Origin of the sequence: Microbacterium sp. KSW4-4 (assembly GCF_023091185.1) — a bacterium.
GTDB lineage: Bacteria > Actinomycetota > Actinomycetes > Actinomycetales > Microbacteriaceae > Microbacterium > Microbacterium paraoxydans.
The window spans coordinates 394269-450764 of record NZ_JAHWXJ010000002.1 but is presented as its reverse complement, the minus strand read 5'-3'; the positions used below and the strand labels follow the sequence as shown (position 1 = coordinate 450764).

Here is a 56496-nt window from a genome sequence, read left to right as displayed (position 1 = left end):
CACGTCGAGTGCTCCTCGGGGTTCGGAAGGGCGGCCCGGCGGCCGCCGACCATCCACCCTAACCCTGCACCTCCCGCGCACCGGAATCTCGGAGAGACGCCCGACACTGCCGGAACCCGCGTGGATACCGGCGTGTCGGGGTCATCGCGGTCACGCCGGAGGGGTCGCGGCGACGGCCTCGTCCTTCCGATCCTGCCCACGGAGGAACAGCGAGGCGACCAGCGCGATGAGGATCACACCGGCGGGGAGCAGCAGCGTCTCGGACATGCCGGCCGCGAAGCCCTCCGCGACCTGCGGGGGCAGCGCGCCGCTGCCCGTGCCGGCCGGAGCGTCGGCCAGACCGGGGAGGTTGGCCTCCAGCCGCGACTGCATGAACGCGGCGATCGAGGCGGAGCCGATGACCGAGCCGATGGTGCGCGTGGTGTTGTAGATGCCCGCGCCGGCACCGGCCTGCCGCGGCGGCAGCTTGCGCGTGGCCGTGGTCGCCAGCGGCCCCCACATGCCCGCGTTGCCGATGCCCATCAGCGCGGACGGCAGCAGGAACATCAGGATCGGGGTGTCCATCGTGGTCAGGGCGGAGTACCAGACCAGGGCACCCGCGACGCAGAGCAGGCCGGGGACGAGGATGATGCGTGGGTCGACACGGTCCAGGATCTTCCCGGCGACCGGGGCGAGCACGCCCGACAGCACGGCCATCGGGATGAGCAGCATCGCGGCCTCGGTGGGGGTGAGGCCACGCGCCGTCTGCAGGAAGAACATCATCGGCAGCGACATGCTCGTGACGGTGAAGCCGACCGCCGCGATCGCCACGTTCGCGCCGGAGAAGTTGCGGTCGCGGAAGAGCGCGAGCGGCACGAGGGGTTCGCTGCGGGTGCGGGCCTGCTGCACGATGAAGAGCGCGAGCACCACGACGCCGGCGATGATGAGGCCCCAGACCGAGATCGGGCCCGCGATGGTCCCCCAGTCGTACTTCTCGCCCTCCTGCAGTCCGAAGACGATGAGGAACAGCGCGACGGCGCTGAGCACGACGCCGACGAGGTCGAACCGGTGCGGGTGCGTCTTCAGCTTCGGCACGAGGATCCAGGCGAGCACGAAGGCGACCACGCCGACGGGCAGGTTCACGAAGAAGATCCACGCCCAGCCGAAGCCGTCGACGAGCAGACCGCCGGCGAGCGGGCCGACGAGCGTGGCCACGCCGGCCGTAGCACCCCAGAGGCCCATCGCCGCCCCGCGGCGGTTCGGCGGGAAGGTGCGGGTGATGACGGCCATGGTCTGCGGGGTCATCAACGCGGCGCCGAGCCCCTGGACCGCGCGGGCCGCGATCAGGCCCTCGAGCGTCGTCGAAAGTCCGCACCAGAGCGAGGCGAGGGTGAAGACCGCGAGCCCGATGAGGTAGATGTTCTTCGGCCCGAAGCGGTCGCCGAGTCGTCCGGTGATCAGCAGCGGCACGGCATAGGCGAGCAGGTAGGCGCTGGTGACCCACACGACGTTGTCGAGGTTGTTCGTGTCGGGGTCGAGGGCGGCCTTGATCGCCGGGTTCGCGACGGAGACGATCGTGGTGTCGACGAGGATCATGAAGAACCCGATGACGAGCGCCCAGAGCGCGGGCCACGGACTCTTCGGCGCGTGACCGGCGGCGAAGGGCCCCGTCTCGGGCCCCGAGGTCTGACGGGAATCGGTCATTGCTGTGCAGCCTTTCGCTGGGCGCGGTAGCGGTCGGTGTCGTCGAAGGCGTCGGGGCCCCAGCGGAGCTCGTCGCCGTCGAGGCGGGTGAGGAGGGAGTCGAGCCAGCGGAGCTCGGCGTCGAGCAGCGCCTCCTGCCGTTCGATCTCGACGAGGACCTGCGGCGGGACGCCCTTGGCGCGGGCGGAGGCGAGGCCGTCGTGGTGCAGCGCGTACGAGGCGACGAGGGCCTCCCGTCGCTCCTGCAGCAGCGCGACGGCGTCGTCGCGGTCGAGGTTGTGCGACTCGGCGAGCGCGACGCGGGCGTCGGTCTCGCGGTCGATGCGGGGGAGGGCGCGACGCACCCAGGCGACCACCGCCTCCCGGCCGGCGTCGGTGAGGGTGTAGGTCGTCCGCTCCGGTCGGTTGCCCTCGCGATCCGTGCCGACCTCGTCGAGCAGACCGGCACGCTGGAGCCGGGCGACCGTGTGGTAGAGCGTGCCGTTGGTGACGGTGATGAGGCGGTCGTCGTGACGCGCGCGGAGCAGGCGCACCATCTCGTACGGGTGCATGTCGCTCTCGCGGAGCAGCGCGAGCACCATCACCCCGAGCGGCGTGAGTCCCGCCACCACATCCCCGCTCTTCCCCACGCCTCTCCCCCGATCTGCTGTCGCCCCAGCTAAATAGTCCACATGGACTATACACCCGCCTCTCCCCCGCCGAGACCCCGGTTTTCCGGCGAGACCCCGGGGTCCCGACGCGCTCACCCCGGGGTCTCGACGCGAACACGGGGCCTCGGCGCGGAAGAGGACGCATCACCGGGATAATGGGCGGGTGAGCACACCGTCCGCAGGAAACGCGCAGGCCATCCCCGGGTGGCGACACCTCTACTCCGGAAAGGTCCGCGACCTCTACGCCTCGGAGGACCCGGCCGACACCCGCATCCTCGTCGTCGCGTCCGACCGGGTGAGCGCCTTCGACGTCGTGCTCTCCCCCGGCATCACCGACAAGGGCGCTCTGCTGACGCGCCTCAGCCGCTGGTGGTTCGCCCAGCTCGACGTGCCGAACCACCTCACGGACGGCGACCTGCCGGAGGAGGTTGCGGATCGCGCCATGCTCGCCCAGTCGCTCGAGATGCTGCCGATCGAGTGCGTCGTGCGCGGGTACATCACCGGCTCCGGCTGGGCCGAGTACCAGGAGCACGGCACCGTGTGCGGCATCGCCCTGCCGGCAGGCCTGCAGAACGGCGACCGCCTGCCCGAGCCGCTGTTCACCCCGGCCTACAAGGCGCCGATGGGCGAACACGACGAGAACATCACGTTCGACCGCGTCGTCGAGCTCGTCGGGGCGGACCGGGCGGCCGAGCTCCGCGACGCCTCGCTCGCGATCTACCGTCGTGCCGCGGCCATCGCCGAGGAGAAGGGGCTCATCCTCGCCGACACGAAGTTCGAGTTCGGGACCGACGCCGACGGCATCCTCCGCCTCGCCGACGAGGTCCTCACGAGCGACTCCTCCCGGTATTGGGACGCCGAGGCCTGGCGCACGGGGTCGACCCCGGCGGAGCGGATGGCGAGCTTCGACAAGCAGATCGTGCGCGACTGGCTCGCGGCGAACTGGGACAAGCAGGGCGAGCCCCCCGTGCTGCCCGAGGAGGTCGTGGCTCGGACGGCCGCCCGGTACCGGGAGCTCATCGACCGCCTCGGCGCCTGACGTCGCGCTCCCCGCGGCCGCGGGACGCACAGGGAAAACTCAGGAATCGGTAGTGTTGCTCCAGCACTCCGCCCCCGATCCCGAACCCTGAGGAGCCCGCATGGCTTTGTGGAAGCTGCACGGAAACGGCCGCACCGTCGAGCCCGGCGCCGTCGTCACCCCCGAGGAACGTCTGTCCTGGCCCGCGACCATCGCCATCGGCGCGCAGCACGTCGTCGCGATGTTCGGCGCCACGTTCCTCGTGCCGACGCTCACCGGCTTCCCGGTGTCGACGACCCTGCTCTTCAGCGGCATCGGCACGCTGCTCTTCCTCCTCATCACGAAGAATCAGCTGCCGAGCTACCTCGGCTCCTCGTTCGCCTTCATCGCCCCCATCACCGCGGCCGTCGCGGCGGGCGGCACCGGCTCCGCCCTCGCGGGCGTGGTCGCCGTGGGCGTGCTCCTCGCGGTCGTCGGTCTCGTCGTGCAGTTCGTCGGTCTCCGCTGGGTCGACGCCCTGATGCCCCCGGTCGTCGCCGGTGCCATCGTCGCGCTGATCGGCTTCAACCTCGCCCCCACCGCCTGGAGCAACTTCGCGCTCGACCCCGTGACCGCCACGATCACCCTCGTCGCGATCATCCTCTTCGCCGTGCTCTTCCGGGGCTTCCTCGGCCGGATCTCGATCTTCCTCGGCGTCGCCGTCGGCTTCATCTGGGCCGCCTTCAACGGCTCGTTCGAGGTGCCCAACCCGCTCCGTGGCGACAAGACCCCTGCCGAGCTCATCGCGGACGCCCCGTGGATCGGCCTCCCGCACTTCCAGTTCCCGGACTTCGTCGAGCCAGGCACCTGGTCGACCATCGCGATGTTCCTGCCGGTCGTGCTCGTGCTCATCGCGGAGAACGTCGGTCACGTGCGCGGCGTCGCGACCATGACCGAGGACCCCGCGATCAACCGCCACACCGGTCGCGCCCTCATCGCCGACGGTGTCGCCACGACCATCGCCGGTGGCTTCGGCGGCTCGGGCACCACGACCTACGGCGAGAACATCGGTGTCATGGCCGCGACCCGTGTGTACTCCACCGCCGTGTACTGGGTGGCGGGTCTGTTCGCGATCCTCCTCGCGTTCTCCCCCAAGGTCGGCGAGGTGTTCAACTCGATCCCCGCGGGCGTGCTCGGCGGTGCGACGACGGCGCTCTACGGCCTCATCGGCATCATCGGCATCAAGATCTGGGTGGACAGCCGGGTCGACTTCTCGCGTCCGGTCAACCAGTACACCGCAGCGGTCTCGCTCGTGATCGGCATCGCCGGGTTCACGATGCAGCTCGGCGACTTCGCCTTCGGCGGGATCGTGCTCGGGACGGTCGCGGCGCTGCTGATCTATCACCTGGGCAACCTCATCGCCCGCGCGCGCAAGACGGGTGCCGACGACCCGAAGCCTCTCGAGCCCGTCGGCCCCCTCGGCGGCGACCCCGCGTAACGCTCACATGCGGGACGGTTGTTGCCCCTCCCGCACCCCGCGGAGGCCCGTTCTCGCACTCGCACCGGGTGACGGGGGGTGCGCCCTCCCGGGGGTATTCACGGTCCGGATGGAAAACGCCCCTTCCTCACACGACGAGGGGGCGTTTTCGCACTCGCTCGGCCTTGGTCGGCCGAGCCGCGTGCGGGATCGAAATGGGGCCTTCCGGGTCTCCGGAAGGTGCACCTTCGCACTCTCCAGACAGGAACGCCCCCGGCCCGCGCGGTGTCCGCGGATCCGGCCTCTACGGTGCAGGGTCGAAAAGGGGCGCCCCCGGCGGGCGGGAGGGGCGTATTCGCACTCGCACGCGGGGGACGTCCCCCGGTCGGAGGGGGCGGGATCGGAAACGGGCGTGCCCGGCGGGCGGGAGGACCGTATTCGCACTCTCACGCGGGGGGCGCTGGCGGGATCAGAGCGTGCGGGATCGGAAAGGGGCGTCTGAGGGGTGCGGGAAGGGTGTTTTTGCACTCCGCACGCGGAGGGGGACCGGGGCGGGGTCAGGCGATCGTGGCGAGGAGGGCGTCGGCGGAGAGGGTCGCGCCCGTGTCCGCGCGCGGGGTGAGCGTGCCGGCGCGGTGCGCGGTGACCGTGGTCTCCATCTTCATCGCGTCGAGCACGGCCACCGGGTCTCCCTCGGCCACCTCGGCCCCGTCGTCGACGAGCCAGCGGACGAGCGTGCCCGGCGCGGGGACCCGCAGCTCGGAGGGATCCGCTGAGGACACGGGGGCCGCGACCTCTCCCGCCGGACGGCCGATGCCGGCCAGCAGTTCTGCGGGCAGACCGAGCATCACGCGGCGGCCGTCGATCTCCACCGGGAACCGCTGCAGTCCGGACACCGGGGCGACCGCGGGGCGTGGCTGAGCCTCCAGGGCCGGGAGCAGCACGGTCTCGATCCACTGGGTGTGCACGGCGAAGGTCGCGGTCGCGAACGCGGGGTCGTCGATGGCGCGGAGGTCGAACGGGATCACGGTCGCCGGACCCTCGACCGCGAGCTCCCGCAGCGCCCGACGCGCACGGACGAGAGCCGCGTCCCGGGTGTCCGCGTGCACGATGAGCTTCGCGATCATCGAGTCGAACGCGGGCTGCACGGTGTCTCCGGCCTCGATGCCGCTGTCCCACCGCACGCCGGGTCCACCGGGGATGCGCAGACCGTCCACCCGTCCGGGGCTGGGCAGGAACCCGCGGCCGGGGTCTTCGGCGTTGATGCGGAACTCGAACGCGTGCCCGGTCGGCGCCGGGGTCTCGGTGAACGACGGCCCCTCGCCGAACGCGATACGGAACTGCTCGCGGACGAGGTCAGTCCCGGTGACCTCCTCGGTCACGGGGTGCTCCACCTGCAGCCGGGTATTCACCTCGAGGAACGAGATCGTGCCGTCCGCGGCGAGGAGGAACTCGACCGTGCCGGCGCCGCGGTAGTGCACCTCGGCACAGATCGCCCGTGCCGCGTCGTGGAACGCCGTCCGCTGCGCCGCCGTGAGACCGGGCGCGGGCGCCTCCTCGATGAGCTTCTGGTTGCGTCGCTGCATCGAGCAGTCGCGGTCGCCCACGACGACCACGCCGCCGCGCCCGTCGCCGAGCACCTGCACCTCGATGTGCCGCGGGCTCTCCAGGAAGCGCTCCACGAAGCACTCCCCGCGGCCGAACGCGGCGGTCGCCTCGCGGGTGGCCGCGTCGAACGCGTCGGCGACCTCCGACAGCTCGCGGACGACCTTGAGCCCGCGACCTCCGCCGCCGAACGCGGCCTTGATCGCGATGGGCAGACCGTGCTCCTCGGCGAACGCCACCGCCTCCTGCGGTCCGGACAGCGGCTGATCCGTGCCCGCGGCGAGCGGAGCCCCGACGCGCTGCGCGATCCGGCGCGCGGTCATCTTGTCGCCGAGCGCGTCGATGCTCTCCGGGGAGGGCCCGATCCAGACGAGTCCGGCGTCCTCGACGGCCCGCGCGAAGGCGGCGCTCTCGGACAGGAAGCCGTAGCCGGGGTGCACGGCGTCGGCGCCGCTGCGGCGAGCCGCGTCGATCAGCGCCTCGATGGACAGGTATGTCGTCGCCGCGGTGTCGCCGCCCAGGCCGATCGCCTCGTCCGCGAGCCGCACGTGCAGGGCATCCGCGTCCTGATCGGCGTAGACGGCGACCGAGGTGTAGCCGGCCTCGGCGCACGCACGGATCACGCGGACCGCGATCTCGCCGCGGTTGGCGATCAGCACAGTGGTCATGAGGTCTCCTTGACGGTGAAACGCACCCGCACGCCCGGCGGAAGCTGGGCGGCGAGATCGAGGCTGCGGTCGGTGAGGGCACCGATGATGGGGTAGCCGCCGGTGAGCGGATGATCGGGGAGGAAGAGCACGGGCTGACCGTCCGGCGGCACCTGGATAGCCCCGGTCACGGCGCCTTCGCTCGGCAGCTCACCGCCGACCTCGCGTTCCAGGGGCACGTCGCCGTGCAGGCGGATGCCCACACGGTCGGAGCGCGGCGTGACCGTCCACTCCTGCGCGGTGAGCGCGTCGATGCCGGCGGCCGTGAACCAGTCGTCGCGCGGGCCGAGCGTGATCTCCAGCGCGACCAGCTCCCCGGCCGCGGGAAGGGGGCGCGGCACCGGGTCCGGCTCGACGGCGGCCACCGCGGCAGCCCCGATCGGAAGGAGATCGCCCGCGGTCAGCGGCGCCGGGCCCAGTCCGGCGAGCGTGTCGGTCGCGCGGCTGTCGAGCGCCGCGGCCGGAGCGAGACCGCCGCGGACGGCGATCACGGACCGGAGTCCGCGCTCCGGGTGCCCCAGCGTGAGCTCGTCGCCGTCGACGGTCGCGAACGGCACGCCGGGGAGAAGCGTGCGCTCCGTGCCGTCGGCGTCGGTGAGCGTGAGCGTGCCCGTGGCCCCGGTGACGGCGGCCACGCCCGCGCCGTGGAAGCGCAGCACGGCCCCGCCGACGCTCTCCAGCACGGCTGCGGCAGGCACGTTCCCCACCGCCCGGTTCGCCGCATGCATCGCGACGCGATCGGCGACGCCGGAGGCCGAGACGCCCAGCGCCGCGAAGCCGGGGCGACCCGCGTCCTGCACGAGGAGCTGCAGCGACGGTCGCACGACCTCGACCGCCGGACCGTCCTCACGGCGGTCGATGCGCGTCGCGGCAGCCGATGCCGGCGACGCCGCGACCGACTCCCGCTCCGCACGCACGAAGCGCACGCGGCGACCCGGCGCGAGCAGCGCCGGCGGGTCCCGGTCGATGTCCCACATCTCCAGGGCGGTCCGTCCGATGAGCTGCCAGCCTCCCGGGCTCTCCCGCGGGTACACGCCGCTGAACGCCCCGGCGAGCGCGACGGAGCCGGCGGGCACCCGGGTGCGGGGCGACGACCGCCGCGGCACGTCGAAGAGGGGGTCGCCGCTCACGGCATAGCCGAAGCCGGGAGCGAAGCCGGAGAAGGCCACCCGCCAGTCGGCGGCGAGGTGACGGGCCACCAGCTCCTCCGCCGAGACGTCGAGGAGCGCGGCCGCCTCGTCCAGATCCTCCCCGTCGTAGCGGACCGGGATGGTGACCTCGCCCGCATCGGGCAGCGCCGCGGCGTCGACCTCGGTCGCGGCCAGCACCTCGGCGAGCGCGGCGGCCGAGGTGCGGTGCGGATCGAAGCGCACGAGCACCGTGCGGGCGCCGGGGATGCGCTCGAGCACGCCGGGCACGTCGCTCCACGCGAGGTTCAGCCGCATAGCCTGCTCGAGGTCGTCCGCCTCGACGAGCAGCGCGCTGTCGGAGGCCGTGAGGATGCGCATCAGACCCGGTACTCCGCATCCGGCACATCGGTGACGAACATGTAGCCCGGGGCGTGGGTGACCGCGAACGGCGGCTTCGACGCCATGATCGCCGCCTGCGGGGTCACGCCGCACGCCCAGAACACGGGGATCTCGCCGGGGCGGATCTCGGGGGCGTCCCCGAAGTCCGGCGCCATCACATCGGCGATACCGAGCGACGCCGGGTCGCCGATGTGCACGGGCGCACCGTGCACGGCCGGGGTGCGCCCGGAGATCTGCACGGCATCGGCCACGCGGTCCGCGGGGATCGGACGCATCGAGACCACCATCTCGCCGCGCAGCCGTCCGGCCGGGGTGCAGTCCACCGCCGTGCGGTACATCGGCACGTTGCGCCCGAGCTCCTGATGACGGATCGGGATCCCGGCCTCGACGAGACCCGTCTCGAACGTGAAGCTGCAGCCGATGAGGAAGGCGACGAGGTCGGGATGCTCGTCCCACGCCGCCGTCGCGTCGGACACCTTCTCCACGAGCGCGCCGTCCCGCCAGATGCGGTACCGCCCGATGTCGGTGCGGATGTCGCTGCCCGGCGCGAGCCGCGACTCCACCTCGCCCTGCTCGATCACCTCGAGGACGGGGCAGGGCTTCGGGTTGCGCTGCGCGTAGAGGAGGGTCTCGAAGGCCCAGTCCGCGGGCACCGCGATGAGGTTCGCCTGGGTCAGCCCCGGGGCGACGCCGCTGGTCGGCGCGGAGTGGCCGGCCCGGTGCGCCGCACGGGCGGCCCGGGCGTCGGCGAGCTGTGCGGGAGTCGCGAGCACGGCCACGTCAGACTCCGGCGAACGGGGCGATGGCGATGCCCTCCGCCTGCAGCAGGCGCTTCGTCTCCGCGGCCATCGCGACCGAGCCGGGGCTGTCGCCGTGCACGCAGATCGACTGCGCGGATACGGCCACGTCGGTGCCGTCGATCGCCCGGATCACGCCGTCTGCGGCCAGGCGCACCATCCGCTCGGCTACCGCGGTGGGGTCGTGCAGCACGGCCCCCTCCTCGGTGCGCGAGACGAGCTGGCCGTCCGGCTGATAGGCCCGATCGGCGAAGGCCTCCGCGGCGACCGCGAGTCCTGCGCGCTCGGCGACGTCGAGCACCACGCCGCCGGCGAGGCCGAGCAGCACGAGCGAGGGGTCGACCGCCTTGATGGCCGCCACGACGTCCTTCGACTGCCGCTCGTCGCGGGCGATGGTGTTGTAGAGCGCCCCGTGCGGCTTGACGTAGGTGACCCGCCCGCCGACCGCCGCGGTGAGCCCGAGGAGAGCACCGAGCTGGTACTCCACGTGCGCCTGCAGCGTGGCCGAGTCGATGTCGACCTTCGTGCGCCCGAAGTTCTCGTAGTCGCGGTACCCGGGGTGGGCGCCGATCACGACGCCGCCGGCGACGGCCGCGGCCAGGGTCTCGCGGATCCCCTCCGGGCTGCCCGCGTGGAACCCGCACGACACGTTCGCACTCGTGACGATCTCGAGCATGCTCGCGTCGTCGCTGACGATCCGGTCGGGGACGTTCTCGCCCAGGTCCGAGTTCAGGTCGATGGTCGCCATGTCACGCTCCGATTCCGAGGAAGGCGAAGATGGGGCCGATCGAGACGGCGCCCATGTACCAGGTGAGCGCGGTCACGACGGTGCCCGCGATGAGCAGCCACATCGGGTACTTCCGGTCGCCGAGCAGGTCGCGGCGGAACCAGCCGATGTACATGAACACCGTGAGGCCGATGGGGAGGATCAGGCCGTTGAAGCCGCCGACGAAGACGAGGATCGCGGCCGGGGCCGTGCCGATCGCCAGGTAGACCGCCAGCGACACGACGATGAACGCGACGGTGGCGAGCTGCAGCGGCCAGCCGCCGCGGAGCTTGGCGGTGAACGTCGAGAGGAACGTCGCCGAGGTGTACGCGGCACCGATGACCGAGCTGATCGCGGCGGCCCAGAAGATCGCGCCGAAGACCCGGAGCCCCGCGTCGCCGAGCACCGCACCGAACGCCTGCCCGGCCGGGTTCGCGGCCTGCGAGGAGAGGTCGAGCGCCACGCCGGAGGCCACCACACCGAGGATCGCGAGGAACAGCACGTAGCGCATGATGCCGGTCACCAGGATGCCGTTGGCGGCGGCGCGCATGACGGGCTTCGCGTACTGCGGCCCCACGTGGCCGGAGTCGAGGTAGCGGTGGGCGCCGGAGTAGGTGATGTAGCCGCCGACCGTGCCGCCGACGATCGTGGTGATGGTGGCGAAGTTGAGCTGGTCGGGCACGAAGGTCTGGCGCAGGGCGTCGCCGACCGGCGGCTGGGCGATGAACGCGACGACGAGGGTCATCACGATCATCCCGATGCCGAGGACGATCAGCACGATGTCCATCACCTTGCCGGCCTTCTTCACGAGGAAGATGATGATCGCGAGGGCCGCCGTGAGCGCGCCGCCGAGTTTCGGGTCGAGCCCCAGGAGGGCGTTCAGACCCAGGCCGCCACCGGCGATGTTGCCGATGTTGAACGCGAGTCCGCCGATGACGACGAGGACGGCGATGACGTGGCCGGAGAACGGGATGGCGCTGTTGGCGAGCTCGCCGGCACGCTTGCCGGACGAGGTGATCATGCGCCAGATGTTCAGCTGCACCGCGATGTCGACGAGGATCGACACGAGGATGGCGAACGCGAAGGCGGCGCCCATCTGGGCGGTGAACGTCGCGGTCTGGGTGATGAAGCCGGGGCCGATGGCGCTCGTGGCCATGAGGAAGATGGCGCCGATGACGGCACTGCGGCCGGCGCGCTTCTTCGCGTGGGCGGCGCGGGCTTCGTCCTCGGGGGTGAGGGCGGGGGCGGACTGCTCGGACATAGGGGGGTCCCATCGTCGTTGGTGGGTGTCGGGTGACCCCCAGTGTAGAACGGACAGAACCCGATTGTTCAACAATCATGTTTCCGTCGTGCTACAGCGCGATTGCTTTTCGGTAATGATCGGCGTGATGCCGCCCTACGATGAAGGCATGAACCAGCAGGGCCCGCTCGCCGACGTGCTCCGTCAGCGCATCATCGACGGCGACGTCGCCCCGGGCTCCCGGCTGTCCGAATCGGCTCTGGCCGAGCGCTTCGACGTGTCGCGCAACACCCTGCGCGAGGCATTCCGGGTGCTCGCGGAACAGGGCCTCGTCGAGCACATCCCGCACCGCGGCGTCTCGGTCGCCTCTCCCTCGATCGCCGACGTCATCGACATCTACCGCGCCCGCCGGGTCATCGAGTGCACGGCTCTGCGGCAGTCCGAGCCCGAGCATCCCGCCGTCCAGCGCATGACCGACGCGGTCGCCGCGGCCGAGGCCGCCGTGGCCGGGGTCTCGGCAGACGACACGTCCGCCTGGCGCGCGGTCGGCAGCGCGAACATGGCCTTCCACGTCGCCCTCGTCGATCTCGCCGACAGCCCTCGTCTCGCCCGCACCTACCGGAACGTCGCGGCGGAGCTGCGGCTCGCTTTCCTCAAGATCGACGACCCCCGCGCCCTGCACGAGCCGTTCGTCCGGAAGAACCGCGCCGTCCTCGACACGTTCCTCACCCGCGGCGCGGAGGCCGGCGCAGCCGAGTTGGAGCGGTACCTCGTGCAGTCGGAGCGGGTCGTGCTCGGCGCGTTCGCGCGGATGCAGCTCGACTGAGCGCGGCGACTCAGGACGCGTCGGTCCGCAGCGCCGCCGTGGCGCGGGGTCGGGGTTCGCCCCGGGGCGAGGCCGGCAGCCCAGGCAACGCGGCGGTCGGCTCCGGGAGACCGTACCGGCGGTGCAGCCAGCGCCGCGCGTCCTCGAGCGGATACGTGTCGCCGAAGACGCAGTACTTCACGAACACCCCCTCCAGGGTGCTGCGGAGCATGACCTCCTCCAGGGCCGGGTCCTCGGCGCCTCGGGCGCGGAAGACGGCGCGCACGGCATCCTCCGCGACCGCCGCACCCTCGGCGTAGCGCTGCTCCGACTCCGCGAACAGCCGATGGGTGAGCGGCTGCTGCTGCATGGCGAGCACCGCGCGCTGCAGAGGCATCGCGAAGGCTGTCGCCCCGATCGCCCCGTCGATGATCGCGGCCAGCATCTCGTCGGGCGTGCCCTCGACCTGCGCGAAGGCCAGGACCGTCTCGAACCAGCGGTCGATCACCGCGCCGACGAGCTGGTCCTTGCCGCCGAAGTGGTAGTTCACCAACCCCTGGGCGACTCCGGCGCGACGCGTGATCTCGGCGATGCCCGCCCCGGCGACGCCGCGTTCGCTGAACACCTCGATCGCCGCCTGGAGGATGTTCTCCCTGGCGCGCTCTCGCGCCAGACGATTCTGCGCATCCGATCGCGCCATGCGGTGTCCACCTCCCGGGTCGTCCGGCGGAATTCCCTCACGGGCCGTCTCGGGATAGATTAATCACTGAATGCTCGTTCAACCTATGGAGGGTGCGAGCACTCGCGGCGCGGGGGTTCGCCGCAGCGGGCCACGGACGCGTCTCACGCCGATGGAGGGGGTGGCGGAGACGCGTCCGTGGTCATCCTCGACCTCCGGCCTACGACGAGGGACCGACGACCAGGCCCGGTCGTCGACCGCCGGTGCCGACGTCCGGCCGAGCCGTGGCGGCACCTTCGACGGCGACCGATCTGACCGATTCCTGACCTGAGTGCAGAAAGCGGGCGACGGGCCGTGTCGCGCCTTGACCCCGTCGAAATCGCGCGGTTAGCGTGAGCGGGCTTCGGCCCCTCGGTGGCAGCGATGCTCACCGTTCCGGCCGGAGTCCGCTCGCTCACCGGGCGCGCGGCACCGCTCAGATCGAAGAGGATCTTCCATGCGATTCACCAGAAAACTCGCGCTCGCCGCCACCGCGGCGGCCGCGCTCAGCCTCAGCGCGGTCATCCCCGCCACGGCCGCGTCCCCCGACGACTCCGCGCCCTCGTACCAGGAGTTCGCGGCGTCGACCTATCGGGACGTCGACGGCGCCTACGTCGTCAACGGCGATGAGGTGATCTCGAACAAGAAGGAGCTGCGCGCGTTCTACGACCGGCTCGTCGGCCCCGAGACCCTCAACGATGGCCTCATCGTCAACACGGTCAACAACATCGATGACAAGTGGTCGGCCGCACAGGTGGCCAACCTCACCTACTGCGTGAGCACGAAGTTCGGCAGCCGGCACGCCGACGTCGTCCGGGCGATGGAGGGCGGCGCGGCGCTCTGGGAGTCCGCGTCTTCGAAGGTCGACTTCCGCTACGTGAGCAGCGCCGACGCCAACTGCACCACGCGGAACAACGCCGTCGTCTTCTCCGTCGAGCCGGTGGCCACGACGCAGTACATCGCCCGCGCCTTCTTCCCCAGCACGCCGGCCCGCCAGCAGAACGTCCTCATCGACGACTCGATCTGGAGCGCCGGAGCGTGGACCCCGACGAACGTGCTCGGCCATGAGCTCGGCCACGTCCTCGGCTTCCGCCATGAGCACACCCGCCCGGAGGCGGGCACCTGCTTCGAGGACAACAACTGGCGTCCGCTCACGCCGTACGACTCGTCGTCGATCATGCACTACCCGCAGTGCAACGGCAGCTCGGCCGATCTGTCGATGACCAGCGTCGACCGCAGCGGCGTCGTCTCGCTCTACGGGAACTGACGCTCTCGTCAGACGCGCTCCGGCACCACCGAGGCCCGGTCGTTCCGCGACCGGGCCTCACCCGTGTCCGCGGTCGGTGCGGCTCAGGCGGAGCCGCGGACGACGAGCTCCGTCGGCAGGATGGTCGTCCGAGGCGGGTCCTCCCCCGCGAGCCGGGAGAGCAGCACCTGCGTCATCGCCTCGCCCTGGGCGTACATGGGCTGGCGCATCGTCGTCAGAGGCGGATCCGTGGTGAGGGCCACCGAGGAGTCGTCGAAGCCGACGAGTGCGATGTCCTCAGGCACCCGCACCCCGGCACCCCGCAGCGCCGTGAGCGCTCCGCGGGCCATGAGGTCGCTGGCGACGAAGATCGCGTCCGGTCGCCCTTCCGCGAGCAGACGGCGGGCGGCATCGGCTCCGCTCGCCTCGCTGTAGTCGCCCTCCTCCTCCGCGAAAGGAGACAGCCCCGCGGCGGCGAGCGCGGCGCGGAACCCCTGCACGCGGTCGGTCGACGAGGGCATCGTGAGCGGACCGGAGATCGTGGCGATGCGCGTGCGTCCGATGTCGACGAGGCGCTGCGTGGCCGCCCGTGCGCCGGCGACGTTGTCGACGTCGACCACGTAGTCGCCCTCGGCCCGCCGCACCGGACGGCCGCCGTAGACCACGGGGACCGCGTCGGCGATCCGGTCGACGAACGCGTCACTCGTGTGGTGCGACACGATGAGCGCGCCGTCGACGCCGCCATTGCGCACGAAGCTCGTCATCTTGTCGCCGGGGTCGTCGCTCGCGATCAGAAGGTTCAGCAGGTAGTCGGAGCTGCGGAGGGCGCCGGTGATGCCGGCCACGATCGCCGCGAAGAACGGGTCGCCGAAGAATCGGGTCGTGTCCTCGGGGACGATGAGGGCGATCGCGTGCGTCTGCCGGGAGGCGAGCGAGCGCGCGGCGCGGTTCGGCACGTAGTTGAGCTCGTCGATCGCGGCGCGCACGGCGGCGAGCGCTTCCGGGCTGACCGCGGTCGACCCGTTGACCACCCGCGACACGGTCGACCGGGACACGCCGGCGGCGGCCGCGACCTCCTCGATGGTCGCGCGGGGCGACATCATCGCTTGCTCTCTTCCATCGCCCCATTCTCATCCACCCGGAGCCAGGCCGTGAAAACCCCCGCTTCGAATCGCCCGATTGGTCCCATTTCGGCCGCAGATGGGGCCAATCGGGCGATTCGAACGGGTCAGAGGGACCGGGCGGCGATGATCCGGACGTACTCGCGGCCGGAGTCCTTGACCGTCCGCTCCTGGGTGTCGTAGTCCACGCGGACGATCCCGAAGCGCTTGTCGTAGCCCCAGGCCCACTCGAAGTTGTCGAAGAGGGACCAGTAGAAGTAGCCGCGGACGTCCACGCCACTGTCCCTGGCGTCGAGCACGGCGTCGAGGTGCGCGCGCAGGAACGCGGCGCGGTCGGCATCGGGCACCCGCGTCTCCCCGTCCTCCACCACGACGGTGTCGTCGTAGGCCGCGCCGTTCTCCGTCACCGAGAGCACCACGCCCGCGGGCTCGGCGTACTCGGTCCAGAGCCGCTGCAGCAGTCGCGTGAGTCCCTCCGGCTGGACCTCCCAGCCCTGGGCGGTCCGCGGTAGTCCGCGCTCGACGGCATGGATGCCCTCGTGCGAGGGATACGGGCTCCGCGTCACGTGCGCCGTCTCCGGGCCGCTGGACACCGCCGCGTCCTCGGGCCCCGTGCCGGACACGAGGTCGCCGTGGTAGTAGTTCACGCCCTGCGTGTCGATGGGCTGGGCGATGGTGTCGAGGTCGCCCTCGTGCACGGCCGCCTCGAACCGCGCCACGGCCTCGGGGTCCACTGCGCGGATGTCCTCCACGGTGTCGGCGGGGTAGGCGCCCCGGTAGATGGGGTCGAGGAACCACCGGTTGAACTGGCCGTCCAGCCGCCGGGCGGCGTCCACGTCCGCGGGGTTCTGCGGGTCGGCGGGATCGGCCACCGTGTGGTTCAGCGTGATGCCCAGGTTGAGGGAGGCGTCGCGGCCGCGGAGCTCCCGTACCGTCGCGCCGTGCGCGAGGAGCAGGTGGTGCGAGGCCAGCAGCCCCTCGGCGACGCTCGTGTGCCCCGGGGCGTGCTCGCCCCCGGTGTAGGAGAGGAAGGACGAGCACCACGGCTCGTTCAGCGTCGTCCACACGTTCACGCGGTCGCCGAGGGCGTCGTGCATGGTGCCTGCGTACTCCAGGAAGCGGTCGACGGCGTCGCGGTTCGTCCAGCCGCCGACCTCCTGCAGGGCCTGCGGCATGTCCCAGTGGTACAGCGTGAGCCAAGGCAGGATGTCGGCCGCGAGGAGCTCGTCGACGAGGCGGCTGTAGAAGTCGACCCCCGCCTGGTTGACCGCGCCACCGTCCGGGCGCACCCGCGACCACGAGGTGGAGAAGCGGTACGTCTGAAGCCCGAGCTCCTTCATCAGCGTCACGTCCTGCGGATACCGGTGGTAGTGGTCGCACGCCACATCCCCGTCGTCGCCGCCGACCACGGCCCCCGGCACCCGGCAGAAGGCGTCCCAGATCGACGCCGTCCGCCCGTCCTCGAAGGCGGCGCCCTCGATCTGGTAGGCCGCGGTCGCCGCGCCGAAGAGGAAGTCCGAGGGGAAGGCACGCGTCATAGGGGTCATCCTTTCACCGCGCCCGCCATGATGCCACTGACCAGCTGCCGCCCCGCGATCACGAAGAGCACGAGGAGCGGAAGGGTCGCGAGCACCGCGCCGGTGAGCACGATCGAGTAGTCGATGTAATAGCCGGACTGCAGCTGGCTGAGCGCCGTCTGCAGCGTCGGGTTCTGGGGGGAGAGCACGATCAGGGGCCAGAGGTAGTCGGTCCAGGCGGTCATGAACGTGAACAGTCCGAGGATCGCCATGGCCGGCCGCGCCGCGGGCACCCCGACGGTGAGGAAGGTGCGGAACTGGTTCGCGCCGTCGACCCTGGCGGCCTCGATGAGCTCGTCCGGGATCACGTCCACGAGGTACTGCCGCATGAAGAACACCCCGAAGGCCGTGACGAGGGTCGGCACGATCACCGCACCGATCGTCCCCGTCCAGCCGAGTTCGCGCATCAGCATGAACAGCGGGATGATGCCGAGCTGCGTGGGGATGGCCATGGTCGCGATCACGAACACCATGAGGCCGTCCCGCCCGCGGAAGCGGAGCTTCGCGAACGCGTAGCCGGCCAGGGTCGAGAACGTGACGACGGAGATCGTGATGATCGTCGAGATGAGCAACGAGTTGCCCAGGGCGAGCCAGAACGGGATCGCGTCGAACACCTTCGCCGCGTTCGCGAGGAAGTTGCCGCCGGGGATGAGGGGCAGGGTCTCGCCGCGGGTCGCGTTGGTCCCGCTCGCGACGACGAACGACCACCACAGCGGATAGGCGCCGCCGATGACGAAGGCCGCGAGGAGCCCGTAGGTGAGGAAGCCCGGGCGGCTGCCGAGGCCGGCGCTCCCGCTCGCGGTGCCGCGCCGGCGGCGGATGCGCTCCGGCACGCTGAGGGCCTGGGTGGCGGTCATCGCGCCTCCTCCTTCCCAGTCGGGCGGATGCGGCGTCGGGCCGCGCGGTTCTTCGGGGCGTCTCCGGTGGCGATGCGCCGGGAGATCAGGAAGTTGATGAGGCCGATCGCGACGATCAGCAGGAAGAGCAGGATCGCGACGGCCGAGGCCTCCCCGAGGTTCCGGCGGAAGAACGCCAGTTCCCAGAGGAACAGCACGGTGGTCTGGAACTGCCGATCGCTGCCGCCGATGCCGCCCGCGGTGGAGACGTCGAACAGCCGCGGTTCGGCGAAGATCTGCAGACCGCCGATGGTCGCGGTGATGATGACGAAGATCAGCGTGGGACGGATGGTGGGGATCGTGATGGCGAAGAACCGCCGCACCGCCCCGGCACCGTCGAGCGCGGCCGATTCGTAGAGGTCGCGCGGCACGGCCTGCATCGCGGCGAGGAGGATGAGGGCGTTGTAGCCGGTCCAGCGGAAATTCACCATGACCGCGATCGCGATGTGCGACAGGACCGTGTCGTGCTTCCACTGCTGATCGGCGATGCCGACGAGGTTGAGGAGGTTGTTGGCCAGCCCGTCCGCCTCGTTGAAGATGCTGGAGAAGATGATCGCCACGGCGACCGGGGTGACCACGAACGGGATGAGGACGCTCATCCGCCAGAACGTCGGCGTCCGCAGTCCGCGGTCCAGCAGGTAGGCGATCACCAAAGCGACGGCGAGCTGCGGGATGGCGGAGAGCAGGAAGATGCTCAGCGTGTTCCGGATGGAGTTCCAGAACATGCCGTCGCCGAGGATCGCCGCGAAGTTGCCGAAGCCGACGAACGGTCCCTCGCCCTTCAACAGGTCCCACTCGTGGACCGCGACCCACACCGTGTACAGCAGCGGGAAGAGGCCGATGAGCCCGAAGAGGAGGAAGAACGGGGAGATGTAGAAGTACGGTGAGGCGCGGTGGTCGAAACGGGAGACGCGGGTGCGCCAGGAGCGTCGCGGCGGAGCGTCCGCCGCTGCGGGGGCGGCGGCCTGCGGCTCCGCCGGCGGGGCGGTGAGGGTCATGGGCGTGTCCTTTGCCGGGCTTCGACAGGCTCAGCCACCCACTCGGGGCGCTGAGCATCCCCTCTGGGGCGCTGAGCCTGTCGAAGCGAGATGATCAGCCGACGAGGTCGTTCAGGAGGCCGATCGCCTGGTCCCAGGCGCCCTGCGTGTCGGTCTCGCCGCGGTCGAGCGCGCTCAGCGCCGGCCCGAAGACGTTCTCCTGGATCACCGAGTCATCGGCGCCCTTGAACTGTGCGACGACGCCCTTGGCACGCTCGGCGAGGATGGCACCGGTCGGCGCGTCGTTGAAGAACTCGTTGGGCGTGGCCTCCTCGGCGAGGGACTCCTGCGCCTTGATGGTCGACGGGAAGTTGCCCGCGGCGGCGGACTGCTTCACCTGCTGCTCGGGCTGCGTCAGCCAGTCGGCGAGCTCGGCCGCGGCCTCCTTGTGCTCCGACGACTCCGGGATCGAGAGGAACGCGCCGCCCCAGTTGGCCGCGCCGCCGGGGAAGACGTCGGCGAAGTCCCAGCCGGTCGACGCGTCGCCGCCACCGGCCTCGACCTGGCCCTGCACGACGCCGAGCATCCAGCCGGGGCAGACGAAGGTGGCGAAGGTGCCGTCGACGAACGACTTGCCGCCGTTCCAGTCCCACGCGGTCTGCGCCGCGGACTGGCCGCCCTCGGTCGCGGCGCCGAGGAGCTCGAAGCGCTCCTGGAGCTCGTCGTTGCCCTCGACGTTCAGCTCGCCGTCGGCGGTGTAGTAGCCCTCGTCGAGCTGGTTGACCATGGCGTTCCAGACGAAGCCGGAGTGGTCGTACCAGGCCTTGCCGGTCTTGGCCGTGTAGTCGGCGCCGACCTGGAAGTAGTTCTCCCAGTCGCCGTTCAGCAGCTCGGCGACCGACTCGCGGTCGCTGGGCAGGCCGGCGGCCTCGAACGCGGCGCCGTTGTAGCAGATGCCGCTCGGGCCGATGTCGGTGCCGTAGCCGATGACGCGGCCCTCGGCGTCGGTCGCCTGGCCGTACTTCCAGTCGACCCAGTCGTCCTTGCGGTCCTCGATGCCGTAGTCGCGCAGGTCGACGAAGGTGTCCGAGACGTCCATGATGGCGCCGAGCCAGCCCTCCTCGATCGCGACGATGTCGCTGAGTCCGGAGCCGGCGGCGATCTTGGTGAAGGCATCGGTGCGGGCGTTGCCACCGGTGTCGATGTTGGTCGCCTCGATCGTCACGTTCGGGTGCGCCTTCTCGTACTCCTTGTAGAGGTCGTCGTAGCCGAAGGTTCCGAAGGTGGTGACGGTCAGTGTGACCTTCTCGTCGGCGCTGGCGCCGGAGTCGCCGTCGCCGCCGGTGCTGCCGGAGCAACCGGCGAGGGCGAGAGCGGAGACGGATGCCACGGCGGCTGTCGCCAGGATCCGGGTGCGGGCACGTGAGTTCACGGTTCACTCCTTTGTGGGTTCGTGCGGGTGGTGGTGCGTGGGGGCTTGTGGGAGCGCTCCCACAAGGTTGTCGTGAACTCTATGGGAGCGCTCCCACGATGTCAAGGGTGCGGGATGGCCGCCGGTCCCCGTTCACAACTCAGGAGAACTGGGATCCGATGCCGCCGTTCGAGCGCCGCCGGCCCGTAGCCCGCGAATTCTCCGGAGTTGTGAACGCGGCGTACCCTTGTCCGGTGCCCGAAGCCACCCTCTCCCCTGCCCTCGCCCGCGCCGAATCCCTGATCCGCAGCATCCCGGACTACCCGGAGCCCGGCATCATCTTCCGCGACATCACGCCGCTCCTCGCCGACGCCGAGGCCCTCCGCGTGACGACCGAGGCGATCATCGAGCCCTTCGCGGGGCAGTTCGACGTGGTGGCCGGCATCGAGGCGCGGGGCTTCATTCTCGCCGGGGCCGCCGCCATCGCCGCGGGCGTTGGGCTGATCCCGATCCGCAAGGCCGGCAAGCTCCCCCGCCCCGCCGCCTCCGTCGACTACGCCCTCGAGTACGGCACGGCGACCATCGAGATGCACGACGACCTGCCCGTGGGCTCCCGCGTCCTCCTCATCGACGACGTGCTCGCCACCGGGGGCACCCTGGCCGCCGGTCGGCAGCTCGTGGAGCGTCTCGGCAGCCACGTCGCCGGCATCTCGGTGCTCTTCGAGATCGACGGCCTCGGCGGCCGCGACACGGTCGGCGACCTCCACACCGTCTTCCACTCCTGACCCGAGACCCCGGTTTCTCGCCGACACCCCGGGATAGCGGCGCGCGCAGGACGGGGTGTGGGCGAGTGCCCGGGGTCTCAGCGGAGCATCGACGAGCGGTAGACTGAACCCGCCCGTCCGCCCGCGACTCTTGGAGCCGTCATGCCCACCATCGTCGTCGACGTCATGCCCAAGCCCGAACTGCTCGACCCGCAGGGGAAGGCCGTCTCCGGCGCCTTCGCCCGCCTGGGCGTCGAGGGCTTCACCGACGTCCGCATCGGCAAGCGCTTCGAGCTCACGGTCGAGGGCGAGGTCACCGACGAGGTCCTCGCCGAGGCCCGCCGCATCGCCGACGAGGTCCTGTCGAACGCCGTGATCGAGGACGTCGTGGGCGTCGAGGTGGCGGAGTGACCGTCCGCATCGGCGTCGTCACCTTCCCCGGCTCGCTGGACGACGTCGACGCGCAGCGCGCCGTCCGCATCGCGGGAGCCGAGCCGGTCGCCCTGTGGCACGGCTCGCACGACCTCGAGGGTGTCGACGCCCTCGTCCTCCCCGGCGGGTTCAGCTACGGCGACTACCTCCGCGCCGGAGCCATCGCGGCCCTCTCGCCCATCATGAACGAGGTCAAGGACGCCGCCGCGAAGGGCATGCCCGTCCTCGGCATCTGCAACGGCTTCCAGATGCTCGTCGAGGCGCACCTGCTGCCCGGCGGACTGATCCGCAACAACCACCAGCACTTCGTGCGCCGCGACCAGAAGCTCACGGTCGAGAACTCCGACACCGCCTGGACCAACGCCTTCCGCACCGGCCAGGAGATCGTGATCCCGCTGAAGAACGCGGACGGCGGCTACATCGCCGACGAGCAGACGCTCGACCGCATCGAGGGCGAGGGTCTCGTGGCGTTCCGCTACGCCGGCGTGAACCCGAACGGCTCGCTGCGCGACATCGCAGGGCTGACGAATGAGGCGGGCAACGTCGTGGGGCTCATGCCGCACCCCGAGCACGCCACGGAGCCCGGATTCGGTCCGGACACCGCTGTCGCGATGCGCAGCGGCGTGGACGGCCTCGACTTCTTCACGAGCGCGATCGCCGCCGTCGCCCGCGTCGCCGCCTGACACCTCCCTCGACCCACCCCTCTGCGCGCCTCCCACCCCGTTTTGGGCGCGCGGAACGGGCCGGGGCGACCGTAAGGGGCCGGGTCGATAGGCGAGGTCAGGGGAGACGGAACGGGTTGTCGCCCACGGCCGCGAGCAGGTACCAGGCCGTCGTGCCGGTGTGCAGGCTCGCGTAGTAGAGGTCGCCGAAGCCGGAGTCGAGTCCGTCCGTCGAGGTCGCCACGATGCCCTTGCCGTCGCCGTTGGGTGCGTCGCGCTGCACCAGCCGGATGCCGGCCAGCAGCTCCTCCACGCGCTCCTGGTCGCCGGCGGCTCCTCGCTCCTGCAGCGCGAGGGCGAGGTGCCCGCTGCCCTCGAACCAGACCTTCGACACGTCCGGGTCGCTGATCGACGGACCGCGGTACGGACCGTCCTGGGCTACGAGGTGCGCGAGCGTCCAGTCCACGGCCGAGCCGTATCGGGCGTCCCCGGTGCCGAGCAGGCTCCACGTCTGCGCGTCGAGCGGGATGGGACGGGTGTTGATCGTGCTGCCGTCGAGCAGCGTCCCGGTGTCCACGTGCCCATCGGCGCTCTGCATCGCCGCGACGAATCCGGCCGCCACCGCCGCGCGCTCCGCCCACACCCCGTCGTCCGTGAGCTGGGCGAGCTGCGTGAAGAACCCCGCGATGTCGCTGTTGTGCTCGGTGGACTTCCACTCCAGCGGCACCCCGGCATCGGTCTGCCCGCCGGTGTAACCGTAGGGTGCCCGCGTCATGTCGGCGGTGTTGTCCTGGATCCACTCCGCGATGCGCACCGCGCCGTCGAGATACCGTGCCTCCCCCGTGGCGTGGAAGAGGCGGGCGAGCGCCATGCCCACCCAGGCCTGATTGCCGGTGAAGGTGCCGGGCCCGGTGATCTCCATCCGGCCCTGACGGATGCCGTGCGGCTCGTACGAGGTGCGGACGCGGCCGTCGCCGATGGGGTCGTTCTCCTGCACGAAGAGGAGGGTGTCCGCGACGGCCCGCGCGCGGCGCAGGTCGTCCGGCAGGCCGCGGGCCGTGTAGGCGATCACGACGAGGGCGTCGTCGTACACGAAGGAGGGGGTGAAGTCCCACGACGGCGTGGTGAAGAACCCGCCCTCGTAGCTGCGCGGCAGGCAGCGGCCCTCGCCGTCGCAGAACTCGTCGACCCGCGCGTCGAGGAACTCGTACGCGAGCGCGACCGAAGCCGCGGGGTCGTTCACCGGGTCGGCCGGGGGCTGCGCGCGGGCACCGAACGCGTCGGACACGGCGGGGGCGGCGCCGACGAGCACGGCGCCGACGACGAGCGCGGCGACGACCGCCCAGGGCGCGGATCGGCGGGCGGAAGCGGACATCACGACCTCTCGACGGCAGGACCCCCGGGGGACATGCCGCGAGCGACACGGGGGGATGCTCGTCACCCTGTCATGACAAGAGGCACCAGGGGAAGTGTCTTTCGGCCACATGCGCGTGTACCAAAGCGACCGGATGCGTGCAAGGCGTTTGCCGCACCCGGAGCACCGCGCGCACGATGGTCATCCCGTCCCCGACCTCCCGGAAAGGACACCCCATGTCCCGCGACCAGTACACCTTCACCAACCCGGTCGAGCTCTACGCCGACATCCAGCCGCAGAAGCAGCACATGCGCGAGCCCGGTCTCGACGCCGACCTCACTCCGAAGGCCGACCTCGGCGAGGAGTCGTACCGCGGCACCGGACGGCTGACCGGGCGCAAGGCACTCATCACCGGCGGCGACTCGGGCATCGGCGCGGCCACCGCGATCGCGTTCGCCCGCGAGGGCGCCGATGTCGCGATCTCCTACCTCCCGGAAGAGGAGGAGGACGCGAGCCGCATCGCCGGCATCCTCCGCGAGGCGGGAGCGACCGTCGCCACGATCCCCGGCGACCTGCGCGACCCGGAGTACTGCCGCACCCTGGTGGCCGAGGCCGTCGCGGCACTCGGCGGACTCGACATCCTCGTCAACAACGGCGGCAAGCAGGTCTTCCAGGAGTCCCTCACCGATGTGACCGACGAGCAGTTCGACGACACGTTCAAGACCAACGTGTACGCGATGTTCTGGATCACGAAGGCCGCCCTGCCGCACCTCCCCGCAGGGTCGACGATCATCAACACGACGTCGATCCAGGCCTACTCGCCATCGGACATCCTCGTCGACTACGCCTCGACGAAGTCGACCATCAACGCGTTCACGAAGGGCCTCGCCCAGCAGCTCGCGCCGAAGGGCATCCGCGTGAACGCCGTGGCTCCGGGACCGATCTGGACCCCGCTGCAGCCGAGCGACGGGCAGCCGCAGGAGAAGATCGCGCAGTTCGGCCAGGACACTCCGCTCGGCCGGATGGGTCAGCCCGCCGAACTCGCCCCCGCCTACGTCTTCCTCGCCTCCCCGGAGTCGAGCTACGTGCTCGGCGAGACCCTGAACGTCAACGGCGGCATGCCCACCCCCTGACCCTCATCCCCTCGTCCCCCGTCGACCCACCCCCTTCCGTTCCTCCCGGCCCGTTCCGGTCGTCCGCAAGGGGGTGGGTCGGACGGAAAGGGGTGGGTCGGCGCAGAGGGCGAGAGAGGGCGCCGAACCGTTTCGATACCTGTGGTGGCGGGACTGTAAGCGTTTGCAGTAGCCTGATCGCATGGCACAGCTCGAACAGATCGCAGCCCCCGGTTCCGAGTGGTGGCGCAGCGCCGTCATCTACCAGATCTACCCCCGCTCCTTCGCGGACGCGTCGGGCGACGGCATCGGCGACCTGCCGGGCATCACGAGCCGCCTCGACGCCCTGCAGGAGCTCGGCGTCGACGCGATCTGGCTCAGCCCGTTCATGACGAGCCCGCAGCGCGACGCCGGCTACGACGTGGCCGACTACCGCGACGTCGACCCGTTGTTCGGCACGCTGGCCGACTTCGACGAGATGCTGGCATCCGCCCACGCCCGCGGCATCCGGGTGATCGTCGACCTCGTCCCCAACCACTCCTCCGACCAGCACCCGTGGTTCCAGGAGGCGCTCAAGGCGGCGCCCGGCAGCCCGGAGCGCGCGCGCTACATCTTCCGCGACGGCCGCGGCGAGAACGGCGAGCTGCCCCCGAACAACTGGGAGTCGGTGTTCGGCGGCGGCATGTGGCAGCGCGTCACGGAGGCCGACGGCACCCCCGGCCAGTGGTACCTGCACATCTTCGACGCGACGCAGCCGGACTTCGACTGGAACAACGAGGAGGTGCAGGAGGAGTTCCGCTCGATCCTGCGCTTCTGGCTCGACCGCGGCGTCGACGGCTTCCGGGTCGACGTCGCCCACGGCATGATCAAGACCGAAGGGCTGCCTGATTACACGCCGCCGACCGACGCCGACTCCATGGGCGGCGGCGAGTCGAACGTGCCGTACTGGGGTCAGGACGGCGTGCACGAGATCTACCGGGACTGGCACAAGGTGCTCGCCGAGTACGACGGCGACCGCGCCCTGTGCGGCGAGGCCTGGATGCCGACACTGAAGGAGACCGCGCTCTGGGTGCGTCCGGACGAGATGCACCAGACCTTCAACTTCCCGTACCTGATGACGGCGTGGGACGCGAAGGCGCTCGGCGACGTGATCCGCGAGTCGCTGGACGCGTTCGGCGCGGTCGGCGCCCCCAGCACCTGGGTGCTGTCCAACCACGACGTCGTCCGGCACGCCACGCGCCTGGCCCTCACGATCGACAACCCGCAGGGCGAGGGCATCGGCCCGAACACCCCGGACAAGCCCGACACCGCCATCGGCCTCGCCCGCGCCCGCGCCGCCACCACGCTGATGCTCGCGCTGCCCGGCTCGGCCTACCTGTACCAGGGCGAGGAGCTCGGGCTGCCCGAGGCCATGGAGATCCCGGACGAGTACCGTCAGGACCCGACGTGGTTCCGCACGAACGGCGAGCGCTACGGCCGCGACGGCTGCCGCGTGCCGCTGCCGTGGGAGGCGGAGGCTCCCGCCTTCGGCTTCAACGACACCGGCCTCTCGTGGCTCCCGCAGCCCGCGGACTGGGCGGCCTACGCCCGGGACGTCGAGGAGGTCGACCCGGCGTCGACCCTGGCCCTGTACAAGCGTCTGCTCGCCGGCCGTCGCGAGTTCGGATTCGGCACCGGGTCGCTGGTGTGGGAGGACGCCGGTCCCGATGCCGTCGCCTTCCGTCGCGGCGAGGTGCACGTGCTGGCGAATCTCGGCACGGCTCCGCTCGACCTCCCGGAGGGCGCGGTCGTCCTGCTCCGCAGCCAGCCGTTCGACGGCCCCGAGGTCCCCGTCGACACCGCCGTCTGGTACACCAAGGCCTGACACCCGCTGCGCCCGTGGCGCGCTCCACCCGGGGCGTGTCACGGGCGTCTCCGATCCGAAGGACAGACGATGGCGAGCATCGACGAGGTCGCCCGGCTCGCCGGCGTCTCCACCGCGACGGTCTCCCGCGCGCTGAGCGGCCGCGGGCACGTGTCCGAGTCGGCGCGCGAGCGCGTGCAGGCGGCTGCCGCCTCCCTCGGGTACGTCGTGTCCTCCCGCGCCTCGAGCCTCGCGTCGGGGCGCACGCGCAACATCGGGGTCGTCGTGCCGTTCCTCGACCGCTGGTTCTTTAGCACCGTGCTGTCGGGGGTGTCCGCCGCGCTCATGCGCGCCGGCTACGACATCACGCTCTACAACATCACCGCCGACAAGGACGTGCGCCGCCACGTCTTCGACACGTTCCTGCGCCGCCAGCGCGTGGACGCCGTGATCGCCGTGTCCATCGAGCTGGACGAGGACGAGACCCAGCAGCTCCTCGACCTCGGGCTCCCCGTGATCGCGATCGGGGGCCCGAACCCGAAGCTCGACACCCTCACGGTCGACGACGTCGCCGTGGCCCAGCTCGCGACGGAGCACCTGCTCGGGCTCGGGCACACGGAGATCGCCCACATCGGCGCGAACCCCGAGTTCGACATCGACTTCCACATCCCCACGAACCGTCGGCTCGGCTTCGAGCGGGCGCTGGCCGCGGCCGGCATCCCCCTGAACCCCGCGTTCCTGGAGCCGGCGGACTTCACGGTCGAGGGCGGCTATCGCGCCGCGAAGCAGCTGCTCGGACGCCCGGGGCCTCGCCCCACCGCGGTGTTCGCCGCCTCGGACGAGATGGCGATCGGAGCGCTCCTCGCCGCCCGCGACCTCGGCTTCGCGGTGCCGGGCGATCTGTCCATCGTGGGCATCGACGGCCATGAGCTCGGCGAGTTCTTCCGCCTCACCACGGTCGACCAGTTCCCGCTCGGGCAGGGCGAACGGGCGGCCGATGCGGTCCTCGCGAAGCTCACCGACCCGGAAGCCGTGCGCCCGCCCGCCGCCCTTCCGTACGAGCTCAACGTCCGCGGCACGACCTCCCGGCTCGTCTGAGCCGGGCGGCGTTCACAACTCAGGAGTACGGCGCGCGGAGACCGCGGTTCCGGCCCTGACGGGCGTAGGTGCGCCGGTTCTCCTGAGTTGTGAACGCGTCGAGCTCAGGAGCCTACGGTCGCGTCCCGCCAGGTGCGGTAGCCGCCGTCGAGATTGCGCACCTCGCGCCCGTGCTGCCGCAGCAGCCGGGTGGCGATGTGCCCCCGCAGGCCGACCTGGCAGTGCACCACGAGGGGGCCGTCCGGCAGTTCGTCGAGACGGTCGCGCAACTCGTCCAGCGGGATGTTCCTGGCGCCGGGGATGGCGCCGTTCGCATGCTCGGCCGCGGCGCGGACGTCGATGAGGGTCGATCCCGCCTGCAGGGCGTCGTCGAGCTCGTGCCACTGGACGGTCGGCGTGGTGCCGTTGCGGGTGTTCTCGGCCACATAGCCGAGGATGTTCACGGCGTCCTTCGCGGAGCCGAACTGCGGAGCGTACGCGAGCTCCAGGTGCGCGAGACCGGAGGCGGTGACGCCCGCCTGCAGCGCCGTCGCGATGACGTCGATCCGCTTGTCCACGCCGTCACGACCCACGATCTGCGCCCCGAGGATGCGGTCGGTGGCGGGGTCGGCGAGGAGCTTCATCGACAGGGTCTCCGCGCCCGGGTAGTAGCCGGCGTGCGATGCCGGGTGCACGTGCACGGCGAAGAAGTCGCGGCCCGCGGCACGGAGCTGCTTCTCGCTCCATCCGGTCTTCGCGGCGGCGAGGCCGAACACCTGCACGATGCCGGTGCCGAGGGCGGGGCGCGCCGATGCCTCCCGACCCGCGATGACGTCGGCCACCATGCGGCCGTGGCGGTTGGCGAGACCGGCCATGGTCACCAGCGCCGCACCGCCGCCGATGAGGTCGGCCTTCTCGACGCCGTCGCCGACCGCGAAGACGTCCGGGGCACTGGTGCGGCAGGCCTCGTCGACCGCGATGCCGCCGGTCTCGCCAAGACGGATCCCGGCGGCGCGGGCGAGTCCGACCTCGGGCACGACCCCGGAGGCATCGACGAGGAACTCCGCAGGGAGGGTGGCACCGTCGCTCAGGGTCACGGAATCCGCGGCCGTGGCCACGACCTCGACGCCGAGTCGCACGTCAACTCCGCGGCGCCGGACCTCGGCCGCCAGGGGGGCGGCCATCTCCGGATCCAGCGGGGCGAGCAGCTGGGCACCGCGTTGCACCAGGGTGACCGCGGCGCCTCGGGCGACGAGGTTCTCCACGGCTTCGAGCCCCGTGTATCCGCCGCCCACCACGACCACCGGCAGCCCGGGGCGGAGGGCGGCGTCGATCGCATCGGCATCGGCCACGGTCCGCAGGCTCCGCGCGGGGAGGGCTCCGGTCGGCTCGTCGCCGCGGGGCCGGGCACCGGTGGCGAGCACGAGGCGGTCGTACGGGTGGGTGCTCCGGTGGCCGCTGTCGAGATCGATGACCTCGACCCTCTTGCGCTCGGTGTCGATGCCGACGACGTCGTGACGGACGCGGACGTCGAGCCGGAAGCGGCGGTGCAGCGACTCCGGGGTCTGCAGCAGGAGGGCGTCGCGCTCCTCGATCACGCCACCCACGTAGTAGGGCAGGCCGCAGTTGGCGTAGGAGACCTCGGGCCCGCGCTCGAAGACGACGATCTGCGCGGACTCATCGAGCCGCCGGAGCCGGGTCGCCGCCGACATGCCGCCGGCGACGCCACCGACGATGACGACGCGGAGCGGCGCGCTCATCGGCCGAACAACCGGGACAGGAGACCGCCCTTGGCCTCGTCCTTCGGGTGGCCCGTGCACCAGTCCGACGCCGGCACGGTGCGGCGGACGGCATCGACGTGCTGGCCGCACCCCGCCCAGGTGGTCTTCCCGCAGGTACGGCAACGGACTGCTCGACACATGTGTTCTCTCCTCACTCGATACCCCGGTGGGTATGCAGACACTATACCCCCGGGGGTATAGTGGAGCGCACAGCCGGCCTTCAGGGAGTGACCATGACCACCGTCGACACCGACACGCAGCGCAAGATCGCCAACCGCCTCAAGCGCGCACAGGGACAGCTCGGCGCCGTGATCACCGCGGTCGAGAGCGGCGGCGACTGCCGGGCTGTCGTCACGCAGCTGGCCGCCGTGACCTCCGCGTTGGACAAGGCCGGGTTCCAGATCATCGCCTCCGCCATGAAGACCTGCCTGGAGGACCCCGCGCAGGACGACGCCGTCCCGCTCCCCGACCTGGAGAAGCTCTTCCTCACCCTCGCCTGAACGCGACCCGGCCCCTTGCGGCCACCCCGGCCCGTTGCGGACGATCGCAACGGGCCGGGGCGCACGCAAGGGGCCGGGTCGGCGAGGGTGGGGTGGGATCAGGGGACGAGGAGACCCGCGGTTGCGGTGCGCGCCGTCTCGAAGCGGCGCTGCACGTCGGGCCAGTTCACGAGGTTCCAGAACGCCTTGACGTAGTCCGCCCGCACGTTGAGGTAGTCGAGGTAGTAGGCGTGCTCCCACACGTCGAGCTGCAGCAGCGGGACGACGCCGAGCGGCGCGTTGCCCTGCTGGTCGAAGAGCTGGAAGATCACCGGGCGTGCGCCCACCGAGTCCCAGGCGAGCACGGCCCAGCCGGAGCCCTGCACGCCGAGGGCCGTCGCGGTGAAGTGCGCGCGGAAGCCGTCGATCGACCCGAACGAGTCCGCGAGGGCCGCCGAGAGCTCGCCCTCCGGAGCCCCGCCGCCCTCGGGCGAGAGGTTCTGCCAGAACACGGAGTGGTTGATGTGGCCGCCGAGGTTGAACGCGAGGTCCTTCTCGAGCTTGTTGACGGCTCCGAGGTCGCCGCTGTCGCGGGCCGCCGCGAGCTGCTCCAGCGCCGTGTTCGCGCCGGTCACGTAGGCCTGGTGGTGCTTGGAGTGGTGCAGCTCCATGATCTTGCCGGAGATGTGCGGCTCCAGCGCCGAGTAGTCGTAGGGCAGCTCGGGGAGCGTGTACGGAGTGGACATGGTGGTTCCTTTCGTGACGGGGTCAGAGGGCGGTGTCGTGGGACAGGGCGTGGAATCGGCGGTCGATGTAGACGAGCGGGCGGGCGGGGCGGCCGGTGAGCACCTCGAGCACCTCGGCGATCACCACGGTCGACGAGCCGACGGGCACGGTCTGGATCGCCCGGCAGCGCAGGGCCACACGGGCCTCGGCCAGGTGCGGCTCGCCGGTCGGCAGCGTCGTCCAGCCCTGCTCGGGCGTGAAGCGCTCGGAACCGCTCACCGCGAAGCTCTGGGCGAGCGCGGAGTGCTCGTCGTCGATGAGGTGCACGACGAAGGTCTCGGCGCCGAGGATGGCCCCGGCGCTTCCGGTCGCCCTGGTCACCGAGAACACGATCGCCGCCGGGTCGACCGCGACCGACGACACGCTCGACGCCGTGAGGCCGACGGGGCCGTCCGGACCCTGCGCCGTGATGATGGCGACACCGGCGGGATGGGTGCGGAACGCCGCCTTGAGTCCCTCCCCGACCGGCGTGGGCACCGGAGCGGCGGGGTGCGGGGTGGTGTGCGGGTCGGGGGTCATCGGGTGCTCTCCTCGAGAGGGATGGGGGTGGGGGTCGCGTGGGCGCGCATGGCCGCGCGGTCGACGAGCTTCGTGCGCTCCCGACCGCGGACGGCTCCGGCGCGGCGCTCGGCCTCGTCGATGCGCAACCAACCCTCCCAGTCCACCACGCCGGGGAGGTCCAGGGGCGGGTCGCGGTCGATGCGGGCGGACGGCGTCGCGGCGAGGTCCTCCACGAGATGCTGCACGGTCTGCGCGGCGTCGGACTTGGTCGAGCCGATGAGCCCGATCGGCCCGCGCTTGATCCAGCCGGTCGCGTAGAGGCCCGGGACGGGCGTGCCGTCGGCATCCAGCACCCGTCCCTCCGCGTTCGGAACGATGCCCCGCGCCGCGTCGAACGGCACGCCGGGCACGGGCGAGGAGAGGTAGCCGATCGCGCGGTAGACGGCGCCGACCTCGTACCGCACGAGCTCGCCGGTGCCGATCATGCGGCCGAGCGGATCGGAGGCCGTGCGCTCGAACTCGATGCCCTCCACACGGTCCGTGCCGAGGACGCGGACGGGTCGATGCCGGAAGTGCAGGTGGATGCGCCGGGAGGCTTCGGTGGACGGACGCTGCGCCCATTCCGTGAGGGTGCGCACGATGATGCGGCGCTGCGAGAACTGCTCCAGCATGCGGGCGGCGTGGTCGTCGAGCTCGAGGTCGGCGGGATCGACGATCACCTCCACGTCGTGCTGCTCCCCGAGCTCACGCAGCTCCAGGGCCGAGAAGCGCACATCGGCGGGGCCGCGACGGGCGAAGAGGTGCACGTCGCGGACCCGGCTCGCGGCGAGCGCGTCGAGGATGTGATCGGGGGTGTCGGTCGACTCCAGCGCCGCGGCGTGCTTCGCGAGGATGCGCGTGACGTCGAGGGCGACGTTGCCCGCGCCGATCACGGCCACGGACTCCGCCTCCAGGCCCCAGCCCCGCGCGACGTCGGGGTGCGCGTCGTACCAGGCCACGAAATCCGCGGCGCCGAACGATCCGGGAAGCTCCGCTCCCGGCACGTCGAACGTCACGTCGCGGTCGGCTCCGGTCGCGATCACGACGCCGTCGTACGCCCGGCGGAGCTCGTCGACCGTCACATCGACGCCGACCTCGACGTTGCCGCGCAGCCGGATGCCGGGCTGGAGGAGCACGTCGTGCAGCGCATCGATGATCTTGCGGATGCGCGGGTGGTCGGGGGCGACGCCGTAGCGGACGAGCCCGTACGGAGCGGGGAGCTTCTCGTACAGGTCGATGGCCGCCTCCGGCACCTGCGCCCGGAGGAGGTCGGCGGCGTAGATGCCTGCGGGTCCCGCGCCGACGATCGCGATGCGCGGGGTCACTCGTGCACCTCCTGCGGCGGGAGCGCGGCGATGAGGGGGTGGTCGTGCCGGATGAGTCCGGTGCGGGCGGCGCCGCCGGGCGAGCCGATCTCGTCGAAGAACTCGACGTTGGCCTTGTAGTAGTCCTGCCACTCGTCTGGGAGGTCGTCCTCGTAGTAGATCGCCTCGACGGGGCACACCGGCTCGCACGCTCCGCAGTCCACGCACTCATCCGGGTGGATGTAGAGCGACCGCTCCCCCTCATAGATGCAGTCGACGGGGCATTCGTCGATGCAGGCTTTGTCCTTGAGGTCGACGCATGGCAGTGCGATCACGTACGTCATCGCGACTTCTTCTCTGTCCCACTCACGCCCTCCACCGTAAAACCTCAAGCGCACTTGAGGTCAAATCGAGGCCGATCCCCCCGCCTCTCGCCGAGACCCCGCCTCCGCCGCGCGGACACGACGAGGTCTCGGCGGGAAAGCGGGGTCTCGGGGAATCAGGACGGGGAGATCTCGAAGGAGGCGGAGAGGAGGTGCTCCTCGCGGGAGCTGGGGCCGACGAGGAGGGTGAAGGCGCCCGGCTCCACGGTCCGGACTCCGGCGGCGGTCACGATCGTGCAGTCGGCGACGGGGACCTCGATCCGCACGCGCGCGCTCTCCCCCGGCGCGAGGTCGACCTGCCGGAAGGCCTTGAGCTCGCGGTCGGTCCAGCTCACGCTCGTCACCTCATCCCGCACGTACGCCTGCACGGTCTCGCGGACGGGCCGGTCCCCCGTGTTCGTCACGGTCACGTGCCCCACCACGGTGTCGCCGAGGCGCAGCTCCGTCTGCTCCAGCTCCAGCTCCGCGTACGCCACGGTCGTGTACGACCGGCCCTCGCCGAAGGCCCACGCCGGCGCCTGGGTGAGGTCGGCGTAGCGGTCGCCGTGCTGCCCGCGGATCTGGTTGTAATAGGTCGGCTGCTGCCCGACGTGCCGCGCGAACGAGATCGGCAGCCGTCCCGAGGGCTCCACGGCACCCGTGACGATGTCGGCGAGCGCCCGCCCGCCCTGCATGCCGGGATTCGCGGCCCAGACCACCGCCGCCGCCCGCTGCACCGAGGGCGGGAGCACGAGGGGCTTGGACGCCAGCAGCACCACGACGACGGGCTTCCCGGTCTCGATGAGAGCGTCGAGCAGGGCGTTCTGGCCGCCGATGAGCTCCAGCGTGGCCGTGGACCGCCCCTCGCCCACGAGCTCGATGCGATCGCCGACCACCGCGACCACGACGTCGGCGGCCTCGGCGGCGGCCACCGCCCCCGCGATGAGCGCAGGATCCGGCAGGCACGGCTGCACCACGGGAGGACGCGGCTGGTTGTCCGGGAAATGCGTGCCGCGGGGGTCGTCGGCGAGCGTGAGGATGTCGGCGCCGCGTGCATGCGTGACCGTCCATGCGTCCACCGCACGGAGGCCGTCGAGCACGGTCGTGATCATCTCGCGGGGCTGTCCGTCGAGCCAGCCCGCCTGGCCCGAACCGCCGGCCCAGTCGCCGAGCTGCGTCTGCGCGTCGTCCGCGAGCGGCCCGGTCACCGCCACCCGCAGGGGTGCCGTGGCATCCAGCGGCAGCACGCCGTCGTTCTCGAGCAGCACGAGGGAACGGCGCGCGATCTCGAGGTTGAGGTCCGCGTGCGCGGCGCTGCCGACCACGGCGGACACGTCATCGCGGGGCAGCCGCGGGTCTTCGAAGAGTCCGAGCTCGAACTTCAGCGTGAGGATGCGGGAGACCGCGTCGTCGAAGGCGTCCTCCGGCAGCAGCCCCCGGGCGACCGCGTCCAGCGCCCCCTCGAAGAATCCTGGCGTGGTCATCACCATGTCGTTCCCGGCGCGCACGGCCGCGGCCGCGGCATGGGTGAGGTCGGGCTGCACCCGCTGCTCCCACACCATCCGACCCACGTTGTCCCAGTCGGTGATGAGGGTGCCGGTGTAGCCCCACTCGCCGCGGAGCACGTCGCTGAGCAGCCACTCGTTCAGCGTGATCGGCACCCCGTCGGTCGTCTGGTAGCCGAGCATGAACGTCCGGCAGCCCTCGCGGGCGACCCGCTCGAACGGCGGCAGGAACCAGGAGCGCAGCTTGCGCGGGGAGATGTCCGCCTCGCTGGCGTCGCGGCCGCCCTGCGTCTCCGAGTAGCCGGCGAAGTGCTTGGCCGTCGCGAGGATCGCGGTCGGGTCGTCGAGCCCGTCGCCCTGATAGCCGCGCACCATGGCCGAAGCCAGCTCCCCGATGAGGAACGGGTCCTCGCCGAACGTCTCCCCGACCCGCCCCCAGCGCAGATCGCGGGCGATGCACAGCACCGGCGAGAACGTCCAGTGGATGCCGGTCACGGCGACCTCCTCGGCCGTCGCCCGCGCCACGCGCTCGACGAGCGCCGGGTCCCAGGACGCCGCCATGCCGAGCTGCGTGGGGTAGATCGTGCCTCCGGGCCAGAACGAGTGGCCGTGGATGCAGTCCTCGCCCACGAGCAGCGGGATGCCGAGCCGGGTCTGCGCGACCAGGGCGGCGGCCCGCCGCAGACGCTCGTCCGAGGCGTGCAGGATCGATCCCGCGTGCCGCCGGAGGACGTGGTCGTCGATGTCGTCGCGGGCGTCGAGCTGGAGCATCTGCCCGACCTTCTCCTCCACCGTCATCCGGCTGAGGAGGTCGGCCACGCGTTCGCGGATCGAGAGAGCGGGGTCCTGGTACGGGAGCTGCGTGGTCAGAGTCTGAGAGGTCATCACTTCGTGTTCTGGTTCGTGTGCGGTGTCGCGGTGTTCGTGGGGTCGGTGGCGCCGGAAGCGCCCGGCGAGGTCGCCGACGATACGGGATCGGGGCTCTTCTCCGGCAGGGGCACGCTGCGGACGACCGTGACGGCGTCGTTCACGTTCAGCCCCTTCTTCTTCATCGCCCTGGCCCGCTCGCCCGCCGAGCGCAGTCGCGGGTTGACGTACTCGTCGATGCCGAAGTTGATGAGCGAGAGCGCGACGCCGATGATCGCGATGCACAGCCCTGCCGGCACGTACCACCACCACAGTCGCGGGAACGCACCGTTCTGCTGCGCCCAGAACAGGATCGTCCCCCAATTGAGGTTGCTCACCGGGATCACGCCGATGAAGGCCAAGGTCGTGAGGCCGAGGATGGCCGCGGTCACGGTGCCGACGAAGCTCGAGGCGATGAGCGCCATGAGGTTCGGGAGCATCTCGACCGTGATGATGCGGCGCAGCGGCTCGCCGTTCGCACGCGCGGCCTGGATGAAGTCGCGGTTTCGCAGCGACATGGTCTGCGCGCGGAGCACGCGGGCGCCCCACGCCCACCCGGTGATCCCCAGCACCGCGGCGATCACGATCAGCGGCGGATTCTCGAACTGCGAGGCGATGATGATGATGAGCGGGATGCCGGGGATCACCAGGAACACGTTGGTCAGCGCCGACAGCGACTCGCTCTTCCAGCCGCGCACGTAGCCGGCGACCACACCGATCGTGATCGCGATGATCGTGGCGATGAACGCCGCGAGGAAGCCGACGACGATCACGCCGCGGGTGCCGTAGATGATCTGGCTCAGCACGTCTTCGCCCATGTGCGTCGTGCCCAGCCAGTGCTCCCAGGAGGGCGGCTGACGCAGCGCCGCGCGGTCCTTCTGGGTCGGCCCGTACGGGGCGATCCACGGGGCGAAGATCGCGATGAGCACGAACGCACCGAGGATGAGGAGCCCGGCGATCGACTTGGGGTTGCGGAACATCGCGAACGCCTGCGCGAGCTGCGACCAGAAGGTCGTGCGCGGCGGCGCTCCCGCCGGCGGGGTGCGCAGCGTGGCGGTCTCGGGCATGCCGGAGACGACGGCCGATCCGTCCGGCGCCGTGTTCGCTGCGGTGGTGGGAACGGTCATGTCAGGACTCCATCTGGCGCGTGCGCGGGTCGAGGTAGGCGTAGACGACATCGGCGAGGATGTTGGCCACGAGCACCGACAGCGTGATCACGAGGAACACGCCCTGCATGAGGGCGAAGTCCTTGGCGTTGGTCGCGTCGAGCAGCAGCTTGCCGACACCCGGATAGCTGAAGACCATCTCCATCACGATCGTGCCGCCGACGATGAAGCCGATCGACAGCGCGAAGCTCTGGATCTGCGGCAGCACCGCGTTGCGCGCGGCGTAGCCCCAGAGCACCCGCTTGTTGGGCATGCCCTTCGCCTGCGCGACCGTGATGTAGTCGTCGTCGAGCACCGTCAGCATCATGTTGCGCATGCCGAGCACCCACCCGCCGAGCGAGGCGACCACGATGGTCAGTGCCGGGAGCGTGCCGTGCATGATGACCTGACCGATGAAGTCGAGACTCCATTCCGGTGACTGCCCCTTGTCGTAGGCGTGCGAGGACGGGAACCACTTCAGGGTCGAGGAGAAGATCGCGATCGCGATGAGCCCGAGCCAGAAGTACGGGATCGTGTTGAAGAAGGTCGTCACCGGGATGATCGCGTCGAGCTTGCTGCCGCGCTTCCACCCCACGACGGCTCCGAGCAGCGTGCCGAGCGCGAAGGAGATGATGGTCGCGATGCCGACCAGCCCGAGCGTCCAGGGCAGGGCGGCGGCGAGCACCTCGGCGACCGGCCGCAGACCGTGCAGGGTCGAGATGCCGAGGTCGCCGCGCAGCAGCATCCCCCAGTATTCGAGGTACTGCTGCCAGATGGACTTGTCCGTGTCGATACCGAGCAGCACGCGCAGGGCCTCTGCCGCCTCGGGGCTCACGGTGCGGTTGCGCGCGAGGTACGAGCTGACCGCGTCGCCCTTCATGAGGCGGGGCAGGAAGAAGTTGATCGTGATCGCCGCCCACAGCGTGAAAAGGTAGAACGCCGCGCGACCGGCGAAGAAGCGCCACGGCACCGGCCGCCTGGTGCGCTCCGCCGTGGTCGCCGTGGTGCCGACCTCCAGGGCATCGCGGGCGACGAGGTCGTCGTCGTCGAGTTGGGGGAATGCGGTGCTCACAGCGCGCCTCCGTTCGATGCCGCCGCAGCGAAGTGCTTCTCCGGATCGGGAGAGGCCGCGCGCAGCTCGCGGGTGTACGGATCCTGCGGCTTGAGGATCACATCGTCGGCGGTGCCGTACTCGACCACGCGCCCCTGGTTGAGGACCATGATCTCGTCGCTGAAGTGTCGGGCGGTCGCCAGGTCGTGCGTGATGTAGAGCACTCCGAGTCCCTCTTCACGCTGCAGGTCGGCGAGCAGGTTCAGCACGCCGAGCCGGATGGAGACGTCGAGCATCGACACCGGCTCGTCGGCGACAAGGAGCGAGGGACGCGAGGCCAGGGCGCGGGCGATGGCCACACGCTGCCGTTGTCCGCCTGACAGCTCGTGGGGGCGGCGGTCGATCACCGCGTCCGCATCGAGGCGCACCCGGTCGAGGAGCCGACGCACCTCGTTCTCGGTCTCCTTCTTCGGCACCACGTCGTCGAGGCGGATGGGACGCTCCAGGTGGTAGCGGATCGAGTGGTACGGGTTGAGCGAGGCGAACGGGTCCTGGAACACCATCCGCAGCTGCTGGCGGTAGGTCCGCAGGCCCCTGCCGCGGCGCGGGATGGGCTTGCCGTCGAGCAGCACCTCGCCGCTGGTCGGGGTCTCGAGCTGGGTGAGGATCTTCGCGATCGTGGACTTGCCGCTGCCGGACTGGCCGACCAGGCCGATCGTCTGGCCGGACGTCAGGGTGAAGCTCACATCGTCGAGGGCTTTGATCTGCCCGGCGCCGCGGACGTTGTACGCCTTCGTGACGTGGCGGAACTCGAGGGTGGTCATCGCACCAGCACCCCTCTCTCCCCGGTGAGCCGGGGGAACGACGACAGCAGGGTCTTCGTGTACTCGTGCTCCGGCTGCGTCCAGATGCGCTCTGCCGTATCGAGCTCGATGATCTCTCCTTCGCGCATGATCGCGATCCGGTCGCTGATCTCCAGCAGGAGCGGCAGGTCGTGGGTGATGAAGATCACCGAGAAGCCGAACTCGTGGCGCAGCTGGGAGATCTGCTTGAGGATCTCCCGCTGCACCAGCACGTCGAGCGCGGTCGTCGGCTCGTCCATGACCATCAGCTGCGGACGCAGCGCCAGGGCCATGGCGATCATGACGCGTTGGCGCATGCCGCCGGAGAGCTCGTGCGGGAAGGAGCGCACCCGCTGACGGCCGACCTTGACGATCTCGAGCAGCTCCTCGGCCTCGGCACGCCGCTGCCTGCGGTTCATGTCGGGGCGGTGGATCTCGAACACGTCCTCCAGCTGCGAGCCGATCGTCGCCACGGGGTTGAGGGCGTTCATCGCGCCCTGGAACACCATCGACACCTTGTCCCAGCGGAATCGCTGCATCGCGTCGACGTCCAGAGCGTCGATGTCGATGTCGATGCCGGTCGCGTCGTGGAACGTCACGCTGCCGCCGGTGATGACGGCCGGAGCGCGCAGCAGGCGCTGCACCCCGTAGGCGAGCGTGGTCTTGCCGCATCCGCTCTCCCCGGCGAGGCCGAGGATCTCGCCGCGCTGCAGTTCGAGGGTCACGTTCTTCACCGCCTCGACGGGCGGATCGACGTCGTACACGACGGAGAAGTCGCGCACGGTGAGCAGGGGGTCTGGCATGGGGTGTCCTTTGTGGGGGCGGGCCCTTCGACAGGCTCAGGGACCCAGAAATGGTGGCCCTTCGACAGGCTCAGGGACCCAGAAGTGGAGGCCCTTCGACAGGCTCAGGGACCCAGAGGGGTGGCTGAGCCTGTCGAAGTCCCGGCTGTGGGTGGCTGAGCCTGTCGAAGTCCTACTCGGCGGGCTTCAGCTTCGTGAGGATCTGCACGATGTTCGGCTGCGTCGGGTCGGCGGACGCGTAGGTGTCGGTCTCCGACGGCCAGCCGACGTAGTTGCGCGTGTTGAACTCGCCCAGCAGCGGGTGGGCGCCCAGCGGGATGGCCGGCACCTGCTCCGAGAAGATCGTCTGCAGCGTATCGATCGCGGTGGTGCGCTCCTCGTCGGACGAGGCGTTGGCGTAGGTGTTCAGCGCGGCAGTCGCCTCCGGGTCGTCGAAGCGGCCGAAGTTGAAGCCGGCCTTGCCCTCGGGCGAGATCCAGCGCGGATCCATGGTCGAGGTGTACAGGCCGTACGCCGTACCGCTGTCCTCCAGCCAGTGGATGATCGCGGAGAACGTGCCGTTGTCGCGGGGATCGGCCCAGCCGCCCCAGTCCGGCATATCGATCTTGACCTCGGCGCCGATGCCGTCCTTCACGTCCTCGGCGATGAGCTCCTGCGCCGTGTTCCAGTCGCTCCAGCCGGAGGGGACGGAGAGCGTGAACGAGACGGGCGTGCCGTCGGGGTCGATCAGGGCGTCGTCCTTCCAGGTGTACCCGGCGGTCTCCAGCAGATCACGCGCCTTCTCGGCGTCGACCGCGTAGTCGACGCCCTGGAACTCCGGCTGGATCTCGTCTTCGAGGATCGACGACAGCCCCGTGACCGACCAGACCGGCTCGCTGGCACCCTCGCGCGCGATGTCGACATAGGCGTCGCGGTCGATCACCCAGGCGAGCGCCTGACGGAAGGCGGGGTCGTCGAACGGCTTCTGCTGCAGGTTCATGAACAGCGTGGCGGAGCCGGTGGTCGGGGAGGCGAGGAACTTGTTGTGCTCGGGGTCGGCCGAGAGGAACTGCTCCTCGATCTGCGGGATGAACGCCTGCGCCCAGTCGGCGTCGCCGTTCGCGAGGGCCGTGGTGAGGGCGGTGTTGTCGCCGTACGAGACGTAGTGCAGCTCCGGCACGGCGAGGTCGCCGCCCCAGTAGTCGTCGCGTGCGTCGAGCGTGACCGACTCGGTCGACCAGTTCGCCATCGCGTAGGGGCCGGTGCCGACGAGGTCGTCGCCCTTGACGGGGTCGGTGGCCGGGTCGTCGAAGTTCTCCCAGATGTGCTTGGGGACGATCGGCACGTGCAGCACGCGGGCCTGGTTCACGTACTTGGAGTCACCGAAGCTCAGCACGACCTTGTCGCCGTCGACCTCGGCACCCTCGAACTTGAGGCCGGCGGTGTCGAGGGCGGGGATCGAGGCGGTCTCGAAGGAGAAGACGATGTCGTCGGCCGTGAACGGCTCGCCGTCGCTCCAGGTCACGTCCGCGCGGGGGACGACGGTGAGCTGCGTGTAGTCGTCGTTCCACTCGAGGCTCTCGGCGAGCCACGGCGTCACACCGCGGTCACCCGTCTGGTTCACCAGGGCCAGAGTCTCGAACACCACCTTGGCGTAGCCGTACTTCGACGCCGCGGAGTCGCCGACGAACGGGTTGTTCGACTCGGTGCTGATCGCGCCGTCGGGCTTCGCGATGGTGAGGGAGGCGGAACCGGCGCCGTCGCCGGAACCACCGCCCGCCGAGCATCCGGCGAGCGCCGAGACGCCGAGGACGGCGACCGCGCTGGCGGCGATCAGGGTTTTCGTGAGCTTCATTGCTTCTCCTTGGGCACGGGTCCTTGTGCGGCGTCGCGGCCGAGGGATCACCGCCGGCCGCCGCTTTTGCTTACTGTCGAGAAAGTAAGCTGTGGAGAGGTTACCGAGGAGTAAGTTGGTTGGCAAGCAGAGCGGGATGAGGGGAGGTGGGCTCATGACGGACGACGTGCACGCGGTGCGGGTGCGCCCGGCGACGCGGGAGAAGCGCGAGCAGATCCTCAAGGCGGCCGTGGAGATCTTCGGCAACAAGGGCTCCACGAACGGCACACTCGCCGACGTCGCCGAGCAGGTCGGCATCACCCATGCGGGCGTGCTGCATCACTTCGGCTCGAAGCAGAAGCTCCTCATCGAGGTGCTCGCCTACCGCGATCAGGCCGACGTCGCCGACCTCGCCGAGAAGCACATCCCCGACGGACCGGAGCTGTTCCTCCACCTCGTCCGCACGGCGTTCGCCAACGAGAAGCGGCCGGGCATCGTGCAGGCCTACACGGTGCTCTCCTCCGAGTCGGTGACCGACGACCACCCCGGTCGCGAATACTTCGAGGAGCGCTATACGACCCTGCGCCGGGAGGTGACGGCGGCGTTCGGGGAACTCTGCGCCCAGGAGGGTGTGACCGAACCCGCGACCATCGCCGCCGCTTCGGCCGCCATCCTCGCCGTGATGGACGGCCTGCAGCTCCAGTGGCTCCTGCATCCCGAGGTGATCGGACTCGGCGAGACGAGCGAGTTCGCGATCCGGGCGATCGTGAACGCCGTGCTGCTTCCCGGACCCGAACTGCCGACCTACGTGCACTGACCCTGCCGAGACCCCACGTTCCCGTCGAGACCCCGCCCTCCCGGCGCGGCGAAGCGGGGGTCTCGGCGGAACGCCGGGGTCTCGGCGCACACCCGGCTAGGCTCTGGCCATGACGATCGACCTCGAAGCGCTCTACATCGACCTGCACCAGCACCCCGAGCTGTCGTTCCAGGAGACCAGGACCGCGGGCATCGCCGCCCAGCACCTGCGCGACCTGGGCCTCGAGGTCGAAGAAGGCGTCGGGGTGACCGGCGTGGTCGGGGTGCTGCGGAACCCTTCGACAGGCTCAGGGACCCAGGATGAGGAGTTCCCGCGGCCGGTGGTGTGGGTGCGCGCCGATATGGACGCGCTCCCGGTCGAGGAGCAGACGGGCCTCGCATATGCGAGCACCGCGAGAGGCGTCGACCCCGCAGGCACGACTGTTCCCGTCATGCACGCCTGCGGTCACGACATGCACGTCACCGCGATGATCGGCGCGGTGGAGAAGCTCGTCGCGACCCGCGCGGAGTGGTCGGGCACTCTCGTCGTGCTCATCCAGCCTGCCGAGGAGTACGGCGCGGGGGCCAGGGCGATGCTCGACGACGGTCTGCTCGACCGCTATCCGAAGCCCGACGTGGTGCTCGGTCAGCACGTCACCCCGCTCCCCGCCGGGATCATCGGCGTGCGCAGCGGCACCCAGATGGCCGCGTCGGACGGCCTCACCGTCACCCTGCACGGCCGCGGCGGCCACGGCTCCCGCCCGCACGCCACGATCGACCCGGTCGTGATGGCGGCCGCGACCGTGATGCGCCTGCAGACGATCACCTCGCGCGAGATCGACCCGCAGGGCGTGGCCGTGGTGACGGTCGGCTCGATCCACGCCGGACTCAAGAACAACATCATCCCGGCCGAGGCGAAGCTCGAGCTCAGCCTCCGCTACCCGAATGAGGACGTGCGGGAGAAGGTGCTGGCGAGCGTCGAGCGGATCGTGCGCGCCGAGGCGATGGCCTCCGGCGCGGAGCGCGAGCCGGAGATCCACACGCAGCATACGCTCCCCGCCACGATCAACGACGCGGAGGCGACGGCGCGGGTCTCGGCGGCGCTGCGTCGGGCGCTCGGAGAGTCGGCCGTCGTCGACCCCGGCATGTTCACCGGCAGCGAGGACGTCTCCTGGTTCGCCCGCGACGCCGAGGTGCCGCTCGTGTTCTGGTTCTGGGGCGGCGTCGACCCCGCCAGGTTCGCCGAGGCCGTCGCGGCGGGCACCGTGGAGAAGGACATCCCCACGAACCACTCGCCGTTCTTCGCGCCGGAGATCCATCCGACGATCGAGGTCGGGGTCACGGCGATGTCCGCCGCCGCCCGCGAGTTCCTGGCCTGACCCCGTTCGGGGTGCTCAGACCTCGACGATCCCCGGCGCGGGCGGAGGCGGCGGCGCGAGCTGCCGCTGCGGCACGCCATGGGCCTCGCGGTGCAGCCGCTCCATGCGGGTGTCGAGTTCGGCAGCGGCATCGGCCGCGTCGCTGAGGCTGTCGACGAGGTGCGCGGGCACCTGGTTGGAGAACTTGTAGTAGATCTTGTGCTCCAGGCTCGCCCAGAAGTCCATCGCGATGGTGCGGAACTGCACCTCGACCGGCACGGACAGCGCGCCCGTCGAGAGGAAGACGGGGACCTCGATGATGGCGTGCAGGCTCTTGTACCCGTTCGGCTTCGGGTTGGCGATGTAGTCCTTCACCGTGCGGACGGTCACGTCGTCCTGCGCGGTCAGCAGATCGAACAGCCGGTAGACGTCGGCGACGAAGCTGCAGGTCACGCGCACTCCGGCGATGTCGGTGATCTCGGCACGGATGCGGTCGAAGTCCGGGTCGTCGATGCCCTTCCTGGCGATCTTCTCGACGATGCTGTCCGGCGACTTCAGCCGGCTCTTCACGTGCTCGATCGGGTTGTACGCGTGATCGTGGGTGAACTCGTCGCGGAGGATCGAGATCTTCGTCTCCACCTCGCGCATCCCGAACTCGTACTCGCGGAGGAAGCGCTGCAGCTGGTCGCGGAGCTCCTTCGCCTCGGAGATCAGGTGCTCGTCGACGGGGATCACGCTCATGAGGACGACGTTATCGATCCGTGATCGGAAACCCCTGTGGATTCGAGAGCGCGACGCGGGCGTCCTCGAGGTGCTGGCCGGAGAGGAGACCGGGGAGGCCGCGCCCCTGGCGGGTGGTGAACAGCAGCACGATCGCGACGAGGATCAGCACCGAGGAGAGCGCGTCGAACACCCCGCCGAGCATCCCGAGAGCCGTGAGTCCGCCGATGCCGCCCGCCCAGCGCAGCAGCCGGGCGAGCGCGGCCGGCAGCCGCGACCCGGTGTAGCGCAGCTGCACGGCGAGGTCTCCCACCGAGCGGCCGGTGACGAGGATGACCACGAGCCACAGCGCACAGGCGGCCGCCGTGCTCACCGTGCCGGCGAGGGTGCCGTCGAGAACGGCCTGACGGTCCTGCACGACGTACTCGAGCCAGAGCTGCACCGCGACGCCCCCGGCGAGCACGACGAAGCCGTTCGCGAGTCCGTCGCACAGCATCGCCAGCGCGCGGCGACCACGGGTGACAGGGCGCGGCTCGTCGGCATCCGCCCGGGCCTGCAGGCCGCGCAGCGAGCGGGGCACGACGAGCGCGAGCACCGAGCCGAGCACGGCTCCGGTCGTGTTCGTCATCAGGTCGCCGACGTCGAAGAAGCGGTAGGCGCACGGGTACAGACCCCAGACCCCGGTGAGCTGCGTGGTCTCCACGAGCAGCGAGAGCCCGAAGCCGGCGAGGAGCGCGGTCGGCAGGCCGCGGCCGCCCAGCACGCGGAGGAACGCCCCGAGCGGGACGAACAGCAGCACGTTGAACACGAGCTGGAGCAGGGCGGGCTGGCGCAGCGGGTTGCCCGGCGCCGCGAACGCCTTCTGCACATCGCGCACCACGGACATCGGGTCGGTGATCGCCCCCACGCACCGGATGGCGTCCGGATCGGGCAGCGGCAGCAGCGTGTACGTCCAGATGGCCCAGAAGTAGACGAGCGCCGCGAGCCAGAGCAGCGTGCGGCCGAGCGAGAGGCGTCCGCGGCGACGATAACTGATCGCGACGAAGGGCACGAAGAGGACGACGCCCGCGGCCAGGCCGATCGCCACGGCGATGACCCCCAGAACCACCTGATCCCCCACTGACGCAAGGATACCGGGAGGCCGTGAGGATTCCGTGAGGGAGCGCCACCGGGCCGTAGGGATTCCGTGAGGATCGCGTGAGGGCACCTCCGGTCGGCGTAGTGTCGCCGGACGTGTCAGAACAAACGAGGCCGACCCCGGACGCGCCGCCGCGCGCCAAGCGCATCCTGCTCGGCGACCCGCTGACGAGCGCCCAGGTCGACGAGCAGCTCCTGCCCAAGCGCATGGCGCTGCCGATCTTCGCCTCGGACGCGCTGAGCTCGGTGGCCTACGCCCCGCAGGAGCTCGTGATGATCCTGCTCATCGGCGGCCTCACGTTCCTGTCGTTCACCCCGCTCGTCGCCGCGGCCGTCGTCGTGCTGCTTCTCGTGGTGGTGCTCAGCTACCGGCAGCTCATCAAGGCGTACCCCTCCGGCGGCGGCGACTACGAGGTCGCGTCGAAGAACCTCGGCGAGGTCCCCGGGGTGATCGTGGCCGCGGCCCTCCTCGTCGACTACGTGCTCACGGTGGCCGTGTCGGTCGCGTCGGGGGTGGACAACATCATCTCGGCGGTACCGGCGCTCGATCCGCTCCGCGTGGAGCTCGCGGTCGGCTTCGTCGTGCTCATCATCATCGTGAACCTCCGCGGCGTGCGGGAGGCGTCGCTCGTGTTCGCGATCCCCACGTACGTGTTCATCGGCTCGGTCGGCGTCATGATCGTCACCGGGCTCGTCCGGACGGCGCTCGGCGACGCCCCGATCGCGTCCAGCGCGGAGTTCGCCGTGCAGGCCGAGAGCCTCAGCCAGGCGGCCGTGCTGCTGCTCATCCTCCGGGCCTTCTCCAGCGGCTGCTCCGCGTTGACCGGAGTCGAGGCCGTGTCGAACGGCGTCCCGGCGTTCCGGGCCCCGAAGGTGCGCAACGCCCAGTCGACCCTCGTGCTCATGGGGACCATCGCGATCTGCCTGTTTTCCGGACTCACCGCCCTCGCCCTCATCGCCGGCGTGCACTACGCCGAGAACCCCTGCGACCTCATCGGGTTCGACTGCACGAACCCGCAGCCGAGCCTCATGGCGCAGATCGCCGCGGCGACGTTCGGCGGCGGCAGCATCCCGTTCTTCATCGTGCAGGCGGCCACGGCCTGCGTGCTGCTCCTCGCGGCGAACACCGCCTTCAACGGCTTCCCCCTGCTCGGCGCCGTGCTCGCCCGCGACGGCTACGCCCCGAAGTCGCTGAACACCCGCGGCGACCGGCTCGTGTTCTCCAACGGCATGATCCTCCTCGGGATCGCCGCGATCGCCGTGCTCGTGGTGTTCCAGGCCCGGTTGACGACGCTGATCCAGCTCTACATCATCGGCGTCTTCGTCTCCTTCTCCCTCGGCCAGATCGGCATGGTGCGGCACTGGCGACGGCTGCTCCGGGCACCCGCCCCGCCGAACGGCGACGGCGCCGCTGACCGGCGTTCTGCACGCGTGGGGCTGCTCATCAACTCCGCCGGGGCGACGCTGACCGTCCTCGTGCTCGTGATCGTGACGATCACGAAGTTCACGCACGGCGCCTACCTCGTGTTCTTCGCCATCCCGGTGCTCGCGTTCCTCATGATCGGTGTCAAGCGCTACTACCGGGACGTCGAGCACGAGATCGCCATCGACGACACCACCCGCTTCGGGGCCTCCGGCGACGTCGCCATCGTCCTCGTGAACCATCTGCAGAAGCCGGTCATGAAGGCCATCGACTACGCGATCGCCGCCAAGCACGACAAGACCCTCGCCGTGCACGTGGCCGTGTCGCAGGACGACGCCGCGCGCCTGCAGCAGGAGTGGACCGACCACCTCGTGCCGGTGCCGCTCGTGATCGTCGAGTCGCCGTACCGCTCGTTCGCGCAGCCCGTGACGCAGTTCATCCGGCAGTACCGCGAGAAGCACGGCTCCTCCGTCGTCACGGTCTACCTGCCGCAGTACATCGTGGGGCACTGGTGGGAGAACTTCCTGCACAACCGGCGCGCCCGCCGCCTCGCGAACCAGCTCATGCTCGTGCACGGGGTGTCGATCACCCTGGTGCCGTGGCTGCTCGACTCGTCCGAACTCATCTACGGCCGGCGCTCCCGTCCGCTGCCCGGTCAGGAGCGGGCGGGGCGGCCGGTCGTGGTGGCCGGACGCCGAGCGCACCGCCCCGCCGGGCCGCCGTCCGAGTCCTGACGGCGGCGGTCAGGTTCCGGCGAGGACCGCGCCGAGGATCGTCGCGGCCTCGGGGAAGCGGGACGGGTCGGCGCTCGCGTAGTTGAGCCGCACGTAGGAGCCGGAGGGCTCCGCGGGGAACCACTCGCTCCCCGGCGCGATGACGAGGCCGCGCGCCGCGCACTCCCGGACGACCGCGGCGGCGTCGGTGCCGTCGGGCAGCCGCAGCCAGAGGTTCAGCCCGCCGACCGGCACGGCCTCCACCAGCGCGGTCGGCGCCTGCGCGGCCAGGCACGACAGCAGCAGGTCGCGCCGCGAGCGCAGCTGCTCCCGGAAGCCGCGGAGGTGTGTGCGCCACGCCGGCTGCGTCACCACGTCGAGGGCGGCGGCCTGCAGCAGACCGCTGACGTACATCGACTCGGCCGCGCGATCGGCGAGGATGCGATCCCGGGCGGGACCGCGGGCGATCACCGCCGCCACCCGCAGGGACGGCGACACGCTCTTCGTCAGCGAGCGCAGGTACACCACATGGCCGTCGTGGTCGGAGGCGGCCACGGGGCGGGGGTCGGCGTCGATGCCGAGGTCGTGCGCCCAGTCGTCCTCGATGAGGAAGGCTCCGTGGCGACGGACCGCGTCGAGCACGGCCTCACCGGTCGCCGCCGGCCACTGCGCTCCGGTGGGGTTCGCGAACGTGGGCTGCGCGTAGAACGCCCGGGCTCCGGTCTCGGCGAGCGCCCTGTCGACCGCGTCCGGATCCGGGCCCTGCGAGCCGGAGGGGACGGGAACGAGCGCGACCCCCGCCTGCTCCGCCGCGAGCAGGGCGCCCCAGTAGGTCGGCGACTCGATGAGCAGCGGCCGGCCGACGCCGACGACCGCCCGGAAGATCGAGCTCAGTCCGCTCTGGCTCCCGGAGATGACGACGGCGTCGCGGGCGGTCGGCACCGTGATCCCCGCCGGGGCCGCCGCTGCCAGCTCCGCCGCGAACCACTCCTGCAGCCCCGGCTCGCCGGCCGCGGGCGAGCGGGTGAGGGCGGACCCGGTGCGGGAGGCGCGCACGAGGGCCTGGCGGACGAGCCGCTCGGGGAGGAGATCCGGAGCCGGATACCCGGAGTGCAGCCCGATCGCGTCCGGCGAGGTCGGGCGCTGCGCCGAGGAGAGACCGTCCAGGCGCACGGCGGCCGCTCCCAGGGCTCCGGACTGCCAGCCGTAGTCCGCCGGAAGGACCGTGCGCGCGGCGCGGACGAAGGTGCCGACCCCGGGTCGCGCCTCGACGAGCCCGAGGCGGACGAGCTGCTGCACCGCCTTCTGCACGGTCACGGGGCTCGCGGCGTACTCGGCCGTGAGCGCGCGGTTCGAGGGGAGGCGGGCACCGGGAGCGGCCGTGGCGATCCACGCCCGCAGGCCGGCCACGATCCGCGCGGTGCTATCCTGACTCATGAAAGAACACAGTAGCGTTATCCGTCCGAACGGAACACTGCTATCCCGCGCCGCCGGTCCCGGTTGGGGGCTGCTGGGCGTCGTCGCCTTCTCGTTCACGCTCCCGTTCACGCGGGTCGCCCTCGGCGGCGGACTCTCGCCGCTGTTCATCGGCTCCGCGCGCGCGGTCGTCGCCGCCGTGCTCGCCGCTCTCGTCCTCCTCGCCACCCGTCAGCAGCCGCCGAGCCCGGTCCAGTGGGCACGACTCGCGATCGTCGCCCTCGGCGTGGTCGCGGGCTTCCCGCTGTTGACCTCGTTCGCGATGACCACGACGCCGGCGAGCCACGGGGCGGTCGTGATCGGCCTCCTCCCCGCCGCGACCGCCGTGGCCGTCGTGCTGCGCACCCGCGAGCGCCCGTCCGCCTCGTTCTGGGTCTTCGCGCTCCTCGGGTCCGCGGCGGCCCTCGTCTTCGCGACCCTGCAGAACGGCACCCCCGGCGCCCTTCGCCCCGCCGACCTCCAGCTGTTCGGCGCCGTCATCGCGGCGGCGGTCGGCTACGCGGAGGGCGGCCTGCTCGCCCGCGAGCTCGGCGCCTGGCAGACGATCTCGTGGGCGCTTGTGCTCGCCGCCCCCGTGATGCTCGCGGTGGCCGTGGCCGCCGGGGTCGCCGCCCCGCCCATCGCCACCCCGACCGCGTGGCTCGCGTTCGCCTACCTGGCCGCGGTCAGCATGTTCCTCGGATTCTTCGCCTGGTACCGCGGCCTCGCCATCGGCCCGATGGCGCAGGTGAGTCAGATCCAGCTAGTCCAGCCCGTCATGGGCATCACCTGGGCCGCCTTCCTCTTCCATGAGGACGTCGGTGGGGCCACGGTGCTCGGCGGGCTCGCCGTCGTCCTGTGCGCCGGACTCGCCGTCCGCACCCGCAGCTCTCGTCCCACCCCCACCCCCACCCGACAGGAGGCGCCGTGCGTCACACCCCCCGTTACCTCATGACCGACCCCGACGAGGTGAAGCGCCTCATCCGCGCCCACCCGTGGGCGACGTTCGTCTCACCGGCCTCCGGCGGCCTCGTCGCCTCGCATTACCCGGTGCTGCTCGAGGAGGACGAGGACGACATCGTGCTCGTGAGCCACTTCGGGCGTCCGGACGACGAGCTCCACGAACTCGGTCGACACGAGATCCTGGTGATCATCCAGGGGCCGCACGACTACGTGTCCTCGAGCGTCTATGCGCCGGGGGACCTCGTGCCGACCTGGAACCATGTCACCGCGCACCTCTCCGGCACCCCCGAGATCCTCACCGCGGAGGAGAACTACGCCATGCTCACCCGGCTCACCGACCACTTCGAGAGTGGGCAGCCGCACGGGCGGAGCCTCGCGGAGGACGAGGCGGGCACCCGACGAGCCGCGAAGGGCACGGTGGGCCTGCGGCTCCGGGTCACCCGGTTCGATGCGCGTGCCAAGCTCAGCCAGAACAAGGCCCCCGAGGTGCGCGAGCGCATCGCCGCCCGGTTCGACGCCGTCCACCCCGCCCTGGCCGCCGAGATGCGTCGCGTCTGACCCCCGTTCGAATCGCGCACTGTGCTCCATCTCGGCCGGATGTGCAGCAAAGCGCGCGATTCGAAACGGGGTCAGAGGACGAGCGTGGCCAGGACGACGGTGGGCACCGCGGCGACGGCCCCCCAGAGCGCGAAGCGGCCCCAGCGGATCTCGACCCCGAGCGCCGTCACGCGATGGTGCCAGAGGAGCGTCGCCAGCGAGGCCCACGGCGTGATGAGCGGACCGAGGTTCACACCGATCAGCAGGGCCATCAAGGCGACCGGGTCCCCTGCAGCGGGTTCGAGCACGAGGTAGGCCGGGAGGTTGTTGATCGCGTTCGCGCTCACGGCTCCCAGCGCCGCGAGCCGGAACAGGTCGCCGAGAGAGTCGCCCCTCGCGGTCGGTGAGGTCAGGAAGTCGAGCAGCCCCTGCGCGTGCGCGGACTCGACCAGGACGAACAGCGACGCGGCGAGCGCGAGCGCCTGCCACGGGACGAGGGACAATCGCAGGGCGTGGCGACGACGGACGGCGAACAGCGCGATCAACGCGAGAGCCGCGACCGTAGCGGGGATCCACACGTCGTGGGTGAGCGCGAGCAGCGGCATCAGCACGACGAGGACGCCGGTGGCGCTCCAGAACAGCGTCGGGTCGGCGGGGCGTCGGGGCTCGGGCATCTCATACGTACCGAAGACCGTGCGCCGATGCAGGACCGTGAGGATCGCGACCGGCACCAGGATCCCCACGAGCGTGGGCGCCCAGCTCAGCGCGATGAACGCCCCGGGCCCTTCCCCCATCGCGGGCGCGGCGAGCAGGTTCGTGAGGTTCGAGACCGGGAGCGCGAGGGACGCGGTGTTGGCGAGCCAGACGGTGGCCAGGGCGAACGGCAGCGGGGAGACGCCGATGCTCTGCGCCAGCACGACGACGACCGGTGTGACGATCACGGCGGTCGTGTCGAGCGAGAGGAACACGGTGCTCACCACGGCGAGCACGACCACCAGCGCCCACAGCACCACCACGCGGCCGCGACCCCAGCGCGCGAGGCGCTGCGAGACGACGTCGAACACCGCCGCGTCACGGGCGAGCTCGGCGACGATCGTGATCGCGACGACGAACCCCAGCACGGGCGCGATCCGTTCCCCGAGCGCACCGGCGTCCGTGCGCGGCAGGAACCCCGTGAGCACGCACCCGAGCGCGGCCACCACGAGCCCGGCGACGATCCCCGTCCCCGTCCCGATCCGCATCCTTCTGATCCCCACCTCGTGAGCATAGGGCCGGCGCCCCCTTTCGAATCGCGCACCTGGCTGCATCGGCGGCGGGTTTGGGACCAGGTGCGCGATTCGAAGGCCGTCTCCGTGAGCAACCCGCATGCATCCGGGGGGTGGGCGTAGGGGAAACGTGAGGATCGAGGGATGCGACCAGGCGGCGCAGTTGGATCGAGGACGTGCTCGACATCATCTACCTCGCGCTGACCCTGGCGCTGTTCGCCCTCGTGTCCCTCATCGCCAAGGCGGTGGACCGCGCATGATCGTCTTCGAGATCCTCGCCGCCGTCCTCGCCGTCGCCGCGGTCGTCTACCTGGTCGTGGCGCTCGTCGCCCCGGAGCGCTTCTGATGGACGCGACGGTCCTGTACGGCGTCCTCCAGATCACGGCCGTTGTGGTCGTACTCGTGCTCCTCTACCGCCCCCTCGGCGACTACATCGCGCACGTCTACACCTCCGGCCGCGACCTGCGCGTCGAGCGCGGGCTCTACCGGCTGATCGGCGTCGACCCGCGCTCCGAGCAGACCTGGCGCGCCTACGCCCGCAGCGTGCTGCTCTTCTCGCTCGTCGGACTCCTGCTCGTCTACGGGCTGCAGCGGCTCCAGGCCTTCCTCCCCGCCGCGCTCGGCCTGCCCACCGTGCCGGAGGGACTCGCGTTCAACACGGCCGCGTCCTTCGTCGCGAACACCAACTGGCAGTCGTACTCGCCCGAGCAGACCATGGGCTACACGGTGCAGCTCGCGGGCCTCACGGTGCAGAACTTCGTCTCCGCCGCGGTCGGCCTCACCATCGCCATCGCCCTCATCCGCGGGCTCGCGCGCCGCGGCTCCGCGACGATCGGCAACTTCTGGGTCGACCTCACCCGCGGTCTGGGGCGGCTGCTCCTCCCGCTCGCCCTGATCGGCGCGGTGGCCCTGCTCGCGGGCGGCGTGATCCAGAACGTGAACGGCTTCACCGATGTCGCCACGGTCTCCGGCGGCACGCAGACGATCCCCGGCGGTCCGGTCGCGTCACAGGAGGCCATCAAGCTGCTCGGCACCAACGGCGGCGGGTTCTTCAACGCCAACTCCGCCCACCCCTTCGAGAACCCCACCGGGTGGACCAACCTCCTCGAGGTGCTGCTGATCCTGGTGATCCCGTTCGCCCTCCCCCGCACGTTCGGCCGAATGGTCGGCGACCACCGGCAGGGGTACGCGATCGTCGCGGTCATGGGCACCCTGTTCCTCGCCTCGCTCGCCGCACTCTCGGCCCTGGAGCTGGCGGGACGCGGCGCCGCGCCCGAACTCGCCGGGGCGGCGATGGAAGGCAAGGAACAGCGCTTCGGCATCCTCGGCTCGACCCTCTTCGGCAGCGCGAGCACCCTCACCTCGACCGGGGCCGTGAACTCGATGCACGACTCGTACACCGCGCTCGGCGGCATGATGCCGATGCTGAACATGATGCTCGGCGAGGTCGCTCCGGGCGGCGTCGGCTCCGGTCTGTACGGGATGCTCGTGCTCGCGATCGTCGCGGTCTTCGTCGGCGGGCTGCTCGTCGGCCGCACCCCGGAGTGGCTCGGGAAGCGCATCGGCCCGCGGGAGATGACCCTCGCGAGCCTCTACATCCTCGTGGTCCCGGTGCTCGTCCTCGGCGGCACGGCCCTGAGCTTCGCGATCCCCGGCATCCGCGAGGACGTGGAGTCCACGAGCATCCTCAACCCGGGCGTGCACGGCATGAGCGAGGTGCTCTACGCGTTCACCTCGGCCGCGAACAACAACGGCTCCGCGTTCGCCGGCCTCACCGCGAACACCCCGTGGTTCAACACCGCCCTGGGCGTCGCGATGCTGCTCGGGCGCTTCCTCCCGATCGTGCTCGTGCTGGCCCTCGCGGGATCGTTCGCCGCACAGGAGCGGGTGCCGGCCACGACCGGCACGCTCCCCACCCACCGGCCGCAGTTCGTCGGCCTGCTCCTCACCGTGACCGTCGTCGTGACGGCCCTCACCTACTTCCCCGTGCTCGCACTGGGACCGCTCGCCGAAGGACTCTGACCATGACCCTCCTGACCACCCCTCCCGAACAGCAGGACGCCCCCGCCGTCGCGGCCCGCCCGCCGCGCTCCTTCGGCGGGGCGCAGCTCGCGCAGGCGCTCCCCGGCGCCCTCCGGAAGCTCAACCCCGCGACGCTCGTGCGCAATCCCGTGATGCTCCTCGTGTGGGTCGGCGCCGCGTTCACGACCGTCCTCGCGATCGCGGAGCCCTTCCTCGGCGGGCCCGCCCCGTCCGGCGGCACCCCCGTCCCGGCGGCGTTCACCTGGGGCATCGCGATCTGGCTCTGGCTGACCGTGTTCTTCGCGAACGTCGCGGAGTCGGTGGCCGAGGGGCGCGGCAAGGCCCAGGCCGCGAGCCTGCGGAACACCCGCACCCAGACGATGGCGCGGCGGGTGGTGGGCCCTTCGACAAGCTCAGGGACCCAGGGGATCGACTCGGGGACCCAGGGGGGCGCGGAGTGGGTCGCTGAGCTCGTCGAAGCGCCGACGGAGACGGTGTCGTCGGCGGAGCTGCAGCGCGACGACCTCGTGATCGTCACCGCGGGCGAGCTCATCCCGGGCGACGGCGACATCGTCGCGGGCATCGCGACGGTCGACGAGTCAGCCATCACCGGCGAGAGCGCCCCCGTGGTCCGCGAGTCCGGCGGCGACCGCAGTGCCGTCACCGGCGGCACCCGGGTGCTGTCAGATCAGATCGTCGTGCGCATCACGTCGAAGCCCGGCGAGACGTTCGTCGACCGCATGATCGCCCTCGTCGAGGGGGCGAGCCGGCAGCGCACCCCGAACGAGATCGCCCTGAACATCCTCCTCGCGAGCCTGTCGATCGTGTTCGTCGTGGTGGTCCTCGCGCTGAACCCGATCGCCTCGTACGCGGCGTCGCCGGTGAGCATCCCCGTCCTCATCGCCCTGCTCGTCTGCCTCATCCCGACCACGATCGGCGCGCTCCTCTCCGCCATCGGCATCGCGGGCATGGACCGTCTCGTGCAGCGCAACGTCCTGGCGATGTCGGGGCGGGCGGTGGAGGCCGCGGGCGACGTCACCACGCTGCTCCTCGACAAGACCGGCACCATCACCCACGGCAACCGCCGCGCCCACGCCGTGCTGCCGCTCACCGGAGTGGACGCCGCGGAGCTGCTGCATACCGCCGCCCTGTCCTCCCTCGCCGATCCGACGCCGGAGGGCGCGTCGATCGTCGAGCTCGCCGACGCCCGCGGGATCCGCGTCGAGGCCCCGGCGGACGCCGTCGTCGTCCCGTTCACGGCGCAGACGCGCATGAGCGGTCTCGACCTCGCCGACGGCACGCGGATCCGCAAGGGCGCCGCCTCGGCCGTGGCCGCCTGGCTGGGACAGACCCCCGATGACGAGCTCACGACCCTCACCGACGACGTCGCCTCGGGCGGCGGCACGCCCCTCGTCGTGGCGGTGCAGGGCCCTTCGACAAGCTCAGGGACCCAGTCCGGCTCAGGCCCTTCGACAGGCTCAGGGACCCAGCCGGACTCAGGCCCTTCGACAGGCTCAGGGACCCCGCGGATCCTCGGGGTCGTGCACCTCAAGGACATCGTCAAGGACGGCCTCCGAGAGCGGTTCGACGAACTGCGCGGCATGGGCATCCGCACGGTCATGATCACCGGAGACAACCCGCTCACCGCGAAGGCCATCGCGGCCGAGGCCGGCGTCGACGACTACCTCGCCGAGGCCACCCCGGAGGACAAGCTCGACCTCATCCGCCGCGAGCAGGAGGGCGGGCGCCTCGTCGCGATGACCGGGGACGGCACGAACGACGCCCCGGCACTCGCCCAGGCCGACGTCGGCGTCGCGATGAACACGGGCACCTCGGCGGCCAAGGAGGCCGGCAACATGGTCGACCTCGACTCCGACCCGACCAAGCTCATCGACATCGTCCGCATCGGGAAGCAGCTGCTTATCACCCGCGGCGCGCTGACGACGTTCTCGCTCGCGAACGACATCGCGAAGTACTTCGCCATCATCCCGGCGATGTTCATGGGCGTGTTCCCCGGACTCGCGGCGCTGAACATCATGCAGCTGCACTCGCCGGCCTCGGCGGTCACGAGCGCGATCATCTTCAACGCCGTCGTGATCGTGTTCCTCATCCCGCTCGCGCTCCGTGGCGTGAAGTACCGGCCGGCGAGCGCCTCCCAGATCCTGCAGCGCAACCTGCTCGTCTACGGCCTCGGCGGGGTCATCGCCCCGTTCGTGGGCATCAAGCTCATCGACCTCCTCGTCAGCCTCCTCCCCGGCTTCTGACCGGGCTCGAAAGGAACGCCATGTCGTCCACCACCCGCACCACGATGCGCACCGCCGGTGTCGCCGTCCGCGCGATGCTCGTCCTCACCCTCGTCCTCGGCGTCGGGTACACGCTGCTCGTCACCGGCATCGGCCAGCTCCTCCTCCCCGCACAGGCGAACGGCTCGATGCTCCCCGGCGACCGGGGCAGCGCGCTCATCGGCCAGTCCTTCACGGATGCCGAGGGCGAGGCCCTGCCGGAGTACTTCCAGTCCCGCCCCTCGGCGGCCGGCGACGGGTACGACGGGGCCTCGTCGGGCGGCAGCAACCTCGGGCCGGAGAATCCCGACCTCGTCGCCGAGATCGCCGCGCGGAAGGCCGAGATCGCCGCGAGGGAGGGGGTCGATCCGTCCGCGGTGCCCGCGGATGCCGTGACCGCGTCCGGCTCCGGTCTCGACCCGCACATCAGCGTCGCGTACGCAATGCTCCAGGTGCCGCGGGTGGCCGCCGCCCGCGACCTGCCGGAGGACGACGTCCGGGCGCTGGTGGAGTCTAGGATTCAAGGGCGGGACCTGGGGTTCCTCGGCGAGGAGCGCATCAACGTCGCGGAGCTGAATCTCGCACTCGACGACCGGGAGGGTGCATGAGCGCAGAGCGGCCGCTGCGCCCCGCCACGGACCGGAACCGCCGCGGGCGACTGCGCGTCCTCCTCGGCGCCGCGCCGGGCGTCGGGAAGACCTTCGAGATGCTCGCCGAGGGCCGGAGGCTCCGTGACGAGGGTCGCGACGTCGTCATCGCGATCGTCGAGACCCATGGCCGGGCGGCCACGGCCGCCCTCACGTCCGGGCTGCCCGAAGTGCCGCGCCGGGAAGACGCCCACCGCGGGGTCGTCCTCTCCGAGCTCGACCTCGACGCGGTGCTCGCCCTCGGCCCGGAGATCGCGCTCGTGGACGAGTTCGCGCACACGAACGCCCCCGGCTCGCGGAATCCCAAGCGCTGGCAGGACGTCGAGGAGCTGCTGGACGCAGGGATCGACGTCGTCACCACCGTGAACGTGCAGCACATCGAGTCGCTGAACGCGGTCGTGGAGAAGATCACCGGG

The 56496-nt window shown here is 71.0% G+C and carries 51 protein-coding genes (2 of these 51 running past the window's edge); 21 read left to right on the top strand and 30 right to left on the bottom strand.

The annotated features are described in order from the left end of the window. From KZC57_RS11760 to KZC57_RS11750, 3 genes are all read right to left on the bottom strand, one after another. On the bottom strand, nt 1–3 hold the 5' end (the start) of the coding sequence (locus KZC57_RS11760) for an amino acid ABC transporter substrate-binding protein/permease (RefSeq protein ID WP_144881453.1). Its footprint begins 1482 nt before the window's first position; the window shows 3 of its 1485 coding nt (coding positions 1–3); the start codon lies at nt 1–3; its stop codon lies off the left edge, out of view. Between the two features lie 147 nt (nt 4–150). After that, complete coding sequence (locus KZC57_RS11755; RefSeq protein WP_217582813.1) at nt 151–1683, bottom strand: DHA2 family efflux MFS transporter permease subunit; 1533 nt, start codon at nt 1681–1683, stop codon at nt 151–153. Further along, entirely contained in the window at nt 1680–2312 is a 633-nt protein-coding gene (locus tag KZC57_RS11750) for a PadR family transcriptional regulator (RefSeq protein ID WP_306304911.1), read from the bottom strand. The genes KZC57_RS11755 and KZC57_RS11750 overlap by 4 nt, the downstream gene beginning before the upstream one ends. Nucleotides 2313–2496: 184 nt before the next feature. Here KZC57_RS11750 and KZC57_RS11745 point away from each other — a divergent pair, with 184 nt between their 5' ends. Continuing rightward, a complete protein-coding gene (locus tag KZC57_RS11745) occupies nt 2497–3372 on the top strand; it encodes a phosphoribosylaminoimidazolesuccinocarboxamide synthase (RefSeq protein ID WP_060922443.1) in 876 nt (291 codons plus the stop codon). A gap of 100 nt (nt 3373–3472) precedes the next feature. Continuing rightward, on the top strand, nt 3473–4828 hold the full coding sequence (locus KZC57_RS11740; RefSeq protein ID WP_062766125.1) for a uracil-xanthine permease family protein: 1356 nt from the start codon (nt 3473–3475) through the stop codon (nt 4826–4828). 536 nt (nt 4829–5364) lie between these two features. On the opposite strand, the gene KZC57_RS11735 is transcribed toward KZC57_RS11740, so the two are convergent. From KZC57_RS11735 to KZC57_RS11715, 5 genes are read right to left on the bottom strand one after another with little or no spacing between them, the layout of a single operon-like run. After that, nucleotides 5365–7080 carry a biotin carboxylase N-terminal domain-containing protein gene (locus tag KZC57_RS11735; RefSeq protein ID WP_247641832.1) on the bottom strand — a complete coding sequence of 572 codons (1716 nt, stop codon included), beginning with the start codon at nt 7078–7080 and terminating at the stop codon, nt 5365–5367. Next, entirely contained in the window at nt 7077–8627 is a 1551-nt protein-coding gene (locus KZC57_RS11730) for an urea amidolyase family protein (protein ID WP_247641831.1), read from the bottom strand. The genes KZC57_RS11735 and KZC57_RS11730 overlap by 4 nt, the downstream gene beginning before the upstream one ends. Then, the gene (locus tag KZC57_RS11725; RefSeq protein ID WP_247641830.1) at nt 8627–9427 is read right to left on the bottom strand and encodes a putative hydro-lyase; all 801 of its coding nucleotides are present in this window, start codon (nt 9425–9427) and stop codon (nt 8627–8629) included. The genes KZC57_RS11730 and KZC57_RS11725 overlap by 1 nt, the downstream gene beginning before the upstream one ends. Nucleotide 9428: 1 nt before the next feature. Then, on the bottom strand, nt 9429–10193 hold the full coding sequence (locus KZC57_RS11720; RefSeq protein WP_247641829.1) for a LamB/YcsF family protein: 765 nt from the start codon (nt 10191–10193) through the stop codon (nt 9429–9431). A gap of 1 nt (nt 10194) precedes the next feature. After that, the gene (locus KZC57_RS11715) at nt 10195–11472 is read right to left on the bottom strand and encodes an NRAMP family divalent metal transporter (RefSeq protein ID WP_060922868.1); all 1278 of its coding nucleotides are present in this window, start codon (nt 11470–11472) and stop codon (nt 10195–10197) included. Between the two features lie 148 nt (nt 11473–11620). On the opposite strand from KZC57_RS11715, the gene KZC57_RS11710 reads away from it, so the two are divergent. After that, nucleotides 11621–12277 (top strand): GntR family transcriptional regulator, encoded by a 657-nt coding sequence (locus KZC57_RS11710; protein WP_082750116.1) that lies wholly within the window; start codon nt 11621–11623, stop codon nt 12275–12277. Between the two features lie 10 nt (nt 12278–12287). On the opposite strand, the gene KZC57_RS11705 is transcribed toward KZC57_RS11710, so the two are convergent. Next, entirely contained in the window at nt 12288–12956 is a 669-nt protein-coding gene (locus KZC57_RS11705; protein WP_105949143.1) for a TetR/AcrR family transcriptional regulator, read from the bottom strand. Between the two features lie 475 nt (nt 12957–13431). On the opposite strand from KZC57_RS11705, the gene KZC57_RS11700 reads away from it, so the two are divergent. Next, on the top strand, nt 13432–14241 hold the full coding sequence (locus tag KZC57_RS11700; RefSeq protein ID WP_060922866.1) for a M57 family metalloprotease: 810 nt from the start codon (nt 13432–13434) through the stop codon (nt 14239–14241). Between the two features lie 83 nt (nt 14242–14324). Here KZC57_RS11700 and KZC57_RS11695 read toward each other — a convergent pair whose 3' ends face one another. The 5 genes from KZC57_RS11695 to KZC57_RS11675 form a co-directional block, all read right to left on the bottom strand. Next, nucleotides 14325–15320, bottom strand: a complete 996-nt coding sequence (locus KZC57_RS11695; protein ID WP_060922871.1) for a LacI family DNA-binding transcriptional regulator — start codon at nt 15318–15320, stop codon at nt 14325–14327. Nucleotides 15321–15448: 128 nt separating this feature from the next. Then, nucleotides 15449–16879: a GH1 family beta-glucosidase gene (locus KZC57_RS11690; protein WP_247641828.1), complete on the bottom strand. Its 1431-nt coding sequence runs from the start codon at nt 16877–16879 to the stop codon at nt 15449–15451. A gap of 5 nt (nt 16880–16884) precedes the next feature. After that, nucleotides 16885–17775, bottom strand: a complete 891-nt coding sequence (locus tag KZC57_RS11685) for a carbohydrate ABC transporter permease (RefSeq protein ID WP_105949141.1) — start codon at nt 17773–17775, stop codon at nt 16885–16887. Beyond that, nucleotides 17772–18812 carry a carbohydrate ABC transporter permease gene (locus KZC57_RS11680; RefSeq protein ID WP_025103982.1) on the bottom strand — a complete coding sequence of 347 codons (1041 nt, stop codon included), beginning with the start codon at nt 18810–18812 and terminating at the stop codon, nt 17772–17774. Before KZC57_RS11680 ends, KZC57_RS11685 begins: the two co-directional genes overlap by 4 nt. 94 nt (nt 18813–18906) lie before the next feature. Continuing rightward, nucleotides 18907–20223 carry an ABC transporter substrate-binding protein gene (locus KZC57_RS11675; protein ID WP_060922864.1) on the bottom strand — a complete coding sequence of 439 codons (1317 nt, stop codon included), beginning with the start codon at nt 20221–20223 and terminating at the stop codon, nt 18907–18909. 233 nt (nt 20224–20456) lie between these two features. On the opposite strand from KZC57_RS11675, the gene KZC57_RS11670 reads away from it, so the two are divergent. The 3 genes from KZC57_RS11670 to purQ all read left to right on the top strand — a co-directional run bounded on the left by KZC57_RS11670 (nt 20457) and on the right by purQ (nt 22081). Beyond that, on the top strand, nt 20457–20987 hold the full coding sequence (locus KZC57_RS11670; RefSeq protein WP_105949140.1) for an adenine phosphoribosyltransferase: 531 nt from the start codon (nt 20457–20459) through the stop codon (nt 20985–20987). Between the two features lie 141 nt (nt 20988–21128). Next, complete coding sequence (purS, locus tag KZC57_RS11665) at nt 21129–21377, top strand: phosphoribosylformylglycinamidine synthase subunit PurS (RefSeq protein ID WP_025103985.1); 249 nt, start codon at nt 21129–21131, stop codon at nt 21375–21377. Further along, complete coding sequence (purQ, locus tag KZC57_RS11660; protein WP_060922862.1) at nt 21374–22081, top strand: phosphoribosylformylglycinamidine synthase subunit PurQ; 708 nt, start codon at nt 21374–21376, stop codon at nt 22079–22081. The genes purS and purQ overlap by 4 nt, the downstream gene beginning before the upstream one ends. Before the next feature lie 97 nt (nt 22082–22178). Here purQ and KZC57_RS11655 read toward each other — a convergent pair whose 3' ends face one another. Beyond that, the gene (locus KZC57_RS11655; RefSeq protein ID WP_247641827.1) at nt 22179–23435 is read right to left on the bottom strand and encodes a hypothetical protein; all 1257 of its coding nucleotides are present in this window, start codon (nt 23433–23435) and stop codon (nt 22179–22181) included. 215 nt (nt 23436–23650) lie between these two features. Here KZC57_RS11655 and KZC57_RS11650 point away from each other — a divergent pair, with 215 nt between their 5' ends. From KZC57_RS11650 to KZC57_RS11640, 3 genes are all read left to right on the top strand, one after another. Continuing rightward, the gene (locus tag KZC57_RS11650) at nt 23651–24547 is read left to right on the top strand and encodes an SDR family oxidoreductase (protein ID WP_060923499.1); all 897 of its coding nucleotides are present in this window, start codon (nt 23651–23653) and stop codon (nt 24545–24547) included. A gap of 181 nt (nt 24548–24728) precedes the next feature. Next, the gene (locus KZC57_RS11645) at nt 24729–26390 is read left to right on the top strand and encodes a glycoside hydrolase family 13 protein (RefSeq protein WP_144881464.1); all 1662 of its coding nucleotides are present in this window, start codon (nt 24729–24731) and stop codon (nt 26388–26390) included. 69 nt (nt 26391–26459) lie between these two features. Continuing rightward, on the top strand, nt 26460–27467 hold the full coding sequence (locus tag KZC57_RS11640) for a LacI family DNA-binding transcriptional regulator (RefSeq protein WP_217582834.1): 1008 nt from the start codon (nt 26460–26462) through the stop codon (nt 27465–27467). Between the two features lie 104 nt (nt 27468–27571). Here KZC57_RS11640 and KZC57_RS11635 read toward each other — a convergent pair whose 3' ends face one another. Further along, the gene (locus KZC57_RS11635) at nt 27572–29206 is read right to left on the bottom strand and encodes an FAD-dependent oxidoreductase (protein ID WP_247641826.1); all 1635 of its coding nucleotides are present in this window, start codon (nt 29204–29206) and stop codon (nt 27572–27574) included. Between the two features lie 254 nt (nt 29207–29460). Between KZC57_RS11635 and KZC57_RS11630 the strand changes: the two genes are divergently transcribed. Next, complete coding sequence (locus KZC57_RS11630; RefSeq protein ID WP_105949134.1) at nt 29461–29727, top strand: metal-sensitive transcriptional regulator; 267 nt, start codon at nt 29461–29463, stop codon at nt 29725–29727. Nucleotides 29728–29825: 98 nt separating this feature from the next. Here the strand turns inward: KZC57_RS11630 and KZC57_RS11625 are convergent, their stop codons facing one another. From KZC57_RS11625 to KZC57_RS11580, 10 genes are all read right to left on the bottom strand, one after another. Continuing rightward, nucleotides 29826–30452 (bottom strand): superoxide dismutase, encoded by a 627-nt coding sequence (locus tag KZC57_RS11625; protein ID WP_060923577.1) that lies wholly within the window; start codon nt 30450–30452, stop codon nt 29826–29828. Nucleotides 30453–30474: 22 nt separating this feature from the next. Then, nucleotides 30475–31011, bottom strand: coding sequence for a flavin reductase family protein (locus KZC57_RS11620; RefSeq protein WP_174521465.1), 537 nt, complete (start codon nt 31009–31011; stop codon nt 30475–30477). Further along, nucleotides 31008–32357 (bottom strand): FAD-dependent oxidoreductase, encoded by a 1350-nt coding sequence (locus tag KZC57_RS11615; protein WP_247641825.1) that lies wholly within the window; start codon nt 32355–32357, stop codon nt 31008–31010. The genes KZC57_RS11620 and KZC57_RS11615 overlap by 4 nt, the downstream gene beginning before the upstream one ends. Continuing rightward, complete coding sequence (gene fdxA / locus KZC57_RS11610; RefSeq protein WP_025103996.1) at nt 32354–32680, bottom strand: ferredoxin; 327 nt, start codon at nt 32678–32680, stop codon at nt 32354–32356. Before fdxA ends, KZC57_RS11615 begins: the two co-directional genes overlap by 4 nt. A 155-nt stretch (nt 32681–32835) precedes the next feature. Then, nucleotides 32836–35088, bottom strand: a complete 2253-nt coding sequence (locus tag KZC57_RS11605) for a glycoside hydrolase family 3 N-terminal domain-containing protein (RefSeq protein ID WP_247641824.1) — start codon at nt 35086–35088, stop codon at nt 32836–32838. Continuing rightward, nucleotides 35088–36236, bottom strand: coding sequence for an ABC transporter permease (locus KZC57_RS11600; protein ID WP_247641823.1), 1149 nt, complete (start codon nt 36234–36236; stop codon nt 35088–35090). The genes KZC57_RS11605 and KZC57_RS11600 overlap by 1 nt, the downstream gene beginning before the upstream one ends. A gap of 1 nt (nt 36237) precedes the next feature. Next, nucleotides 36238–37326, bottom strand: coding sequence for an ABC transporter permease (locus KZC57_RS11595; protein ID WP_217582845.1), 1089 nt, complete (start codon nt 37324–37326; stop codon nt 36238–36240). After that, nucleotides 37323–38129 (bottom strand): ABC transporter ATP-binding protein, encoded by an 807-nt coding sequence (locus KZC57_RS11590; protein WP_247641822.1) that lies wholly within the window; start codon nt 38127–38129, stop codon nt 37323–37325. Before KZC57_RS11590 ends, KZC57_RS11595 begins: the two co-directional genes overlap by 4 nt. Next, nucleotides 38126–38950: an ABC transporter ATP-binding protein gene (locus KZC57_RS11585; RefSeq protein ID WP_247641821.1), complete on the bottom strand. Its 825-nt coding sequence runs from the start codon at nt 38948–38950 to the stop codon at nt 38126–38128. Before KZC57_RS11585 ends, KZC57_RS11590 begins: the two co-directional genes overlap by 4 nt. A gap of 172 nt (nt 38951–39122) precedes the next feature. Continuing rightward, on the bottom strand, nt 39123–40784 hold the full coding sequence (locus tag KZC57_RS11580; protein WP_247641820.1) for an ABC transporter substrate-binding protein: 1662 nt from the start codon (nt 40782–40784) through the stop codon (nt 39123–39125). Nucleotides 40785–40938: 154 nt separating this feature from the next. Here KZC57_RS11580 and KZC57_RS11575 point away from each other — a divergent pair, with 154 nt between their 5' ends. Beyond that, nucleotides 40939–41580: a TetR/AcrR family transcriptional regulator gene (locus tag KZC57_RS11575; protein WP_247641819.1), complete on the top strand. Its 642-nt coding sequence runs from the start codon at nt 40939–40941 to the stop codon at nt 41578–41580. 109 nt (nt 41581–41689) lie between these two features. After that, entirely contained in the window at nt 41690–42937 is a 1248-nt protein-coding gene (locus tag KZC57_RS11570) for an amidohydrolase (protein ID WP_247641818.1), read from the top strand. A gap of 15 nt (nt 42938–42952) precedes the next feature. Here the strand turns inward: KZC57_RS11570 and KZC57_RS11565 are convergent, their stop codons facing one another. Then, a complete protein-coding gene (locus KZC57_RS11565; protein ID WP_025104005.1) occupies nt 42953–43657 on the bottom strand; it encodes a GTP pyrophosphokinase family protein in 705 nt (234 codons plus the stop codon). A gap of 10 nt (nt 43658–43667) precedes the next feature. Beyond that, a complete protein-coding gene (locus KZC57_RS11560; protein WP_060923334.1) occupies nt 43668–44756 on the bottom strand; it encodes a VanZ family protein in 1089 nt (362 codons plus the stop codon). 224 nt (nt 44757–44980) lie between these two features. On the opposite strand from KZC57_RS11560, the gene KZC57_RS11555 reads away from it, so the two are divergent. After that, nucleotides 44981–46930 carry an APC family permease gene (locus KZC57_RS11555; protein ID WP_276550785.1) on the top strand — a complete coding sequence of 650 codons (1950 nt, stop codon included), beginning with the start codon at nt 44981–44983 and terminating at the stop codon, nt 46928–46930. 9 nt (nt 46931–46939) lie between these two features. Here KZC57_RS11555 and KZC57_RS11550 read toward each other — a convergent pair whose 3' ends face one another. Continuing rightward, the gene (locus KZC57_RS11550) at nt 46940–48346 is read right to left on the bottom strand and encodes a PLP-dependent aminotransferase family protein (RefSeq protein ID WP_247641817.1); all 1407 of its coding nucleotides are present in this window, start codon (nt 48344–48346) and stop codon (nt 46940–46942) included. Between KZC57_RS11550 and KZC57_RS11545 the strand changes: the two genes are divergently transcribed. Continuing rightward, nucleotides 48345–49319 (top strand): DMT family transporter, encoded by a 975-nt coding sequence (locus KZC57_RS11545; RefSeq protein WP_247641816.1) that lies wholly within the window; start codon nt 48345–48347, stop codon nt 49317–49319. The genes KZC57_RS11550 and KZC57_RS11545 overlap by 2 nt on opposite strands. Then, nucleotides 49292–49885 carry an FMN-binding negative transcriptional regulator gene (locus KZC57_RS11540; protein WP_247641815.1) on the top strand — a complete coding sequence of 198 codons (594 nt, stop codon included), beginning with the start codon at nt 49292–49294 and terminating at the stop codon, nt 49883–49885. The genes KZC57_RS11545 and KZC57_RS11540 overlap by 28 nt, the downstream gene beginning before the upstream one ends. Before the next feature lie 71 nt (nt 49886–49956). On the opposite strand, the gene KZC57_RS11535 is transcribed toward KZC57_RS11540, so the two are convergent. Then, nucleotides 49957–51105 carry an SLC13 family permease gene (locus KZC57_RS11535; RefSeq protein ID WP_247641814.1) on the bottom strand — a complete coding sequence of 383 codons (1149 nt, stop codon included), beginning with the start codon at nt 51103–51105 and terminating at the stop codon, nt 49957–49959. A gap of 280 nt (nt 51106–51385) precedes the next feature. On the opposite strand from KZC57_RS11535, the gene KZC57_RS11530 reads away from it, so the two are divergent. The 5 genes in view from KZC57_RS11530 to KZC57_RS11510 are tightly spaced (at most 20 nt apart) and all read left to right on the top strand, a layout consistent with a single transcriptional unit that may run on beyond the window. Next, nucleotides 51386–51475, top strand: a complete 90-nt coding sequence (locus tag KZC57_RS11530) for a potassium-transporting ATPase subunit F (RefSeq protein WP_036292752.1) — start codon at nt 51386–51388, stop codon at nt 51473–51475. Beyond that, complete coding sequence (gene kdpA / locus KZC57_RS11525) at nt 51475–53151, top strand: potassium-transporting ATPase subunit KdpA (RefSeq protein ID WP_247641813.1); 1677 nt, start codon at nt 51475–51477, stop codon at nt 53149–53151. Before KZC57_RS11530 ends, kdpA begins: the two co-directional genes overlap by 1 nt. A 2-nt stretch (nt 53152–53153) precedes the next feature. After that, nucleotides 53154–55415 (top strand): potassium-transporting ATPase subunit KdpB, encoded by a 2262-nt coding sequence (kdpB, locus tag KZC57_RS11520; RefSeq protein ID WP_247641812.1) that lies wholly within the window; start codon nt 53154–53156, stop codon nt 55413–55415. A 20-nt stretch (nt 55416–55435) separates the two neighbouring features. Then, on the top strand, nt 55436–56041 hold the full coding sequence (gene kdpC, locus KZC57_RS11515) for a potassium-transporting ATPase subunit KdpC (RefSeq protein WP_105949121.1): 606 nt from the start codon (nt 55436–55438) through the stop codon (nt 56039–56041). Continuing rightward, nucleotides 56038–56496, top strand: the 5' portion of a protein-coding gene (locus tag KZC57_RS11510; RefSeq protein ID WP_083370984.1) for an ATP-binding protein. The gene runs 2103 nt beyond the window's last position; the window shows 459 of its 2562 coding nt (coding positions 1–459); the start codon lies at nt 56038–56040; its stop codon lies off the right edge, out of view. Before kdpC ends, KZC57_RS11510 begins: the two co-directional genes overlap by 4 nt.

Coding starts and splice junctions, on each gene's coding strand:
- KZC57_RS11755 (WP_217582813.1), bottom strand. CDS start 1,683: ATGACCGATTCCCGTCAGACCTCGGGGCCCGAGACGGGGCCCTTCGCC.
- KZC57_RS11740 (WP_062766125.1), top strand. CDS start 3,473: ATGGCTTTGTGGAAGCTGCACGGAAACGGCCGCACCGTCGAGCCCGGC.
- KZC57_RS11735 (WP_247641832.1), bottom strand. CDS start 7,080: ATGACCACTGTGCTGATCGCCAACCGCGGCGAGATCGCGGTCCGCGTG.
- KZC57_RS11730 (WP_247641831.1), bottom strand. CDS start 8,627: ATGCGCATCCTCACGGCCTCCGACAGCGCGCTGCTCGTCGAGGCGGAC.
- KZC57_RS11720 (WP_247641829.1), bottom strand. CDS start 10,193: ATGGCGACCATCGACCTGAACTCGGACCTGGGCGAGAACGTCCCCGAC.
- KZC57_RS11715 (WP_060922868.1), bottom strand. CDS start 11,472: ATGTCCGAGCAGTCCGCCCCCGCCCTCACCCCCGAGGACGAAGCCCGC.
- KZC57_RS11710 (WP_082750116.1), top strand. CDS start 11,621: ATGAACCAGCAGGGCCCGCTCGCCGACGTGCTCCGTCAGCGCATCATC.
- KZC57_RS11705 (WP_105949143.1), bottom strand. CDS start 12,956: ATGGCGCGATCGGATGCGCAGAATCGTCTGGCGCGAGAGCGCGCCAGG.
- KZC57_RS11700 (WP_060922866.1), top strand. CDS start 13,432: ATGCGATTCACCAGAAAACTCGCGCTCGCCGCCACCGCGGCGGCCGCG.
- KZC57_RS11695 (WP_060922871.1), bottom strand. CDS start 15,320: ATGTCGCCCCGCGCGACCATCGAGGAGGTCGCGGCCGCCGCCGGCGTG.
- KZC57_RS11690 (WP_247641828.1), bottom strand. CDS start 16,879: ATGACGCGTGCCTTCCCCTCGGACTTCCTCTTCGGCGCGGCGACCGCG.
- KZC57_RS11685 (WP_105949141.1), bottom strand. CDS start 17,775: ATGACCGCCACCCAGGCCCTCAGCGTGCCGGAGCGCATCCGCCGCCGG.
- KZC57_RS11680 (WP_025103982.1), bottom strand. CDS start 18,812: ATGACCCTCACCGCCCCGCCGGCGGAGCCGCAGGCCGCCGCCCCCGCA.
- purS (WP_025103985.1), top strand. CDS start 21,129: ATGCCCACCATCGTCGTCGACGTCATGCCCAAGCCCGAACTGCTCGAC.
- KZC57_RS11655 (WP_247641827.1), bottom strand. CDS start 23,435: ATGTCCGCTTCCGCCCGCCGATCCGCGCCCTGGGCGGTCGTCGCCGCG.
- KZC57_RS11650 (WP_060923499.1), top strand. CDS start 23,651: ATGTCCCGCGACCAGTACACCTTCACCAACCCGGTCGAGCTCTACGCC.
- KZC57_RS11645 (WP_144881464.1), top strand. CDS start 24,729: ATGGCACAGCTCGAACAGATCGCAGCCCCCGGTTCCGAGTGGTGGCGC.
- KZC57_RS11640 (WP_217582834.1), top strand. CDS start 26,460: ATGGCGAGCATCGACGAGGTCGCCCGGCTCGCCGGCGTCTCCACCGCG.
- KZC57_RS11635 (WP_247641826.1), bottom strand. CDS start 29,206: ATGAGCGCGCCGCTCCGCGTCGTCATCGTCGGTGGCGTCGCCGGCGGC.
- KZC57_RS11630 (WP_105949134.1), top strand. CDS start 29,461: ATGACCACCGTCGACACCGACACGCAGCGCAAGATCGCCAACCGCCTC.
- KZC57_RS11625 (WP_060923577.1), bottom strand. CDS start 30,452: ATGTCCACTCCGTACACGCTCCCCGAGCTGCCCTACGACTACTCGGCG.
- KZC57_RS11620 (WP_174521465.1), bottom strand. CDS start 31,011: ATGACCCCCGACCCGCACACCACCCCGCACCCCGCCGCTCCGGTGCCC.
- fdxA (WP_025103996.1), bottom strand. CDS start 32,680: ATGACGTACGTGATCGCACTGCCATGCGTCGACCTCAAGGACAAAGCC.
- KZC57_RS11605 (WP_247641824.1), bottom strand. CDS start 35,088: ATGACCTCTCAGACTCTGACCACGCAGCTCCCGTACCAGGACCCCGCT.
- KZC57_RS11600 (WP_247641823.1), bottom strand. CDS start 36,236: ATGACCGTTCCCACCACCGCAGCGAACACGGCGCCGGACGGATCGGCC.
- KZC57_RS11590 (WP_247641822.1), bottom strand. CDS start 38,129: ATGACCACCCTCGAGTTCCGCCACGTCACGAAGGCGTACAACGTCCGC.
- KZC57_RS11585 (WP_247641821.1), bottom strand. CDS start 38,950: ATGCCAGACCCCCTGCTCACCGTGCGCGACTTCTCCGTCGTGTACGAC.
- KZC57_RS11580 (WP_247641820.1), bottom strand. CDS start 40,784: ATGAAGCTCACGAAAACCCTGATCGCCGCCAGCGCGGTCGCCGTCCTC.
- KZC57_RS11575 (WP_247641819.1), top strand. CDS start 40,939: ATGACGGACGACGTGCACGCGGTGCGGGTGCGCCCGGCGACGCGGGAG.
- KZC57_RS11570 (WP_247641818.1), top strand. CDS start 41,690: ATGACGATCGACCTCGAAGCGCTCTACATCGACCTGCACCAGCACCCC.
- KZC57_RS11565 (WP_025104005.1), bottom strand. CDS start 43,657: ATGAGCGTGATCCCCGTCGACGAGCACCTGATCTCCGAGGCGAAGGAG.
- KZC57_RS11555 (WP_276550785.1), top strand. CDS start 44,981: ATGGCGCTGCCGATCTTCGCCTCGGACGCGCTGAGCTCGGTGGCCTAC.
- KZC57_RS11545 (WP_247641816.1), top strand. CDS start 48,345: ATGAAAGAACACAGTAGCGTTATCCGTCCGAACGGAACACTGCTATCC.
- KZC57_RS11550 (WP_247641817.1), bottom strand. CDS start 48,346: ATGAGTCAGGATAGCACCGCGCGGATCGTGGCCGGCCTGCGGGCGTGG.
- KZC57_RS11535 (WP_247641814.1), bottom strand. CDS start 51,105: ATGCGGATCGGGACGGGGACGGGGATCGTCGCCGGGCTCGTGGTGGCC.
- KZC57_RS11530 (WP_036292752.1), top strand. CDS start 51,386: ATGATCGTCTTCGAGATCCTCGCCGCCGTCCTCGCCGTCGCCGCGGTC.
- kdpA (WP_247641813.1), top strand. CDS start 51,475: ATGGACGCGACGGTCCTGTACGGCGTCCTCCAGATCACGGCCGTTGTG.
- kdpB (WP_247641812.1), top strand. CDS start 53,154: ATGACCCTCCTGACCACCCCTCCCGAACAGCAGGACGCCCCCGCCGTC.
- kdpC (WP_105949121.1), top strand. CDS start 55,436: ATGTCGTCCACCACCCGCACCACGATGCGCACCGCCGGTGTCGCCGTC.